Origin of the sequence: Mesorhizobium sp. M1396, assembly GCF_040317725.1 — a bacterium.
Lineage (GTDB): Bacteria > Pseudomonadota > Alphaproteobacteria > Rhizobiales > Rhizobiaceae > Mesorhizobium.
In genome coordinates this window covers 55,857-111,086 of sequence record NZ_JAMYLA010000016.1, presented here as the reverse complement: position 1 = coordinate 111,086, position 55,230 = coordinate 55,857, and the positions used below count along the sequence as shown (strand labels likewise).

At 62.9% G+C, this 55,230-nt stretch carries 56 protein-coding genes and 1 pseudogene (2 of these 57 running past the window's edge); 29 read left to right on the top strand and 28 right to left on the bottom strand.

From position 1 onward, the window contains the following. Positions 1–642, top strand: partial view of an HlyD family type I secretion periplasmic adaptor subunit gene (locus NKH02_RS13205; RefSeq protein WP_352879233.1) — the 3' portion only. 678 nt of this gene lie to the left of the window's left edge; only the last 642 of its 1,320 coding nucleotides appear in the window; its start codon lies beyond the left edge, outside the window; the stop codon is at positions 640–642. Between the two features lie 138 nt (positions 643–780). Here the strand turns inward: NKH02_RS13205 and NKH02_RS13200 are convergent, their stop codons facing one another. Further along, positions 781–2,025, bottom strand: a complete 1,245-nt coding sequence (locus tag NKH02_RS13200) for an ROK family protein (RefSeq protein WP_352879231.1) — start codon at positions 2,023–2,025, stop codon at positions 781–783. Positions 2,026–2,296: 271 nt separating this feature from the next. Between NKH02_RS13200 and xylF the strand changes: the two genes are divergently transcribed. The 4 genes from xylF (at position 2,297) to NKH02_RS13180 (ending at position 7,426) form a co-directional block, all read left to right on the top strand. Beyond that, positions 2,297–3,337 carry a D-xylose ABC transporter substrate-binding protein gene (gene xylF / locus NKH02_RS13195; protein WP_352879229.1) on the top strand — a complete coding sequence of 347 codons (1,041 nt, stop codon included), beginning with the start codon at positions 2,297–2,299 and terminating at the stop codon, positions 3,335–3,337. 144 nt (positions 3,338–3,481) lie between these two features. Continuing rightward, complete coding sequence (locus NKH02_RS13190) at positions 3,482–4,813, top strand: sugar ABC transporter permease (protein WP_352879227.1); 1,332 nt, start codon at positions 3,482–3,484, stop codon at positions 4,811–4,813. 13 nt (positions 4,814–4,826) lie between these two features. Next, on the top strand, positions 4,827–5,627 hold the full coding sequence (locus tag NKH02_RS13185; protein ID WP_352879226.1) for an ATP-binding cassette domain-containing protein: 801 nt from the start codon (positions 4,827–4,829) through the stop codon (positions 5,625–5,627). A 152-nt stretch (positions 5,628–5,779) separates the two neighbouring features. Next, the gene (locus NKH02_RS13180; RefSeq protein ID WP_352871882.1) at positions 5,780–7,426 is read left to right on the top strand and encodes a CHASE domain-containing protein; all 1,647 of its coding nucleotides are present in this window, start codon (positions 5,780–5,782) and stop codon (positions 7,424–7,426) included. A gap of 97 nt (positions 7,427–7,523) precedes the next feature. Here the strand turns inward: NKH02_RS13180 and NKH02_RS13175 are convergent, their stop codons facing one another. From NKH02_RS13175 to NKH02_RS13150, 6 genes are all read right to left on the bottom strand, one after another. Beyond that, a complete protein-coding gene (locus NKH02_RS13175; protein ID WP_023757387.1) occupies positions 7,524–7,769 on the bottom strand; it encodes a YMGG-like glycine zipper-containing protein in 246 nt (81 codons plus the stop codon). Between the two features lie 83 nt (positions 7,770–7,852). Further along, on the bottom strand, positions 7,853–8,179 hold the full coding sequence (locus NKH02_RS13170; RefSeq protein WP_352871880.1) for a hypothetical protein: 327 nt from the start codon (positions 8,177–8,179) through the stop codon (positions 7,853–7,855). A gap of 111 nt (positions 8,180–8,290) precedes the next feature. Next, positions 8,291–8,461, bottom strand: a complete 171-nt coding sequence (locus NKH02_RS13165; RefSeq protein WP_352871878.1) for a hypothetical protein — start codon at positions 8,459–8,461, stop codon at positions 8,291–8,293. Positions 8,462–8,593: 132 nt separating this feature from the next. After that, positions 8,594–9,625, bottom strand: a complete 1,032-nt coding sequence (locus NKH02_RS13160) for a sensor histidine kinase (RefSeq protein ID WP_352871876.1) — start codon at positions 9,623–9,625, stop codon at positions 8,594–8,596. 187 nt (positions 9,626–9,812) lie between these two features. Continuing rightward, complete coding sequence (locus tag NKH02_RS13155; protein WP_006203859.1) at positions 9,813–9,977, bottom strand: DUF1328 domain-containing protein; 165 nt, start codon at positions 9,975–9,977, stop codon at positions 9,813–9,815. A 203-nt stretch (positions 9,978–10,180) separates the two neighbouring features. Continuing rightward, on the bottom strand, positions 10,181–10,975 hold the full coding sequence (locus NKH02_RS13150) for a response regulator (RefSeq protein ID WP_352871874.1): 795 nt from the start codon (positions 10,973–10,975) through the stop codon (positions 10,181–10,183). A gap of 223 nt (positions 10,976–11,198) precedes the next feature. On the opposite strand from NKH02_RS13150, the gene NKH02_RS13145 reads away from it, so the two are divergent. Together NKH02_RS13145 and NKH02_RS13140 are read left to right on the top strand one after the other, a co-directional pair. Beyond that, on the top strand, positions 11,199–11,402 hold the full coding sequence (locus NKH02_RS13145) for a NepR family anti-sigma factor (protein ID WP_352871872.1): 204 nt from the start codon (positions 11,199–11,201) through the stop codon (positions 11,400–11,402). Positions 11,403–11,405: 3 nt separating this feature from the next. Next, a complete protein-coding gene (locus NKH02_RS13140) occupies positions 11,406–11,957 on the top strand; it encodes a sigma-70 family RNA polymerase sigma factor (protein WP_027037058.1) in 552 nt (183 codons plus the stop codon). Between the two features lie 34 nt (positions 11,958–11,991). Here NKH02_RS13140 and NKH02_RS13135 read toward each other — a convergent pair whose 3' ends face one another. Then, complete coding sequence (locus tag NKH02_RS13135) at positions 11,992–12,396, bottom strand: response regulator (RefSeq protein WP_502910878.1); 405 nt, start codon at positions 12,394–12,396, stop codon at positions 11,992–11,994. Positions 12,397–12,737: 341 nt separating this feature from the next. Between NKH02_RS13135 and NKH02_RS13130 the strand changes: the two genes are divergently transcribed. Both NKH02_RS13130 and NKH02_RS13125 read left to right on the top strand, forming a co-directional pair. After that, positions 12,738–13,064 (top strand): ElaB/YgaM/YqjD family protein, encoded by a 327-nt coding sequence (locus NKH02_RS13130; RefSeq protein ID WP_352654111.1) that lies wholly within the window; start codon positions 12,738–12,740, stop codon positions 13,062–13,064. A 12-nt stretch (positions 13,065–13,076) separates the two neighbouring features. After that, entirely contained in the window at positions 13,077–13,535 is a 459-nt protein-coding gene (locus NKH02_RS13125) for a hypothetical protein (RefSeq protein WP_352879224.1), read from the top strand. Between the two features lie 90 nt (positions 13,536–13,625). Here NKH02_RS13125 and NKH02_RS13120 read toward each other — a convergent pair whose 3' ends face one another. After that, positions 13,626–15,158 carry a sensor histidine kinase gene (locus NKH02_RS13120; protein ID WP_352879223.1) on the bottom strand — a complete coding sequence of 511 codons (1,533 nt, stop codon included), beginning with the start codon at positions 15,156–15,158 and terminating at the stop codon, positions 13,626–13,628. A 137-nt stretch (positions 15,159–15,295) separates the two neighbouring features. On the opposite strand from NKH02_RS13120, the gene NKH02_RS13115 reads away from it, so the two are divergent. Next, positions 15,296–15,469 carry a hypothetical protein gene (locus tag NKH02_RS13115; protein ID WP_023757374.1) on the top strand — a complete coding sequence of 58 codons (174 nt, stop codon included), beginning with the start codon at positions 15,296–15,298 and terminating at the stop codon, positions 15,467–15,469. A 29-nt stretch (positions 15,470–15,498) separates the two neighbouring features. Here the strand turns inward: NKH02_RS13115 and NKH02_RS13110 are convergent, their stop codons facing one another. Beyond that, positions 15,499–16,419 carry a diacylglycerol/lipid kinase family protein gene (locus tag NKH02_RS13110; RefSeq protein ID WP_352871863.1) on the bottom strand — a complete coding sequence of 307 codons (921 nt, stop codon included), beginning with the start codon at positions 16,417–16,419 and terminating at the stop codon, positions 15,499–15,501. A gap of 277 nt (positions 16,420–16,696) precedes the next feature. On the opposite strand from NKH02_RS13110, the gene NKH02_RS13105 reads away from it, so the two are divergent. Continuing rightward, positions 16,697–17,989 (top strand): PRC-barrel domain-containing protein, encoded by a 1,293-nt coding sequence (locus tag NKH02_RS13105; protein WP_352879220.1) that lies wholly within the window; start codon positions 16,697–16,699, stop codon positions 17,987–17,989. 50 nt (positions 17,990–18,039) lie between these two features. Here the strand turns inward: NKH02_RS13105 and NKH02_RS13100 are convergent, their stop codons facing one another. Continuing rightward, positions 18,040–19,611 carry an alkaline phosphatase family protein gene (locus NKH02_RS13100; protein ID WP_352879218.1) on the bottom strand — a complete coding sequence of 524 codons (1,572 nt, stop codon included), beginning with the start codon at positions 19,609–19,611 and terminating at the stop codon, positions 18,040–18,042. Positions 19,612–19,837: 226 nt separating this feature from the next. On the opposite strand from NKH02_RS13100, the gene NKH02_RS13095 reads away from it, so the two are divergent. The 4 genes from NKH02_RS13095 (at position 19,838) to NKH02_RS13080 (ending at position 22,898) form a co-directional block, all read left to right on the top strand. Further along, positions 19,838–20,770, top strand: a complete 933-nt coding sequence (locus tag NKH02_RS13095; protein WP_352879216.1) for a VOC family protein — start codon at positions 19,838–19,840, stop codon at positions 20,768–20,770. Positions 20,771–20,773: 3 nt separating this feature from the next. After that, positions 20,774–21,394: an alpha/beta hydrolase gene (locus NKH02_RS13090; RefSeq protein WP_352879214.1), complete on the top strand. Its 621-nt coding sequence runs from the start codon at positions 20,774–20,776 to the stop codon at positions 21,392–21,394. 2 nt (positions 21,395–21,396) lie between these two features. After that, positions 21,397–21,696 (top strand): GNAT family N-acetyltransferase, encoded by a 300-nt coding sequence (locus NKH02_RS13085; RefSeq protein ID WP_023763762.1) that lies wholly within the window; start codon positions 21,397–21,399, stop codon positions 21,694–21,696. Between the two features lie 143 nt (positions 21,697–21,839). Next, positions 21,840–22,898: a dipeptidase gene (locus NKH02_RS13080; protein ID WP_352879212.1), complete on the top strand. Its 1,059-nt coding sequence runs from the start codon at positions 21,840–21,842 to the stop codon at positions 22,896–22,898. A gap of 6 nt (positions 22,899–22,904) precedes the next feature. Here the strand turns inward: NKH02_RS13080 and NKH02_RS13075 are convergent, their stop codons facing one another. The 4 genes from NKH02_RS13075 to NKH02_RS13060 are packed head-to-tail and all read right to left on the bottom strand — an operon-like array spanning position 22,905 to position 27,602. Next, on the bottom strand, positions 22,905–23,165 hold the full coding sequence (locus tag NKH02_RS13075) for a hypothetical protein (protein WP_352871851.1): 261 nt from the start codon (positions 23,163–23,165) through the stop codon (positions 22,905–22,907). A gap of 2 nt (positions 23,166–23,167) precedes the next feature. After that, a complete protein-coding gene (locus NKH02_RS13070) occupies positions 23,168–24,427 on the bottom strand; it encodes an aminomethyl transferase family protein (protein WP_502913807.1) in 1,260 nt (419 codons plus the stop codon). Positions 24,428–24,430: 3 nt separating this feature from the next. Next, entirely contained in the window at positions 24,431–25,996 is a 1,566-nt protein-coding gene (locus NKH02_RS13065) for a phytoene desaturase family protein (protein ID WP_352879208.1), read from the bottom strand. Continuing rightward, positions 25,983–27,602, bottom strand: a complete 1,620-nt coding sequence (locus NKH02_RS13060) for a phytoene desaturase family protein (protein ID WP_352879206.1) — start codon at positions 27,600–27,602, stop codon at positions 25,983–25,985. The genes NKH02_RS13065 and NKH02_RS13060 overlap by 14 nt, the downstream gene beginning before the upstream one ends. A 339-nt stretch (positions 27,603–27,941) precedes the next feature. Here NKH02_RS13060 and betI point away from each other — a divergent pair, with 339 nt between their 5' ends. The 4 genes from betI to NKH02_RS13040 all read left to right on the top strand — a co-directional run bounded on the left by betI (position 27,942) and on the right by NKH02_RS13040 (position 32,259). Further along, positions 27,942–28,649 (top strand): transcriptional regulator BetI, encoded by a 708-nt coding sequence (betI, locus tag NKH02_RS13055; protein WP_352871842.1) that lies wholly within the window; start codon positions 27,942–27,944, stop codon positions 28,647–28,649. A gap of 30 nt (positions 28,650–28,679) precedes the next feature. Beyond that, complete coding sequence (locus tag NKH02_RS13050) at positions 28,680–29,762, top strand: ABC transporter substrate-binding protein (RefSeq protein ID WP_352879204.1); 1,083 nt, start codon at positions 28,680–28,682, stop codon at positions 29,760–29,762. Positions 29,763–29,875: 113 nt separating this feature from the next. After that, complete coding sequence (locus NKH02_RS13045) at positions 29,876–30,952, top strand: extracellular solute-binding protein (protein WP_352879202.1); 1,077 nt, start codon at positions 29,876–29,878, stop codon at positions 30,950–30,952. Further along, on the top strand, positions 30,949–32,259 hold the full coding sequence (locus NKH02_RS13040) for a flavin monoamine oxidase family protein (protein WP_352879201.1): 1,311 nt from the start codon (positions 30,949–30,951) through the stop codon (positions 32,257–32,259). The genes NKH02_RS13045 and NKH02_RS13040 overlap by 4 nt, the downstream gene beginning before the upstream one ends. Here NKH02_RS13040 and NKH02_RS13035 read toward each other — a convergent pair. From NKH02_RS13035 to NKH02_RS13025, 3 genes are read right to left on the bottom strand one after another with little or no spacing between them, the layout of a single operon-like run. Further along, entirely contained in the window at positions 32,223–33,296 is a 1,074-nt protein-coding gene (locus NKH02_RS13035; RefSeq protein WP_352879199.1) for an ABC transporter ATP-binding protein, read from the bottom strand. The genes NKH02_RS13040 and NKH02_RS13035 overlap by 37 nt on opposite strands. Before the next feature lie 37 nt (positions 33,297–33,333). Further along, positions 33,334–34,158 (bottom strand): ABC transporter permease, encoded by an 825-nt coding sequence (locus NKH02_RS13030; RefSeq protein ID WP_352879197.1) that lies wholly within the window; start codon positions 34,156–34,158, stop codon positions 33,334–33,336. Beyond that, positions 34,155–35,072, bottom strand: a complete 918-nt coding sequence (locus tag NKH02_RS13025) for an ABC transporter permease (protein WP_352879195.1) — start codon at positions 35,070–35,072, stop codon at positions 34,155–34,157. The genes NKH02_RS13030 and NKH02_RS13025 overlap by 4 nt, the downstream gene beginning before the upstream one ends. 271 nt (positions 35,073–35,343) lie before the next feature. On the opposite strand from NKH02_RS13025, the gene NKH02_RS13020 reads away from it, so the two are divergent. Beyond that, positions 35,344–36,765: an aminotransferase gene (locus tag NKH02_RS13020; RefSeq protein ID WP_352879193.1), complete on the top strand. Its 1,422-nt coding sequence runs from the start codon at positions 35,344–35,346 to the stop codon at positions 36,763–36,765. 202 nt (positions 36,766–36,967) lie between these two features. Here NKH02_RS13020 and NKH02_RS13015 read toward each other — a convergent pair whose 3' ends face one another. Beyond that, positions 36,968–38,170 carry an aromatic ring-hydroxylating oxygenase subunit alpha gene (locus NKH02_RS13015; protein WP_352879191.1) on the bottom strand — a complete coding sequence of 401 codons (1,203 nt, stop codon included), beginning with the start codon at positions 38,168–38,170 and terminating at the stop codon, positions 36,968–36,970. A 258-nt stretch (positions 38,171–38,428) separates the two neighbouring features. Beyond that, positions 38,429–38,587 (bottom strand): hypothetical protein, encoded by a 159-nt coding sequence (locus NKH02_RS13010; protein ID WP_352879189.1) that lies wholly within the window; start codon positions 38,585–38,587, stop codon positions 38,429–38,431. A gap of 77 nt (positions 38,588–38,664) precedes the next feature. Here NKH02_RS13010 and NKH02_RS13005 point away from each other — a divergent pair, with 77 nt between their 5' ends. Beyond that, positions 38,665–39,075, top strand: coding sequence for a hypothetical protein (locus NKH02_RS13005; RefSeq protein ID WP_352879187.1), 411 nt, complete (start codon positions 38,665–38,667; stop codon positions 39,073–39,075). 116 nt (positions 39,076–39,191) lie between these two features. Here the strand turns inward: NKH02_RS13005 and NKH02_RS13000 are convergent, their stop codons facing one another. Together NKH02_RS13000 and NKH02_RS12995 are read right to left on the bottom strand one after the other, a co-directional pair. Continuing rightward, complete coding sequence (locus tag NKH02_RS13000) at positions 39,192–41,279, bottom strand: ATP-binding protein (RefSeq protein ID WP_352879185.1); 2,088 nt, start codon at positions 41,277–41,279, stop codon at positions 39,192–39,194. 79 nt (positions 41,280–41,358) lie between these two features. Next, positions 41,359–42,132 carry a response regulator gene (locus NKH02_RS12995; protein WP_352879262.1) on the bottom strand — a complete coding sequence of 258 codons (774 nt, stop codon included), beginning with the start codon at positions 42,130–42,132 and terminating at the stop codon, positions 41,359–41,361. A 46-nt stretch (positions 42,133–42,178) separates the two neighbouring features. Here NKH02_RS12995 and NKH02_RS12990 point away from each other — a divergent pair, with 46 nt between their 5' ends. Beyond that, entirely contained in the window at positions 42,179–42,880 is a 702-nt protein-coding gene (locus tag NKH02_RS12990) for a winged helix-turn-helix domain-containing protein (RefSeq protein ID WP_352870689.1), read from the top strand. 72 nt (positions 42,881–42,952) lie between these two features. On the opposite strand, the gene NKH02_RS12985 is transcribed toward NKH02_RS12990, so the two are convergent. After that, the gene (locus NKH02_RS12985) at positions 42,953–43,120 is read right to left on the bottom strand and encodes a hypothetical protein (RefSeq protein WP_352879183.1); all 168 of its coding nucleotides are present in this window, start codon (positions 43,118–43,120) and stop codon (positions 42,953–42,955) included. 55 nt (positions 43,121–43,175) lie between these two features. After that, entirely contained in the window at positions 43,176–43,508 is a 333-nt protein-coding gene (locus NKH02_RS12980) for a hypothetical protein (RefSeq protein ID WP_352879182.1), read from the bottom strand. A 355-nt stretch (positions 43,509–43,863) separates the two neighbouring features. Here NKH02_RS12980 and NKH02_RS12975 point away from each other — a divergent pair, with 355 nt between their 5' ends. After that, positions 43,864–44,319 (top strand): L,D-transpeptidase, encoded by a 456-nt coding sequence (locus NKH02_RS12975; RefSeq protein WP_352870692.1) that lies wholly within the window; start codon positions 43,864–43,866, stop codon positions 44,317–44,319. A 112-nt stretch (positions 44,320–44,431) separates the two neighbouring features. On the opposite strand, the gene NKH02_RS12970 is transcribed toward NKH02_RS12975, so the two are convergent. Continuing rightward, complete coding sequence (locus tag NKH02_RS12970; protein ID WP_352879180.1) at positions 44,432–47,515, bottom strand: efflux RND transporter permease subunit; 3,084 nt, start codon at positions 47,513–47,515, stop codon at positions 44,432–44,434. Continuing rightward, the gene (locus NKH02_RS12965) at positions 47,512–48,849 is read right to left on the bottom strand and encodes an efflux RND transporter periplasmic adaptor subunit (RefSeq protein WP_352879178.1); all 1,338 of its coding nucleotides are present in this window, start codon (positions 48,847–48,849) and stop codon (positions 47,512–47,514) included. Before NKH02_RS12965 ends, NKH02_RS12970 begins: the two co-directional genes overlap by 4 nt. A 145-nt stretch (positions 48,850–48,994) precedes the next feature. Between NKH02_RS12965 and NKH02_RS12960 the strand changes: the two genes are divergently transcribed. Further along, positions 48,995–49,528, top strand: a complete 534-nt coding sequence (locus NKH02_RS12960) for a TetR/AcrR family transcriptional regulator (protein ID WP_352870695.1) — start codon at positions 48,995–48,997, stop codon at positions 49,526–49,528. A gap of 17 nt (positions 49,529–49,545) precedes the next feature. Here the strand turns inward: NKH02_RS12960 and NKH02_RS12955 are convergent. Next, a pseudogene (locus NKH02_RS12955) lies at positions 49,546–49,680 on the bottom strand (Lrp/AsnC family transcriptional regulator); the annotation flags it as partial. Between the two features lie 150 nt (positions 49,681–49,830). Between NKH02_RS12955 and NKH02_RS12950 the strand changes: the two are divergent. The 5 genes from NKH02_RS12950 to NKH02_RS12930 all read left to right on the top strand — a co-directional run bounded on the left by NKH02_RS12950 (position 49,831) and on the right by NKH02_RS12930 (position 55,067). Beyond that, a complete protein-coding gene (locus NKH02_RS12950; protein WP_352879176.1) occupies positions 49,831–51,159 on the top strand; it encodes an NAD(P)H-dependent oxidoreductase in 1,329 nt (442 codons plus the stop codon). Positions 51,160–51,161: 2 nt separating this feature from the next. After that, entirely contained in the window at positions 51,162–52,190 is a 1,029-nt protein-coding gene (locus tag NKH02_RS12945; protein ID WP_352879174.1) for a thiamine pyrophosphate-dependent dehydrogenase E1 component subunit alpha, read from the top strand. Continuing rightward, the gene (locus NKH02_RS12940) at positions 52,190–53,188 is read left to right on the top strand and encodes an alpha-ketoacid dehydrogenase subunit beta (RefSeq protein ID WP_352879172.1); all 999 of its coding nucleotides are present in this window, start codon (positions 52,190–52,192) and stop codon (positions 53,186–53,188) included. Before NKH02_RS12945 ends, NKH02_RS12940 begins: the two co-directional genes overlap by 1 nt. Before the next feature lie 3 nt (positions 53,189–53,191). Next, a complete protein-coding gene (locus NKH02_RS12935) occupies positions 53,192–54,586 on the top strand; it encodes a pyruvate dehydrogenase complex dihydrolipoamide acetyltransferase (RefSeq protein WP_352879171.1) in 1,395 nt (464 codons plus the stop codon). 112 nt (positions 54,587–54,698) lie between these two features. Beyond that, positions 54,699–55,067 carry a hypothetical protein gene (locus NKH02_RS12930; RefSeq protein ID WP_352879169.1) on the top strand — a complete coding sequence of 123 codons (369 nt, stop codon included), beginning with the start codon at positions 54,699–54,701 and terminating at the stop codon, positions 55,065–55,067. Between the two features lie 30 nt (positions 55,068–55,097). Here NKH02_RS12930 and NKH02_RS12925 read toward each other — a convergent pair whose 3' ends face one another. Next, a protein-coding gene (locus tag NKH02_RS12925) for a sugar-binding transcriptional regulator (protein ID WP_352879167.1) crosses the window boundary here: on the bottom strand, positions 55,098–55,230 show its 3' portion. 839 nt of this gene lie beyond the right edge of the window; 133 of the gene's 972 nt are visible here — the last part of the coding sequence; its start codon lies off the right edge, out of view; it ends in the stop codon at positions 55,098–55,100.

Here is a 55,230-nt window from a genome sequence, read left to right as displayed (position 1 = left end):
GGGCAGGCAGGGGCGCTGGAGGCAAATCTCGCATCGGCCAACACCGAGATCGTCGAAGCCCAGGAGCAGATCGAGCGCCTGACCACGCAACGCGTGGAGGAAGCCCTGACGAGGCTCGACGAGGTGCGTTCTTCGCTGGCCGATATTGACGAACAGATGCGCGCATCCGAGGCAGTGCTGCGGCGGACGACGATCAAGGCACCGGCAGCGGGCATCGTGGTGTCGTCCACCTACAATGCCAAGGGCAGCGTGATTGCCCCAGGCGAAAAGATCATGGAGATCCTGCCTACGGCATCGGGCCTGATAGTCGATGCACGGCTGCCGCCGAAAGACATCGATCAGGTTCGTATCGGCCAGCCGGCAAAATTGCGATTGTCCGCGTTGAACATGCGGCTCACCCCTGAGATTTCAGCCATCGTGACCCAAGTTTCCGCGGACCGGCTCATCGACGAGGCTACGCATGAACCCTATTTCCGCGCCAAGCTGAAGATTGCCGCCGACCTGCCGCCCGGCGTGAAAGCGGAGCAGCTTTACCCCGGAATGTCGGTAGAGGCGTTCATCAGAACTGGCGACCGGACTTTCTTCGAGTATCTCGCACGGCCGATGCTTGATTCCTTCGCTCGCGCTTTCACCGAGCGGTAGATGTTACGGGCCGCGCAATCTCCTCAGGCACGGTCAATGACCACCAGGGCTGGGTATGAAAGTTCAACCGAGGGCGTGCGAACTTCCGCTCAGGGTCGAACTCGGTCGTTTAGAATGATTGGTTTTTGACCCTGGTCCTCACGCAACGCTCTTTCCGACGCTCCCTCTCGCCTGCGCGCCGGGTGCAAAAATCTCCTGGTCGACAAAGGTCAGCGCGCGCATCGCGCAGCCTTCGCGGATCAGCGGCAGTTCGTTCGGCTCGGTGTCGAAGGAGATCGATTCCGAGTGCTGGCCGCCGGCGGTCTGGGCAATGGCCTGCCGCAATGCAGGCTCGATCAAGTCGAAGGCGGCGGCACTGACGCCGACCATGGCAACGGGCGCCGGATCGATCAGCGCGAACAAGCTGCCGAGACCGTAGCCGAGCGCTTCACCGGCCTTGCGATAGGCCTCGCGCTCGGGCCCATCCCTTTCGCGTGCCGCGGTCGCCAGGGCCCGCATGTCGGCGTCGCTGACATCGGCGACTGGTTCCGCGTCTTCGCCCATCTGCCTTGCATTGCGCCAGATGGCGTAGTTGCCGGCATAGGCCTCGACGCAGCCGCGCCGCCCGCAGCGACACAGCGCACCGTTTGGCTGATGGATCATGTGGCCGAACTCGCCGCCCGAGGAATGGGTGCCGGTAAACAGCTCGCCTTTCAGCACCAGGCCCATGCCGATGCCGTGCGACAGCAGGATGGCGATGAAATCGTCGCGGTAGCGATCGGGATCGCGCCAGCGCAGCGCGATCGCCATCATGTTGCAGTCGTTCTCCATGGTGGCGGGGATGCCGAACTCGGCTTCGAGTATGTCGGCGAAGGCGATGTCGGTGTGCGGGGTGATCGGCGACCACAGCATTGCGCGGGAACGGGTGTCGGTGATGCCCTGGATCGCCAACGCGATGCGGGCGACGCTGCGCACGTCGAGATCCGGGTCTTCGAAGCGGCGCCGCACGATTGCCGTGCATTCGCCGATCAGCGCGTCGCGCGGCATTGTCAGCGTGTCCAGCCGGCGCTGTTCCTCCGATATCACCTGGCCGGCGTAGTCGATGACGGCGACGGAGAGAAAATTCAGCGACAGCACCACGGTCATCACCGTCGCGGCTTCCGGATTGAGGCTGAGGCCGACCTGCGGCCGGCCGCGTTTGAGCGAAGCGGCCTCGCTTGGCTTGCTTTCGGCCAGGATGCCTTCGCCGATCAGGTCGGAGGAGATCGCCGATATGGTCGAGTGGCTTAGGCCCGTGGTCGCGGCGATCTCGGTACGTGACGGCTGTCCGGCTCGGCGTACGGCGGCGATCACCATCGCCCGGTTGCGCCGGCGCAAATCGTCGTGGCGGATTCCGACCGACATGTCCTCTTCAAGTCCTCCCGGTCGCCGCGGTTCTCCGTACCCCTCGAACGCTGTCGGCAACGCAGCCAAATACTGGCAGAAGCTGTCCACTCTGTCATTTATTTATTCCGGAGCTCGAAAAAAATTCGCGAGCACCTCAAAATCCATCAGAATCGATGTTGACAGCGTTCGGGCGCTGGATCAGTATTTTTTCGAGGCTCGAAAAAATAGAGCCTCTGTGCCGGCCTTCGGGTCAGTTTGGTCGCGCCATACGCGGCGCAGGGAGGATATTATGAAAAGATTCACAGCCGCCATCCTGGCGGGTGTCGCCATGTCGCTGACGCTCGCGTCGGTCGCACAGGCGAAGGACAAGGTCATCGGGGTTTCGTGGTCCAACTTCCAGGAAGAGCGCTGGAAGACCGACGAGGCCGCCATGAAGACGGCGATCGAGGCTGCCGGCGACAAGTACATCTCCGCCGACGCGCAGTCCAATCCCGGCAAGCAGCTGACCGATGTCGAGAGCCTGATCTCGCAGGGCGCCAATTCGCTGATCATCCTGGCGCAGGATGCCTCGGCTATCGGCCCGGCGGTGCAGAAGGCGCTGGACGAAGGCATTCCGGTCGTCGGCTATGACCGGCTGATCGAGAACAAGGACGTCTTCTATCTGACCTTCGACAACAAGGAAGTCGGCCGCATGCAGGCCCGCGAAGTGTTCAAGGTCAAGTCGGAAGGCAACTATGTCTTCATCAAGGGCTCGGGCGCCGATCCGAATGCCGACTTCCTGTTCGCCGGCTCGATGGAAGTGCTCAAGGAAGCCATCGACAGCGGCAATATCAAGAATGTCGGCGAGGCCTATACGGACGGCTGGCTGCCCGCCAACGCCCAGAAGAACATGGAACAGTTCCTGACCGCCAACGACAACAAGGTCGATGCCGTGGTTGCGGCCAATGACGGCACCGCCGGCGGCGTCGTCGCGGCGCTGACGGCGCAGGGACTTGCCGGCACCGTGCCGGTCTCGGGTCAGGACGGCGACCATGCAGCACTCAACCGCATCGCACTCGGCACGCAGACCGTGTCGGTGTGGAAGGATGCGCGCGAACTCGGCAAGAATGCCGCCGAGATCGCCTCGCAGCTGGCCGACGGCAAGAAGATGGGCGACATTGCAGGCGCCAAGGACTTCACGACGTCGGGCGGCAACACCGTCAAGTCGTTGTTCCTGACCCCGGTTGCCATCACCAAGGACAATCTCAACGTCGTCATCGACGCCGGCTGGATCAAGAAGGACGAGGTCTGCGCGGGCGTCGCCGCCGGCACCGTCGCGGCCTGCAACTAAAGCTGGGCTCTCTGTGCATTCTCAACGCCGCGGCCCAAAAGCCGCGGCGTTTTCTCAAAAAGATTTGTGTTTCCGCATCACGCGGATAGCTTCTAGGCTGGTTCCGGTATTCGCGTCAGACGGCCCGCCGGTTGGGAGGAAATCATGACCGACACGACGTCCAACCTACCTGCTGCAAATACCCCCGCAGACCAGGCCCGTGCGTCCGAACTGAGCACTGTCGGACGCTTTCTCAAGGCAACCGAACTCGATACGCGCATGCTTGGCATGGTCGGTGCGTTGCTGGTCATCTGGGTTGGTATTCACATCCTGTCGGGCGGACTGTTCCTGACGCCGCGCAATCTCTGGAACCTGTCGGTGCAGACCTCCTCGGTCGCGATCATGGCAACTGGCATGGTGCTGGTCATCGTCATGCGCAACATCGACCTTTCGGTCGGTTCCGTCGAAGGCGTGATCGGTATGATCATGGGCGTGGCGCAAGCCGAATTCCTCATTCGCGTCATCGGCTTCCAGCTTGGAAATCCCTGGCTCTGGATCGTGGCCCTGGCCGCCGGCGTGGTGCTCGGTCTTGTGATCGGCGCCTTCCAGGGCTTCATCATCGCCTATCTCGAAGTTCCTGCCTTCATTGTGACGCTGGGCGGTCTGTTGGTCTGGCGCGGCATGGCATGGCTGATCACCAACGGGCGCACGGTCGCGCCGCTTGACGCTACGTTCCAGCTGATGGGCGGCGGGCCGCGGGGCTCCGTCGGCGCCACCGCCAGCTGGATCATCGGCATCGTCGCTTGCGTGGCTGTCGCTTTCGCGCTGCTGAACGGCCGGTCGCAGCGCAAACGGTTCAACTTTCCACTGCGCCCCGTCTGGGCCGAAACCTTCCTCGGTGTGGTCACCTGCGCTGCCATCCTTGGAGCCGTCTGGATCGCCAATTCCTATCCGTGGCCAATCGGCATCGTGCGCCAGTATGCGCAGCAGAACGGCATCACCATTCCCGAAGGCGGGCTGTTCATCGCCCACGGCATCGCCATACCGGTGCTGATGGCGGTCGCGGTCGGCATCGTCATGACCTTCATCACCAAGCGCACCCGTTTCGGTCGCTATGTCTTTGCCATCGGCGGCAATCCGGAGGCCGCCAATCTCGCCGGCATCAACACGCGCTGGGTGACCATGAAGGTGTTCATGATCATGGGCGTGCTGGCCGCGATCAGCGCGGCGATCTCGTCGGCCCGCCTCAACGCGGCGACCAATGCGCTGGGCACGTTGGACGAGTTGCTGGTGATCGCCGCCGCCGTCATCGGCGGCACCTCGCTTGCCGGTGGCTCCGGAACGGTGCTCGGCGCCATGCTCGGCGCGCTGCTCATGCAGTCGCTGCAGTCCGGCATGGTGCTGCTTGGCATCGACTCGCCGCTGCAGAGCATCGTCGTCGGCGCCGTGCTCGTCGTCGCGGTCTGGCTCGATACCGTCTATCGCAAGCGCGTCTAGGGAGGACAAGATCATGGCAGACAAGACCGCTCCCACCGGCACCGCGCTGATCGACATGCGCAACGTCTCGATCGCCTTTGGCGGCATTCGCGCCGTCGACGACGCCTCGATCGATCTTTTCCCCGGCGAGGTCGTGGCGCTGCTCGGCCACAATGGCGCCGGCAAGTCGACATTGATCAAGATCCTGTCCGGCGCCTACAAGCGCGATGCGGGCCAGATCTTCGTCAATGGCGAGGAGGCAGCTATCTCCAATCCGCGCGACGCCAAGAAATACGGCATCGAGACGATCTACCAGACGCTGGCGTTGGCCGACAATGTCGACGCCGCCGCCAATCTGTTCCTCGGCCGCGAGCTGATGACCGCCTGGGGCACGCTCGACGACGTTGCCATGGAGGCGGAGGCGCGCAAGGTGATGGGCCGGCTCAATCCGCGCTTCCAGCGCTTCAAGGAGCCGGTGATCAAGCTGTCGGGCGGCCAGCGGCAGTCGGTGGCGATCGCGCGCGCGATCCTGTTCAACGCGAGGATCCTGATCATGGACGAGCCGACGGCGGCGCTTGGCCCGCAGGAAACGGCGCAGGTCGGCGAACTGGTCAAGCAGCTCAAGTCCGACGGCATCGGCATCTTCCTGATCAGCCACGACATCCACGATGTGTTCGAACTTGCCGACCGGGTCTGCGTCATGAAGAACGGCCAGGTGGTCGGCATCGCCCGCACCAATGACGTGACCCAGGACGAGGTGCTCGGCATGATCATTCTGGGCAAATGCCCGCCCGGCGCGATCCCCGGACCGGGCGCGCTGAAGATCGCCGCTTGAGGCCTGCCGGTAGCGATGCCAGTTGGCTGGACGAATATGCCGGGTCTCGGACCATCTGATGTGCCAGCCGTCAGGATGGCTTGGCCTTGCCATTGTATTGGCACGGCGACTTGCCCATAAAGGCCCGACATGCCCAGGGATCGCATCATCCGTTGAAAAGGTTTTTTCCAATCGTCGCGTTCATTGCCGTCGCGCTGATCAGCATGACGATGGCGGGGTTTGCTTATTTCGCGACGCAAGAGGCCGCCCGCATCAAGTTCGAAGCGACAGCCGACGACGCGCTCAACCGGATCGAGAGCCGCATCGACCTGCACCTCTCGCTGCTGCGCTCGACGCAGGCCCTGTTCGATGCCCGCAACGGCAATATTTCCGGCAACGAGTTCAACGCGTTCTTCAAAGCGCTCGATGTCGACAGAAACTTTGCCGGCTTACGCGGCATCGGCTATCTCAGGCTGGCAAGGGCTGGAGACGAGGCGGCGATCGAACGCGATATGCCGCACGACCATGGCGTCAGCCATCCAATCTATCCTGATACCACGCAGCCCTGGCGCACCCCCGTCGTGCTGTTCGAGCCGCTGGATCCTTCCAACCAGACCAGCGTCGGCTACGACATGTTCAGTGAACCGGTGCGGCGCGCGGCGATCGAAAAAGCGATGTCGGACGACCAGCAGCACGCCAGCGGGCTGGTGCAGCTGGGTCAGGACACCGGTGCCGCGCAGACGTTCACCGGCTTCCTCGTCTTCGTTCGGCTCAATGTCGAAACCGCACCCGATGCCATCAATGCGCCCGGATCCTCCACAGCCGGTTTTCTCTATGCGGCCTTTCGAGCTCGCGACCTGTTCCAGACCGCGCTCAGCCGGTCACCGCTGCTGCCGGTCAACACGGAAATCTACGACGGCGACGGCGCCGTGAGCGGCGACAATCTGTTGTTCCGGTCTGAGACGCCACCGGCTTCGACCTTCGGGGACAGGCTGCTGGTCACACGCAAGATCATTGTGGCCGGGCGGCCATGGACTGTTCTGTTCCGGCCGACGAGCGCCTTCTCGCAGCCTTCGTCGCGCGCCATTCCGGTGATGCTGGGGCTGTTCGGCCTGCTGTTGGCCGGCGCCATCGCGCTGGTGGCGCGTTATCAGGAGCGGGCCTATGAGGCGGCGGCGCGCTTGCACGAGACGACGGAAAAGAGCCTGCTCGAAAAAGACCTGATGCTGCAGGAGATGAAGCATCGCATCAAGAATTCGATCACCAGGGTGCTGGCGATCGCGCGGCAGACGGCTTCGCGGGCCACCGACGTCAATGAGTTTTCCGCATCCTTCTCGGCCCGGCTCCAGGCGATGGCGGCGTCTCAGGACATGCTGACGCGCTCGCGCTGGCAGAAGGCCGATCTTGGCGATCTCTTGCGTATCGAGCTCGGCCAGGTGTTCGGCAAGGAACTGCCCGAAGGGCTGTTGTCAGGGCCGCAGGTGCTGCTCGACGAAACCACGACGCAAGCGCTCGGCCTGACCTTTCACGAACTGGCGACGAATGCGCTGAAATATGGCGAAGCCGGCAATTCGGCCAATTCGCTCAAGGGGGACTGGGCGCTGAAAGTGGACTGGTCGCTCGAAGGGCGCGGGCGTGACAGGACGCTGGCTCTCAACTGGCGCGAAACCGGGCAGAAGAAATTCGAAGCGCCCGCCAAGACTGGATTCGGTACCAAGCTGATAGACCTCAACGTCACGCGCGAATTGCGCGGCACGATCAAGCGTGATTTCCGGGCCAATGGGCTGAACGTGGAAATCAGAATCCCTCTGGCGAGCTGACGGCGATCGTCAGGCGGCCAGGATCAAGCGTCCAAACATCGAAAATCCGGAGGCCGGCCGACCGGTCTCCGGATCAACGTTTCGATTATCGCCCGAACTAGTTGCAGCGAGCCGTGTAGATCCGGCCGCGATGATCGCGATACTGGCAATAGCCATTGCGCAGATTGCGCACCAGCAGGCCGGAACCGGCACCCACGGCCGCGCCGATCAGCGCGCCCTTGCCGCCGCCGACCAAGCCGCCGACACCGGCGCCAATCAAGCCGCCGCCAACCACGTCCTGTTCGGTCGAGGTGCAGCCACTGACCGCCACCACCGCAACCATGGCGATAATCATCTTCCGCATAGAGTTACTCCTCACTTTGTGTCCTCACTTTAATAAGCTCCAACCGCCATTTAGCATGAAATGGAGGCCTTTGCTGCTGCAATCTATTGTTGGCGAAGATAGTCTTTTTCTGGGCGCACCGTGTTCGACGCCATCACGACGCTGGAAATCGCCAGGGAAGCGTCGAGCGTGCCGTCCGGATGCACATTCCAGACGATCTGGTCATAGTCGTCTTCCAGAGCCGGATCGACCGAAAGGCACTTGCCCACGATATGCTGAGCCTGCCCCTGGACATCGCTCATCGCAAACGGCCGTTCGGCAATGCATTGGTCAGCGGTTTCGAAGACACTTACAGGAACCTGGAGTTCACGGCAGTCGGCCATCGTGTTCGAGCAGCCGATGACCAGCAACAATGCAGCGATGTGTTCCATGGCGGAAAAGTCCTCCCGCCACAGTAACGGTCCATATTGGACAAAGTTCCTGCATCGCAAGGCTTACCAGCTAATTAGGATGGGGCGGGCTGGGCGCGCCGGGCTTCGACGTCAGAAAGCCAACTGGAAGAGCACGGCTGCGAGTACAACCGCGGCCAGACCTAAGGCGAGAAGGCGCAGTGAGGCATGGGGGACAGGTGGTACGGACGCCTCGGAGTCCTCAAACTCGCCCATGGAGATACGAGCGGCCTGTTCCAGTCTGTTCATATCGGCAACCGTCAAGGCATTCCTCCCGCACCATGCTGCAAGTCCTGCCGCGGCAATGTCCGGCGATGCAACAGGTTCCAGCGGTATCTGGGAAAAACAGCATCCGCTTTTATGGTGAACACCCGGTTAAGGATCGGCGTCGGTCGCTCATTCCGTCTCGAAATTGCCCCGTGGAACGACAAGGCGGTATTCGAGGCGACCAGCCTCGATTTCAAGCGTCGCCGTGCCGTTCAGCGACGCCGGCACGACCCGTTCAAGCGCGACGCTGCCGAAGCGCTTCTCGCTACGCGTGATATCATTGGCTCCGATCGTCTCGGCCCATGTCAGAGACAGGGAGGTCCCGGTGTCGGCCGCGGGCAGGCTGGCTGTAACCTCGACGAACCCATCCGGCCGCGACAGGGCGCCATAGCTCACCGAGTTGACGGCGAGTTCATGCATGGCGAGGCCGATATGCAGGGCGGCGTTCGGATTGAGATAGGGGTTTGCCCCCTGAAAACGCAGGCTGCGCACCGGATCTCCGCCGTAGCGGCCAACCTGGCCCGATACCAGTTCGCGAAGTGCGGCGCCTCGCCAATTGGAGGAGGTCACGAGATCCTGTGACGAAGCCAGCGATTGCAGCCGGCCGCGGAAGCGTGTCAGGAAATCACCGATGCTGTCGGAGTAGCGCCCGGTCTGGGTGGCTATGCTTTGAATGATCGCCAGCAGATTCTTCGAGCGATGACTGACTTCGCGCAACAGCGTCGTCAGGGTCTGCTCACGGCGTTTCTGCTCGGTCGTCTCGACCATGGTGGTGACGACGCCTTGCACCGTGCCGCCATCGCCGTGGTCGGCATCGATCCAGACTTGGAACCAGCGGATGCCATCCTCGACGGGAACGCTGATCTCGAGACGTTGCGGGTTGCCGGATGCAATGACGTCGCGCTTGGCCGCGCCAATGCGGTCGGCCTGCGCCGCCGGCAGGATGCCGTTGCTGTCGGCGGTATCGGAAACCCAGGGCGCGCGCATGTTGCGCGCCCATACGGTTTTCATCTCGCGATCCTGATAGAGAACGGAAATGCCGGCATTGTGCAAGGCGTGGAGAAGAGCCCGGCCAAGCTGCATACCGCTTTCGGCAGGATGCAGGGCGATGACTTCATCGCTTTGCACGTCGTCCTTCCTATCTCCGGTTCTGGAACGCATCGGCCAAACTGTCCACCCAACTCAGGCTGAACGGCTCACTGTTGAATGGGTTCCAAAAGAGATTCCCGAAACCAGCCTCCAAAAGCGGTCCGCCGGACAGTGCCCTTTGCAGGATACCGCCCGGCGGTGACTGGAAACCGTTTGAGGGGTGCGGCTTCCAGTGTTCGCTCGGATGATCGCTCGGCCCTCACGCCCGTCTGAATAGGCCCGCAAGAAGCGAAATGATCAGGAAAGCGAGAAAGATGAAAAACAATATCTGCGCTATGCCAGCAGACGTACCGGCGATGCCGCCGAAACCAAGCGCGCCGGCGATGATTGCCACGACGAGAAATACGAGCGCCCAGTAAAGCATGGTCCATCTCCTTCGAATGGTGCGATGAAAACGTGGGTAGATGCGGTTTGTTCCACCCTTTGCCGAAAAAGACGATGCTTGCAAATCGTTCGAAGCCGGAGGTGCGGGAATTTCGCCGATGATGAATCCGGCTCGCCACAAAGCCGCCCGATGTATCGCATCGGGCGGTCCTCAATGTCGTGCCGGCAGGACGTGCCGCGAGTCTAGGCGGCGGCTTTTGCCTGGCGATCGAAGAACAGCGCCTGGCTGATCAGCGCCTTGACCATATCGGGATTGAACGGCTTGGTGACCAGGAAGGCCGGTTCGGGACGTTCGCCGGTCAACAGACGCTCGGGAAAGGCGGTGATGAAGATGACCGGCACCGATGTCGACGACAGGATCTCGTTTACCGCCTCGATGCCCGAACTGCCGTCGGCGAGCTGGATGTCGGCCAGCACCATCTTTGGCCGTGTCTTGCCGAACATCATCACCGCCTCGGCATGGGTGCGCGCCGTTCCGACGACGCGGTGCCCGAGGCTCTCGACCATTTCCTCTATATCCATGGCGATTAGCGGTTCATCCTCGATGATCAGCACGTCGGTTGCCACCTGGCGGGAAATCTCGTTGCTTGCCTGGGCAAGCAGCTCTGAAAACTCCTGGTCGCCGACATCGAGAATCTCCGCCGCCTCGTCCTCGCTGAAACCTTCGACGGCGACGAGCAGGAAGGCCTGGCGGGGGAGCGGCGCTATAGCATTCAGATTGGCGGCGGCGCGCTGTTCCCATGCCGACTGCACCTGCTCCTGCGGGACGCGGATGGCGACCGATGTGAACAGCTTGGCGAAAACCTTGTACAGCGCGATACGATCGCTCGATGCCTCGGGGAAGATATCGACATCGGCGATAATGGCTTCGAGCATCGCGGCGACCAGCGCGTCGCCACTCTCCTGCGATCCGGAAACGGCCCGCGAGAAGCGGCGCAGGAACGGCAGATGTGGTGCGATGGTGGCGGATAAGCTCATGATAGGACGTCTCCCTCAGAATGACGTAATTGCATAGATTGCAGGTTAAGCTGATTGCAACCCCGGTCAAACAACGCTGGTCCTGAGAAAAAGTTCCGATCTCGATGGAACTAATGCGGGCAGACGGCGTTTAGGCGTCGGGATGGGCAACCAGACGAGGGTGCCGCTTGCGTTTTATTGAGTCTGTTGTGAGCGGCTTGGGTTCTGGGAATACAAGGGCAAAATGAAGGATATGACGAAAGATATTCTAGCTGGCGCCGCGGGGAGGCGCCGGAACGGTTCTGGTGACGCCCTCGGGCCGAACTCCGAAATCGGACGCAAACTCAAACAATATTACGACGAGCTGGTCTCCGACGATGTGCCGGATCGCTTCGCCCAGTTGCTCAGCCAACTGGAACAGGCCGAACCCGCACAGAAGAAGGACTGAGGCATGGCAGCGGTCTCCCAAGGCTTCAAGACCGATTTGCTTGGGGCGATCCCGAGCTTGCGCGCCTTTGCCGTGTCGTTGACGCAGAATGCCGACAAAGCGGACGACCTCGTCCAGGAAACGCTGGTCAAGGCATGGGACAAGCATGAGAGCTTCCAGCCCGGCACCAATCTCAAGGCATGGCTTTTCACGATCCTGCGCAATGAATTCTATTCGCAGATGCGCAAACGCGGGCGCGAAGTGCAAGACAGCGACGGCATCATGACGGCCAGGCTTGCCGTTCATCCGGCCCAGCATGGCCAGCTCGATCTGAAGGATTTTCGCGGCGCCCTTGAACAATTGCCGGAGGACCAGCGCGAAGCCATCATCCTTATCGGTGCGTCGGGTTTCTCCTACGAGGAGGCGGCCGAGATTTGCGGTTGCGCGGTCGGGACGATCAAGAGCCGCGTCAGCCGGGCCCGCACGCGCCTGCAGGAGATCCTGAAAATATCGGGCGAAGACGAGTATGGTCCGGATGCGATTTCGGCCCAGGTAACGGGCTCGCCAGCCAGCTGACCCGCGATCGCCAGGCGCGGGTCGAAATCTTGTCTCAACCGGGAGCAGAACGTCCGCAGGCCGCCGCCACCGCCTGCACCAGGTCTTCGCCCGAATAGGGTTTGCCGACCAGCCTGACACCCGGAAACGATGCCTTGATTTCATCGGCATCCGAATAGCCCGACGCGAACACGAAAGGAACGCCCGCCGCGCGCAGCCCCGACGCGAAATCGAGTGTCGAGGCGCCGCCCAGCATGAGGTCGACGATGGCCGCATCGAATTGCAAGGCGACCTCCCGGCCATCGACCTCGGTCAGATCGCGCGCGATCACCACCTCACCGGCGCCGTGGTCACGGCAAAGCTGCTCGACATCCATGGCGATAAGAAATTCGTCCTCCAGGACGAGAATCCGCAATCCGTCGAGCAATGTGGGCACAGGCAAGGACTCCTTGAAACGCATAGACTCATGATCGCTAATCGGCGTGCTGTCATTTAAAAAAGACATGTGGCAGGCGGCGGAACCTCAATCCTTGCAACGCGTTGAAATGCAGCTCTTCCAAAGAGCGGGCTTTCGAAGAGGGGTCGAAATGTCAGCGCAGGACAATCGCGCTTTCTCCAGCCGCCAGTATCCTTGCGAGAACTGCCCGTTGCGGCCGCCGGCCGCTGATCTGACGAAGCGCTTTTTTTACTATGTCGGCGGACAGGGTGCGCGCGGACGCGTTTTCGGCTAGTTTGCCCCTGGTGTCGGAACCTTGAGACACGCGGCGCGTTTGAAACCAAGCAATCACAAGGAGTTAAGCAATGGCAACTGCCGCAGGAAAGACCGCAAACGACGCCCGTGCGAATGCGGACCTCGAAGCCGACATCAGGCAGCTGAAGGCCGATATCGACAAGCTCACCAAGCAGTTGGCCAAGACCGGGGAGCATGGCTATGGCACGGCCCGCCGTGCGGCCACCGAAGGGGTCGAGCAGCTGCGTGCGCAAGGCGAAGCCGCCTTTGACAGTCTGCGCAGCAACGCAAAGGACATCGAAGCGCAGATGATGGCCAGCGTGCGCGAAAAGCCGGTGACGTCACTGGCGATCGCTGCCGGCGTCGGCTTCCTCTTCGCGCTCCTCGCGCGTCGCTAATCGCATCCTCGGATGGGAATGCTCGCATCCCTGATTTCCGGCCTGGCGTCGGGCGAAACCGTTGCCGCCATGCGCCGGGCGCGCACGGCGGCAATCGTCTATGGGATCGCCATAACGGCAGCGCTCTGTGGTCTCGGCTTTCTGGTCGGGGCAGCCTATATCTGGGCGGCGACGCGCTACGGGTCGCTTGCCGCCGCGCTGGGCTTTGGCGCCGGTTTCCTGGTGCTTGCCGGGCTGATCCTGCTGATTTACCTGATATCCGCGGGCTCGCGCGCCCGACGCCGGGCGCAGCGCCGCAATGCCGACATGAAAGCAATCGGCATCACCGCCGCGCTGGCCGTGCTGCCGACGCTGCTCAAGGGAAAGGGCGGTCTCGGTGTTATTCTGGGTCCGGCCGTGGCGCTCGCGGCTTACGCGATCTACCGCGAGAATGTGAAATCCGACGATCCGGATGAGAGCGAGCGGAAATAGGTCGTTTTTCTCTTTGACCAGGATCTCTGGACAAACGGAAACCGTTTGGCCGCGAAAACCGGGTTTCCACTTTTTCGGGATCGTGGTCTGTCACTTCGACAGATCCTCCAGCGGCATCGATATTTCGGCAAACACGCCTTCCGGCCGGAACTCATGGGTCACTTCGCTGGAAACGACCTTGGCAAGGCCGCGGCGGATGACGATCGAGCCGAAGCCGTGCCGCTCCGGCGGAGCGACTTGCGGGCCGCCGCTTTCGCGCCAGGTCAGCACAAGGCGTCGGGCACCCTTCCTGCCTTGCGTCCTCCAGTCGAGATCAACCTTGCCTGATACCACCGACAGCGATCCATATTGCAGCGCATTGCTGCCCAGTTCATGCAGGATCAGGCCAAGACCGACAGCCTGGTCGGGCGACAGCAGCAAATCGTCGCCGGAGATCGTCATTCGCGGCTGCGCTGCCGTTTCGAAAGGCCTGACCTCGATCTTGACGAGTTCACGAATGCCGATGCCGCGCCACTCGCGGTCCGACAACAAATTGTGGGCGATACCCAGGGCCTGAAGCCGGGCGCCGAAGGCTTCGAGGAATTCGCTCGGCTGGCGGGCATGGCGCACGGTCTGCGTCGCCAGTGCCTGGACCGTGGCCAACGTGTTCTTGACGCGGTGGTTGAGCTCACGCAGCAGCAGCCGTTGCCGCTCGTCGCCAAGCTTGCGCTCCGATATGTCGTAGTTGACGCCGAAGATCAGCGTCGGCTTGCCGTCGCCGTCGCGCTCGATGACGCGGCCACGCGTGGCGAGCCAGCGTGGCGGATGAAAGCCCTTCACCCGGTATTCGCCGAAATAGTCGTCGCTGCCGGTCAAGGCATCGCGAAAGCGGGTTTTGGTCTGATAGACGTCGCGCGGATCGATGGCGGTGAGGATGTCGCGTGCCCGCAGCCGGTTCGAGCGCGGCAGGTTGAACAGCTCCGACAGCAAGGCGTCGCATTCGATGATGTCGGTGCGGATGTCCCACGCCCAGCTGGCGAGCGACGCCGCATCGAGCGCGATGGCGCGCCGCTTTTCCTCACGCGCCAGTGCGGCCTCGGCGATGGCGCCGCTGCGGGTGGCGTCCTTCAAGGTGAAAAGGCTGGCGGCGAGGCCGGCGAGCGCCTTCAACTGGTCGAGTTCGGCGCGGGATGGAAAGGCATGCGGCTTGCGATCGAGCACGCACAGCGTGCCGATGCGGGCACCTGCGGCGATCATCGGCGCGCCGGCATAGAAGCGGACATGGTGCTTGCCGGTGACCAGCGGGTTGGCCCTGAAACGGGGGTCCATCGTTGCGTCCGCGACCACCATCGGTTCGTTGCCGGCGGCAATCGCATGGGCGAAGAAGGAGGTGTCGGTCGCGGCTTCGGTCTCGTCCAGGCCGAAGCAGGATTTGAACCATTGCCGCCCATGGTCGACGAGCGTGACCAGGGCGATCGGCACCTGCATCACCGCCGCGGCAAGGCTGCTGATGCGGTCGAAATCCGGGTCGGCCGCAGTATCCAGTATCTCCAGCCCATGCAGCACCGCCAGCCGGTCTTCGTCCTCGACCGCGCGCGCAACTTCGGCCGGCAAATCCGGCACTATCTCCGCCTTGCTATTCACCCAAGTCCCCAATGCCCGGTCTTCGTCTTCGCCCCCGCGCTGTCTTCGTCGACCCGGAACCATCCTAGCGAGGAACCGTTACCTGACAATATTGTGCCGGACGCGTCACCTGGTGCAAAACGAGATAAGGACCGACCATGCCCAAGATCATTCCCGAAAACAAAGCGCGTCAGGGGCGATGGGGCTGGCACGGCCTGCGCATTTTGATTGCCGCGCTGTTGCTGGCCTTCGCAGCCTGGGGCATCGCCGAGATCTATGGTGAAATTGTCAAGACGCCGGCGACAGAGCAAGGAAGTGCGCCGAGCGGCTAGATTTTCGGGCTTCGTGGTTAGAGATCGCATCAGGCGGCCTTTGCCTCGGCGACGCTGGCCGGCACCAGCACATTCAGTGCGCCAGGGTGGATTTCGATCGTCGTTTCACGGTCGAGACGGACCAGTTCTCCATCCATCACGGCGCGAAACTTGCTGCTCCCCGAATGGATTTTCAGGACCGTTTTGCTCGCCTGATGGATTTCGACATGTTCGTTGTCGCGCCATTTGCCGCGCGCCATGTTGAAGAAGAATTTGACCAGTTCGGCGCGCTGCCGCGCCACCGTGACATAGACGCCAAGCACGCCGCCCGCCGGGTTGTCGGCGTAGGGCAAGTGGCCTTCGCCGAACAGATTGTTGGTGATGCCGATGCCGGTAATGCGGGCCGCCATCTCGGCTTCGCCGATGCTGAGCGTCACGTTCATCGCCGGTGGATTTTTGATCGTCACCCAAGCCGCCCTGACCGAGGCACGGATCTTTCCCAGCCGCGAACCGAACTCCATTTTTTGGCGCAGTTGCACCATCTTCGCATGCATGCCGATCGAGAACTGGTGGATGAAGGGTCGGCCGTTAGCAGTCGCCATGTCAACCGCGATGATTTCGCCGTCGGCGAAGGATTTGAGCGCGGCATCGAGCGACTGCGGAATACCCAGCCCGCGTGCGAACAGGTTCATGGTGCCGGCCGGCAATATGGCGAGCGCCTTCTTCGTGCCCATCAGCCGGGCAGCCGCGGCGGAAATGGTCCCGTCGCCGCCACCGGCCAGCACGACATCGACGGAGCGGCGTGAAGCCGCGCCGTCGAGCGTTTCCACCACATCCTTGCCTGCGACAATCTCGATGCTGAGAGAGTGACCTGCCGTCTCCAGCGTCTGATGCATCCTGTCGGAGAAAGCGGCAAGGTCAGTTGTGCGTAAGGTGCCACCATCCCGGTTCAGCACCGCCGCGAATTTCATGCCCGCTCCCGTCATTAGGTTGGACCGGGACAGACCCAGCCGCAGGCTGAAACGCGGCGAAGCGGGAAAGGTTCCGCTCGAGAGCAATTGACATTCGCTCGGGTCGCTCTGCGACCAAGGTTACATCGCTCGGTGCTTTCTGGCACGGACGCCCGCGCTTTTTGTCGGAACAACAGCATGCTCACGACGTTGTGAAGCTGTAAAAGACGCCGCGTCCGATCTCTTTTAGCGACGATGAGCGCGGCGTGCACGAAATCAGGCACGAGGAGAGAACATCATGACCCGCAACCTCTTAGCCACGACCGCACTCGCAGCGCTGGTCGCGACCGGGGCCTACGCGCAGAGTACGACAACCCCGGCACCTGCGGATGCACCTGCCGTACAGGAGCCGGCCGCTCCGGTAGTGCGCGCGGAAGGCAGCATCGTCACCAACATCGTCGGTGAATCCGTCTACAACGGCACCGGCGACGATGCCGAGAACATCGGCAAGGTCACTGACGTCGTCTTCGACAAGGATGGGCAGGCGAAATCCGTCATCATCGGCGTCGGCGGTTTTCTGGGTGTCGGAGCGAAGAACGTCGCTTTCGACTACGACAAGCTGCAATGGGCCGAAAAGAACGGCGACCGCTGGCTGGTTGCCCCGACGACCAAGAACGAGCTGACGGCGCAGGCAGAATTCGATAGCAAGCCTTACGCTCCTGCACCTGCCGCATCGACCGCGGCGCCAACAGCACCCGCGACGACGGATACCGCGCAAAAGCCTGTCGACATGAACGCCGCTCCGACGGAACCGGTGAAGCGCGCCGACGGCAACCTTGCCACCAACATCCTCGGCGAAACCGTCTACAACGGCACCGGCGATGACGCGCAGAACATCGGCAGCGTCAACGATATCGTTCTGACCAAGGAAGGCAAAGCGCAGTCCCTGATCATCGGCGTCGGCGGATTCCTCGGTATAGGGGCCAAGAACGTCGCCTATGATTTCAACAAGGCCAAATGGGCCGAGAAGAATGGCGATCGCTGGCTGGTGGCCCAGACCACCAAGGAAGAGCTGGAGGCGCAGCCGGATTTCGACCGCAAGGCCTATGATCCGCTACCGGCAACGACGGCTTCCAATGCGCCGCCAGCAACCGCACCGGCCGCCGCACCTTCTGCCACGACCGCTCCGGCGGACACGACCGCGGCTGTTCCGACGGCTCCTGACCAGACACAGACCGCAGCCATCGACAAGTCCGCGCTGACCGAAATGCCGGTTGGTGAGATTCGCGCCGACGATCTGAAGGGCACCACTGTCTACGGCGCCAACGATGCCAAGGTCGGCGTGATCGGCGACGTCGTCTTGACCCCCGACAAAAAACCCGATGCCGTGATCGTCGATGTCGGCGGCTTCCTCGGCATTGGCGCGAAGGAAGTCGCGGTCGGTATGGATAATCTCAAATTCATGACCGACAAGGACGGCAACAAGTATCTCTACACGACCTTCACCAAAGAACAGCTCGAGGCTCAAACCGCCTATGAAAAGGGCAGCTATGCCGAGAAGCGCGATCAGCAGCGCATGATTGTGCGGTAGCTCGGTTCAGTCTTGAAGAAGGTCCGCCCCGGCAACGGGGCGGACCTTTTTCATGTCAGGCGCGGAGGGAGACCGGCGGCGCGGCCTGCAATTCCGTGCTCGGTGAGTTCGGCCAGTGCCAGCGACTGGTCGAGATGTTCGGCACGCCAGGCAAGCAGCCGTTCGGCAAACTCCAGCCGCACGGCGAGATGCTTTGGGGAGGCCGCGAGATTGTGCAGTTCGCCCGGATCGCTTTCCAGATCGAACAGCAGTGGCGGCAGGCCGCCACCGAAATGCACATATTTAAATCTTTCCGTACGGATGACGGCGAGATTGCACTGGCGTGAGGCGATGCCGAAATGGCGTTCGGCCTCACCTTCGGCAACCGAGCGGAAGTCGAACTCCCAATGCGCGGCATCGCGCCAGGCTGCAGGGTTCTTGCCGTCCAGGAACGGCCTCAGCGAATGGCCGTCGAGGTGCGGCGCGGGATCCTCGCCGAGCAGGTCGAGAAGCGTCGGCACAAGGTCCACCGCTTCGGTGAAGCGATCGACGCTGCCGCCGGCCGCCTTGCGGTGACGCGGATCGCGGATGATCAGCGGAATGTGGTAGCTGCCGTCGAAGTAGCCGCCCTTGCCCAGCATGAAATGGTCGCCCATCATCTCGGCATGGTCCGATGTCAGCACGATGATTGTGTCGTCCCACGCGCCCGCGGCCTTGACCGCTTGCCAGACGCGGCCGAGCTGCGCGTCGACCTCGGAGATCATGCCGTAATAGATCGCGCGGAGGCGGCGAAAGTCTTCATTGCTCCAGTCATGCACCATGCCACTGGCGTCGGGACGGAACTTGGCCTGCTTCTGCCGGCCGAGGTCATAGGCGAGATAGGGATGGCTTTCCGCCTCTGTCTGCCAGCTTGCCGCGCGCTGGAAGGCGGGACCGTCTGCTGGTTCATACAGCGTGTTGTAGGGCTCCGGGACGATGAAGGGCGGGTGCGGGCTGATGAAGGACAGATGCGCGAACCAAGGTGATGCGTGCTCCTGCTCGCCGAGCCAGCGCGTGAATTCGCGGGTCAGGAACGCGGCCGGCGTTTCGTCCTCGGAATAGATGGGCGGCGCGTTGCTGACGCCGGCACCGGCCTTGCCGTCGGTCACCGGGCGGTGGATGTCGGGAGATCCGGCGCTGGTGTCGATACCTCGCTGCTTCAGCCAGGACAGCCACTGCTTCTGATGCTCAGGCAGCAACTGGCGCACCGTAAAGCCCGGCAGCACGCCTTCATAGCTTTGCAGCCGAGGGTCGCCCGGCGCCAGCAAACGTGGATCGAGCGACACGTCGCTGTAGCCGAACAGCGTCGGATCATAGCCAAGGCCGCGGGCATGCAGCGCGATGTTGCCGTGACGGGCGTCGAGCGGCGTCCCATTGCGGCAGACGCGGTTGTTCATCTGGTAGAGGCCGGTGTAGAGGCAGGCGCGAGCCGGCGAGCAGGGCGCAGCACCACCATAGTGCCGCTTGAACAGCCCTCCCTCCGCGGCGAGCGCATCGGCATTCGGCGTCTTCACAAGCGGATGGCCCGCGGCCGACAGACAATCGCCGCGCCACTGGTCGCATGTGATCAGCAGAATGTTAGGCCGCCTGGCTTTTCCAGTCACTCGCGATACCCCTGTCGCTGGATGGTCGAACGCCGCTCATGGAACCGAATTCCGGCGACGGCGCAAGTCTGTCTCGCGAGCCATTTGGTGAACAAACTTCTTTCCTTTGTTCACTTTTACAGCACAGTCCATTCTGTGTTTGCCGTCTTTGCCCAAAGCGCTCGCATCCTCATATTGGCGTGGACAGCGGCGAGGCCGCACAAGCACCAAGAGAAGGAGCAAGACAATGCTCGACCAGATCAAGGGCCTGCATCACGTCACATCGATGGCCAGGGATGCCCGGCAGAACAATGAGTTCTTCACCCAAAAGCTTGGCCAGCGCCGGGTCAAGAAGACCGTCAATTTCGACGCGCCCGATGTCTACCACCTCTACTATGGCGACGAGTCCGGGACGCCCGGTTCGGTGATGACCTATTTCCCGTTCCCCAACATCGGCAAGGGCCGTCATGGCGTCGGCGAAGTCGGCACCACGGTCTATTCGGTGCCCGAAGGTACGCTTGCCTACTGGGAAAAGCGTTTTGCCGATGAAGGCGTCACCGGCGTGTCGCGCGAAGAGGCATTCGGCGAGAAGCGTCTGGCCTTTGCTGGTCCCGATGGCGACGGCTTCGCGCTGGTCGAGGACAAGGCAGACGGCAGAGCGCCATGGGCGAAAGGCAGCATCCCCGTTGATGAGGCGATCCGCGGCTTCCATTCCGTGTCGCTCCGGCTGAAGGATGGCGGCGCTACCGAGGAGCTTTTGAAATTCATGGGCTACGAGGAGATCGAGAAATCAGGCAATGTCAGGCGGCTCGCTGTGAAGAACGGCAACGGCGCCGACGTCGTCGATATCGAATCGCTGCCGACCACGGCCTTCGCCGATCTCGGCGCCGGCTCCGTCCACCATGTCGCCTTCGCCGTCGAGAACCGCGCCAAGCAGCTCGAAGTGCGCAAGGCGTTGATGGACACTGGCTATGGAGTGACGCCGGTGATCGACCGCGATTATTTCTGGGCAATCTATTTCCGCACGCCGGGTGGCGTGCTGTTCGAAGTCGCCACCAACGAGCCGGGTTTCGATCGCGATGAGGATACCGCTCATCTCGGCGAGGCGCTGAAGCTGCCGACGCAGCACCAGCACCTGCGACCCTATCTCGAACAGCATCTGCAGAAGCTGGAAGGCTAGACCATGAGCAAGGACGCGTACATCCATAAGCTGCTGCCCGGTTCGCCGGGCGGTCCGCTGCTGTTCGTCTTCCATGGCACGGGGGCCGATGAGAACCAGCTTCTGTCGCTGGGGCGCGATCTCGCGCCGCGGGCAACCATCATCTCGCCGCGCGGCGATGTGTCGGAACAAGGTGCCGCGCGCTTCTTTCGTCGCACTGGCGAAGGCGTCTACGACATGGACGATCTGGCGCGGGCGACGGCCAAGATGGCGGGCTTCGTCAAGGCGCATGTCGAGGCGGCGAAGCCATCGGCCGTGCTCGGCCTCGGCTACTCCAACGGCGCCAATATCCTGGCCTCGGTGGTGTTTGCGGCGCCGGCGCAGTTCGACGCTTCGGTGCTGATGCATCCGCTGATCCCGTTCGAACCGAAGGTCAAGGGCAGCCTTGCCGGCCGTCACATTCTCGTGACCGCCGGCAAGCGCGATCCGATCAGCCCGCCGAACCTGACGACGCGGCTCGAAGCCTATTTGCGTGCCGATGGCGCCGATGTCACAGTGGAGTGGCATGAAGGCGGGCACGAGGTGCGGCCAAACGAGATCGAGGCGGCGCGGCGGCTCTTTGCCGGTGCTGCCCAAGGAATATAGCGATGCCGGATCAACTGCCTGAGATCGAACTGGAGGATCGCGGTTCCAAGGGTCGCTACGTCCTTCGCGGGCCCGGTGGCGCCGAAGCAGAGATGACCTTCACCAAGATCGGCGAGCACCAGATCATCATCGATCACACAGAGGTACCGGACGCGTTTCGCGGCCAGGGTGCCGGGCTTCGGCTCGTCACCCGCGCCGTCGAGGATGCGCGCGCGGCGGGGAAAAAGATCATTCCGCTCTGCCCGTTCGCCAACGCCCAGTTCCGCCGCCACAAGGAATGGGCCGACGTGCTGAAGCAGTAGGGATTTTGGCGTTCGCAAACGGCGCGGCAGGCGGCTGCGGTCTCACCGGGGTGGCTTTGGTATTTGCCCGGGTGGCGCATCCTGCCTAAGTAGATATGATCTATCGCAGCCACCTTGCCGACAAACGAATCGAATGATCCCCCATGACCGAAACCGACCTCGTTCCCGTCTTCGACGGCCACAACGATACGTTGCTCAGACTTTATCAGTCGAAAGACACCGACGTCGAAAAGCTGTTCATAGAGGGGAAATCGAGCGGCCATATCGACCTGCCGCGTGCCAAGGCCGGTGGCTTTGCCGGCGGGATGTTCGCCGTCTTTCCGCCGCCTGTCGAGAAATCCAGGCGCAGCGCCGTGCCCTTGGCGCCGAGCCATACCGAGCCGCTGCCGCCCGAGGTTCCGCGCAATGACGCGCTGACCTCGACGATTGCGATGGCCTCGATCCTGCTCCGGCTGGAACGGGCCGGAGCGCTCACCGTCTGCCGCAGCGCCGGCGACGTGCGCAACGCCATGGCGCAAGGCTCGATCGCGGCGGTGTTCCACATCGAAGGGGTCGAGGCGATCGATCCCGAACTCACCATGCTCGACGTGCTGCACGCCGCCGGCTTGCGCTCGCTCGGCATCGTCTGGAGCCGGCCGAACGCCTTCGGTCACGGCGTGCCATTCCGCTTTCCGTCCTCGCCCGACACCGGGCCCGGCCTGACCGATGCCGGCAAGGCGCTGGTCAAGGCCTGCAACCAGCTGAAGATCATGATCGACCTGTCGCATCTCAACGAGAAGGGTTTTCGCGATGTCGCCGCGCTCAGCGATGCGCCGCTGGTCGCCACCCATTCCAACGTGCATGCGATCTGCGGTCATTCGCGCAATCTCACCGACTGGCAGCTCGGCGCGATCCGTGAGTCCGGCGGCATGGTCGGGCTGAATTTCGCCACCGGCTTCTTGCGCGAGGACGGGCGCATGAATGCCGACACCAGCCTCGACATCATGGTGCGCCACGTCGATTCCCTGCTGCAGGCGCTGGGGGAAGATGGCGTCGGCCTCGGCTCCGATTTCGACGGCGCCATGATCCCGGCCGTGATCGGCGACGTTGCCGGCCTGCCGAAGCTACTCGATGCATTGGCCGCGCGTGGCTTCGGCCGCGCGCTGATCGAGAAGATCGCCTATCGCAACTGGCTCAACATGCTGGAAAAAACGATAGGTTAGGACGACCTATTGGAAGCCCATGCGCTTAAGCCAGTCCCTGCCGACGCCGCGAACGCGGATGATCGGCAGCGGATCTTCCGAATCGAGCCGGGCGCAGATGCGGTAGACTTCGAGTGTCTCGGCGTTCATCTCGTCGCGCTTGTAGAAAAACATGGCCGCGGCATAGCGCGTGCGGCCTGACCATTTTTCGCCGAGCGGCGTGTTGACCAGCTCCCACTGTTCGGCTGCTTCCCCGTCTCCATCCAGCTTGTCGGCTTCGTCGGTCATGATCAGAAGTCCGCCGGCGGGTTGGCAGTGCGGCGGTCGAGCTTGATGAACGGCCGCGCCACCACCTTGGCTCGCTTCATCAGCTTCTGATACCGCAGCTCGCGCATCGCGTAAATCTCAACCCAGAGATCCTCGACCATGGTATCACCATATGGCCGCGCCAGCGAGGCGATGGCGACGTTGCGCTTGGCCATGGGCGACCACATGGCGCCGCTGACCAGGCCGACCTCCCGAGCCTTCTTGTGGTAGACGATGGCGTGTTCGGCCGGGATGTTGCCTTCGATCTCCAGCCCGACCAGCACATTGCGCAGCTTGCGTTTCGCTCTCGCCTCGAGGATGGCGCGGCGGCCGTTGAAATGGCCCTTTTCCAGATCGATCATGAAGCCAAGCCCGATCTCGTCGGGCATCCGCAAGCGGTCTGTGCGGATGGCGTGCTCGGCTGTGGTGAAATCCGTGTTGGCAACGATCAGCCCGGCCTCGAGACGCGCGCGGTTGAGCGCGGTGTAACCGATAGCGCGGATGCCGCGCGGTTCGCCCGCAATCATCAACCGGTCCCACAGGCTCAGCGCTTTGCCGGCCGGCAAGAACAGTTCATAACCGAGATCGCCGGTAAACCCGGTGCGCGAAATGGTGACCGTGTCGCCATCATGCGGGAAGTCGGCGAGGTCGAATATTTTCAGCCGCTCGACGCCGGCGAAGCCGGCATCGCGCAACACAGCAAAGGAGGTCGGGCCTTGCAAAGCGAGGCCAGCGACGGCCTCGGTTTCTTCCTCGACCGTGACGTTGAATCCAATGGCGCTGTCGAGCAGCCAGGGCAAGTGCCGCTCCTGCGAACAGAGGCGGAAGTGGGTCAGCGACAGCCTAAACAGCGTGCCGTCGTCGAGGACAAAGCCCTCATCGTCGCACCAGGCGGTGTAGTGGACGCGGCCGGGCTTGAGCTTGGTGACGTCGCGCAAGGTGACACGATCGAGCAAGGCTTCGGCGTCCGGCCCCTCGATCCGATATTTGGTCATCGGCGAAATGTCGAACAGCGCCGCCTGGCTGCGGATGGCGAAATATTCGAGCTCCTCGTCCCACAGCGAATGCGGGGCGCGGTAGCCGGCCCAATTGTACCAGTCCTGGGTTCTGGCCAGCGCATCGATGCGCGGCTGGAACGGCGTGCCCAGACGCAGCGTGCGGAAATGAGCCTGTGCGGCTGCTCGATCGGAAGCGGCTGCACCGGCTGTCTTTGCCATGGGCTTCTTTCTGTTTGCCTGAACCATGGCCTATCCCTTCATCGCAATGATTCGCCGCGCGGCGTTGAGGCCAGGAGCGCCGGAAACGCCGCCGCCGGGATGCGAGCCGGCGCCAGCCAGGAACAGCCCTTCGACCGGCGTATCGTAGCCGGACCAGCCGGACACGGGGCGCGAGACCAGCATCTGATCGGCCTGCAATTCGCCGTGATGCCAGTGGCCGCCCGGCATGCGGTAGCGCGTCTCGATGTCGGCCGGCGTCAGAAGCTCGGCATGGACCACGCTCTTGCCGATACCAGGCGCGTGAGACTCGAGCTGCGTCATGATCGCCTTGAGGAATTTCGGCTTGCCGGCAGCCCAGCCCTCCTTCAGCGCATAGGGCGCATATTGCACCACCGCGGACAGCACGCAGGCGCCGTTGGGCGCGAGCGATGGGTCAGCCACGCTGGGTAGCGTGATCTCCATCACCGGCTCGGGCGAGAACTCGCCATATTTGCAGGGATTGAAGGCGCGCTCGACGTGATCGGGCGAGGGGGCGATAACCAGCCGGCCCTTGTGGCCGGCGGCATCGACGCCGCTGAATTCCGGCGGCCGGTCGAGTGCCAGATTGAGCTTGGCCGCATCGCCCTTCATGCGGATGTTCTTCACCTTGCGGACGAAGCCGGTGTCGATCTCGCGCGGTCCGACAAGGTCGAGGAAGGTGGTGGCCGGATTGATGGCGGAGATGATCGTTCTCGCGCGCAGCACCTCGCCATTGTCGAGCGCGACACCGACGGCGCGACCTTTCTCGACGATGATTTTTGCTACGGGCGCCGATGTGCGGATTTCGACGCCAGCCTTCTCCGCCGAGGCACGGATGGCGACGATAACCGCGCCCATGGCACCTTCCGGCAGGACCTGCGCGCCGGCTGTACCGCCGGCCTCGCCGGCGAGGCGATAGTAAAGGCCGAGCGACGAGGTCGGCGAGCGCGGGCCGAGATGGCTGCCAAGCGTCGCATCGAAGGCGAGCAGGCCCTTCAGCCTGATATCGGCAAGCTGCTCGTCGAGCAGATCGGCGACGTTCATCAGCAGCACGCGCAGGAAGTCGCGCATGTCTTCCTTGCCGAGCTTCTTCAGCGCCAGCGCGGTCTGGCCGAGTGAAGCGGTCTCGATCAGCGACATGCCGGCGAGATCGGGCGGCCGGCGGGAGAGGAACGGTTTCAATATGCCGGCATAGCGCAGCAGCTGCGCGCGCAGGTCCTTCCAGGCCGATTGCTGGGAGGGACTGGCGCCGGTCAGCACCTCGCCATAGGCGCCATGCAGGGCAAGCGACGGGCCGTCCTTCGACAGCGCCACCGACGGCATGAAGTCGGTGCGGGCGACCCGCAGCCCGTGCCTTTCCAGCTCCAGCGTCTTCACCACATCGGGATGCAGCCGGTTCAGCAGATGGGCGATCGAAGAGACCCGAAAGCCCGGTGCGAATTCCTCGGTGCGTGCGGCGCCGCCGACCTCGCTTCCAGCTTCCAGCACGAGCACCTTGCGGCCGGCTTTCGCCAGCGTGGCAGCGGCGATGAGGCCGTTGTGGCCACCGCCAATGACGATTGCATCAAATGACGTCATGGGCCGGGCTCATGTGGGAGGTCGATTTGGCAAGATCGCGCAGGATTTCCGCCGCTGCATTGCGGCCGGGCGCGCCCATGACGCCGCCGCCGGGATGGGTCGAGGAGCCGCACATATAGAGCCCACTGAGCGGCGAACGGTATTGCGCGTAGCCCGGCACCGGCCGGTTGAACAGCAGCTGGTCGAAGGTCAGTTCGCCCTGGAAGATGTTGCCCTCGGTGAGGCCGACTTCCGCTTCGATCTCGCGCGGCGTACGCACCTCCATGTGGACGATGCGGTCGCGAAAGCCAGGCGAGTATTCAGCGATCTGCGAAATCACGCTTTCGGCGAAACCGTCGCGGTCGGCATCTGTCCATTCGCGGCCGTTCACCTTTGGCGGCGCGTATTGCACGAAGCAGCTCATGAAATGCTTGCCGGGCGGCGCCATGGTTGGGTCGAGTGTCGTCGGGATGACCATGTCGAGGAACGGATCGGCCGACCAGCGGCCGTCCTTCCAGTCGTCATAGGCGCGCTCCATGCGCTCCATCGAATCGGTGAAATGCATGTCACCGCGATAGACCGGCGAGTCCTTCGGCAGCGCCGGGAATTCCGGCAGCGAATCGAGCGCGATGTTGACCTTGCCGGAGGAACCGCGGATCTTGAAGTTCCTGACCCGGCGCAGGAAAATGTCGGGCAGTTCCTTTTCCTCGACCAGTTTCAGGAAGGTGCGCTTGACGTCGGCGTTGGAGACGACGAGCTTGCCGTAAATCTCCTCGCCGCCGGCCAGCACGACGCCCCTGGCCTTGCCGCGCTGGACGAGCACATGGTCGACCTCGGCGCCGGTGCGGATGGTTCCGCCGGACGCCTTGAACGACGCGGCCAGTGCCTTGGTCACCGCGCCCATGCCGCCGCGCGCATAGCCCCAGGCGCCGACAGAACCGTCGACCTCGCCCATATAGTGGTGCAGCAGCACGTAAGCCGTGCCCGGTGACATCGGCCCGAGTGCGGTTCCGATGATGCCAGACAAAGCGAAGTTCGCCTTGATGACATCGGTCTCGAAATACTCGTCGAGAAACTCGGAGATCGACATGGTCCAGAAGCGCAGCGTCAGCGCCATTTCCTCAGTCGACAGACCGGCGAATTTCTTGCCGAGATAGAGCAGTTCTCCGATGTCGCGGGGCCGCAGGCTGGTCGGATCGGGGGCAGTGCGCATCAACAGCGGCTGGATAAAGCGGCACTGTCGCGTCACGTCGCGGGCGTAGCGGTCGTAGGCTTCGGCATCGCGCTTGGAAAAGCGGGCGAACTCGCGCCGGTGCGCGTCGTGGTCTCGGTAGTTGGCGAGATAGTCGCCGTCGCGAGTGAACACCGCGCCGCCCTCGTAGGAGATGACCTGCAGGCCGAAGCGCGGCAGTTCGAGGTCGCGCATGATCTCCGGCCGGAACAGCGAACAGACATAGGAGCAGTTGGAGTAGAGGAAGCCCGGCGTCAGTTCCCTGCTGGTGGCGGCGCCGCCGACCCAGTCGTTCTTCTCGACCACCAGCACGTCGAGGCCCGCGCGCTGCAGGTAGCAGGCGTTGACGAGGCCGTTATGTCCGCCGCCGATGATGATCGCATCCCAAGCTTTCATTTTGGCCCAGTTCTCGTGTGCGACCCGCGCTCATTTTTGCGTGATCTGTTCCCGAATGCGCGGAATTTGGCACGAGGGTAGCCATTCTGTCCAGCCGTACTGAATGAATGTTCAACAAATGATATTGCGTTTTCGCTGCCATGCGTTACGCTTTGCCGGCGTTCTAAAGTTCTGAAATCGGCTGACGAGGACGACATCCGATGATCGAAACGGCAGATAGCGGCCGCAGCCTATGTCGACAACAACATACGAACCTGGGAAGCGATGCAGAAGATGCTTGACAGTGGTGAGCACCGTCCCACTCATCTTCGCGGTCGAAAGCCGGTTGGATAGCCGGCGATGCTGGAGACCATCGGACCCATGAAGACAGCAGTCGCCAGGGAAGCCCTCCTTGATTCGGTGCGGAAAAGCGAGGCTGAAAAGCGCGGACGCAAGGCCTCGAAGGAGGTCAGGCAGCTTCAGCTCATCGAAGCGACAATCGATTCCCTGGCCAAGCGCGGCTATTCGGAAACGACGATGGCCGATGTCGCCGACGGCGCCGGCCTGTCGCGCGGCATCGTCAATTTCCATTTCGAGAGCAAGGAAAAGCTGCTGATCGCGACCTTGCAGCATATGTATGATGAGTACTCGGCGCATTGGCGCAATGCCTTGCAGAAGGCAGGCGATGACCCCGCCCATCAGCTTCACGCTCTGGTCTCCGCCGATTTCGACCGTTCGATCTGTAACAAGCGCAAGCTGGCCGCATGGTGCGCGTTCTGGGGCGAGGCCAAGTCGCGGCCGACCTATCAGGCGCTGAGCAGCGCCCGCGACGCCGTCTATCAGACCATCTTCATCGACCTGTGCGTGACACTCAAGCAGAGCGGCGACTATGCCTATGAGCCGCAGGTCATGGCCCTGGCGCTCAGCGCCATGCTCGAAGGGCTGTGGCTGCGGCTGATGATGGGGACCGAGGACACTACCCGCGAGACCGCCTTGCAGGCGGCCAATGAATTCCTGTCGGCGGCATTCCCGAAACACTACCCGCTGAAGGACGCGACGAAACCATAAGAAAATCAGAACACGGAGGATGGAACAGCAATGAAGACATTGGCTCAACGGCTGACATTGACCTTGGCGCTGGCTGGAACGCTGGCCGCATCGGCCGCGGCACTTGCGGTCGCAGCCGACAAGGACCTGATCGTGTTCGACTGGTCCGGCTACGAGGACCCCAGCTTCCATCCGAAATATGTCGAGAAGAACGGCGACTCGCCGACCTTCGCCTTCTTCGGCGACGAGGACGAGGCGTTCGAAAAGGTGCGCTCCGGCTTCAAGGCCGATCTCGGCCATCCCTGCTCGCAGAGCGTGGTCAAATGGCGCGAAGCGGGCCTGCTCCAGCCGCTCGACACGTCGAAGATCACGGGCTGGAGAGATCTCAATCCCGGCATCATGGCGATGAAGGATCTTGCCACCACGCCGGATGGCAAGGCGTGGTTCATGCCCTGGGACTGGGGCAATACCCAGCTCACCTACAATACCTCCAAGATCGACGCCAAGGACGTGCAATCGCTGAAGGCTTTTGCCGATCCCAAATTCAAGGGCAAGGTGTCGATCGGCGACAATGTCGACGACGCCTATGCGCTGGCCAGCCTCGCCATCGGCCTCGGGGACTGGACCAAGATGACCGACGAGCAGTTCAAGCAGGCGTCGGATTTCCTGCGCCAGGTGCACAAGAACGTCCGCTCCTACTGGACCGACACCACCGATGTCGTTCAGCTGTTGAGCGGCGGCGAGGTCGACCTCGCCTGGGCCTGGAATGACGCAACCGTGCAGTCGGTGGCAGCCGGCGTGCCCATCATGGCGAAGAAGGACACCGACGAAGGCATCTCGACCTGGGTCTGCGGCTATGTGCTGTTCAAGGACGTGCCCGGAAACGTCGACAAAGCCTATGATTATCTGAACGCGGTCAACGATCCGGAGACGGCCAAGGTGCTGGTCAAGGATTGGGGCTATGGCCAGGCCAACGCCAAGGGCATGGCCGGCGTCGACCAGGCGGTGCTGAAGGAAAAGGGCTATGACGATGTGCAGAAATTCGTCGACAAGACGCTGTTCCAATCGCCGGTGCCGTCGGACCTCAAGCTCAAGATGATCGCCGAGTTCGAGAAGATCAAAGCCGGTTACTAGCCCCTTTCTGGGTGTCCCGCCTGCGCGTCGATCGAGCGGCAGACGGCTCGCAAAAGTCTGGGAATTCTCCTAACTTTGCGGTGACGTTTTCGCGACCGGGGGAATTCTCAGCCATGAAATCGATGCTACGCCGCCTTGCCCTTGCCGCCGCATGCATGATCGGCGTCGGCGTGGTCCATGCCTTCGCCGAGGGCGGCGGCGACCTCGTGGTGTTCGACTGGTCGGGCTATGAAGATCCGTTGCTGCATCCGGCCTACACCGCCAAATATGGCGCCGAGCCGACCTTCGCCTTCTTCGGCGACGAGGATGAAGCGTTCGAGAAGATGCGCGCCGGCTTCAAGGCCGACATCGCCCATCCCTGTTCGCAAAGCGTGGTCAAATGGCGCGAGGCCGGCATGTTGCAGCCGCTCGACACGTCCAGGATATCAGGCTGGAAGGATCTCAATCCCGGCATCATGGCGATGAAGGATCTCGCCGTCACCGCCGACGGCAAGGCCTGGTTCGTGCCGTTCGACTGGGGCAACACCTCGCTGCTCTACCGCACCGACAAGGTGACGACAGAACAGGCCCAGTCGCTGAAGGTCTTCGCCGATCCCAAGTTCAAGGGCCGCGTCACCATCGGCGACAATGTCGATGACGCCTACGCGCTGGCAAGCCTGGTGATAGGCCTCAAGGACTGGACCAAGATGACCGATGCGCAGTTCCAAGAGGCATCCGCCTTCCTGCGCGATGTGCACAAGAATATCCGCTTCTACTGGACCGACGACACCGACCTCAACCAGGCGTTTATCGGCAATGAGGTCGATCTCGTCTGGGGCTGGAAGGAGACCTTCGTGACGCTAAAAGGGCAAGGGATGCCGATCGCCATGAACCGCGACACCAAGGAAGGCATTTCGACCTGGGTGTGCGGTTATGTGCTGATGAAGGACGCCCTTGGCAAGCTCGACGAAGCCTATGAATTCCTGAGCGCCGTCAACGCACCCGACGTGTCGGACTACCTGGTCAAGACCTTCGGCTACGGCCATGGCAACGGCGCCGGCATGGCAGCGATCGACCACAAGGTGCTGGCCGAGCGCGGCTTCGACAATCTCGACAAGTTTCTCGACAAGACGCTGTTTCAGCAGCCTGTGGCGCCGGAGCTCAAGCAGCGCATGGTCGCCGAGTTCGAGAAGATCAAGGCCGGCTATTGAAGAGCGAACAGGAAAGAACCGATGTCGTCATCGTCGGCGCCGGCTTCACCGGCCTGTCGGCGGCGCTTGAGCTGAAGGCAGCCGGCATAGATTTTCTGTTGCTCGAAGCGGGCGACCGCGTCGGCGGGCGGGTCGAGTCCATGGAGATCGGCGACGGCGAGCGTGTCGACAGCGGTGGTCAGTTCCTGTGCGAGGATATGCCGGCGCTGATGGCGTTGGTCGAGGAGCACGGCAAGACGCTGGTCGAAACCTATGTCGACGGCGAATTTATCGCCCAGCCGGTGATGTCCGCGGGGGAGGCGGCACAAACCTATGTCGGCTCGATGGCGATCCGCGATCGCATGAATGCGATCGCGCCTGATGACCCTGATATCGCCGGCTTGTCAGTCGCCGCCTGGCTCGATCGCCAGGGCGACCCCAAGGACGCCAAGGCAGCCTTTCGCTCGATGATCGAAGGTCTGTGGTGCCAGGCACTGGAGAAGCTGCCGCTTTGGCACCACATCGACAATGATCGCCGTATCACCAACGAGGTGTCGGAGCTGCAATATTTTCTCGCGGAGACGATGCATTCGCTGGCGGAGGATTTGGCTCAAGATCTGGGCGTCCGGGTGCGGCTCGGCGCGCATGTCACGCGCATCGAGCAAGGCGCAAATGGCGTGTCAGTCCATGCCGGCGCGGGTTCGATAGAGGCTCGTTGTCTGCTCGTCGCCGTGCCGCCAGTCATGGCGTCGAGGATCGACTATTCGCCGCCACTGCCGGCGGCCCTGGAGAAAGCACTCGGTGTCTGGCGGAGCGGTACGGTGATCAAGATGCTGGTGCGCTATCCCACCGCCTTCTGGCGAGCCAAGGGCTTGAGCGGCATGGTGATGTGGCGCGACCAGCCAGGTTTGTTTGCCTGCGACGCCAGCAAGGATGACGATCATCCGGCGCTGGTGGTTTTCATTGGCGGTCCGTCCGCCATCGAATGGCGCGGCTTTGGGCAGGAAGGCCTCCGCACCAGAATTGCGGCGCGTCTCGTTGCGGCTCTCGGTCAAGAGGCTGCGAAATGGCTCGGCTTTGCCGTCCGATACTGGTTCGACGACGAAGGCAGCGTTGGCGGCTACAGCGACCTCATCGTCGACATGGATGCGACCGACGCCGAGCGTACTATCCTGGCCGGCGCGCCGCCGGTTTATTTTGCGTCGTCGGAACTGTCGCCGTCGTTTCCCGGCTATGTCGAAGGCGCGATCGTTGCCGGGCGCATTGCCGCGCGAAGAATCATCGCCGAGCTTCAATCGGCCATCGCCACCAAAGCCTCGGGATCGTAGGCGAGGCGGATCGAGGTCCCGACCGGGATGTCATCGGCACCGAAATCGTTGGTTTCGGTCACCGATAGCGGCTTTTCCAGTCCCGGTATCTCGACGATCAGATGGGTGATCTCGCCGAAATAGTGGCGTTCGACCACCTTGCCGGCAACCTCGAACTTCGCTGTCGCATTGTCCCACAGCACGCGTAGGCGCTCCGGCCTGATGCCGAGCGTGGCGCCGCCGCCATTGCGGACAAAAGCCTTGGGCTTGTCGGTCTTGATCCGGCCGAAGCCAAGCGTGTCGACGACCAGCGACGCGCCGTTCTCCTCGACAATCCGAGCCTTGACGAAATTCATGCCGCCGAGGAAGTCGGCGACCTGGCGGGTGACCGGCCGCTGGTAGATCTCCTTGGGCGAGGCGACCTGCGCGATCCGGCCGCCGAACATCACGGCGATGCGGTCGGACATGGCGAGCGCTTCACACTGGTCGTGGGTAACGAGCACGAAGGTGATGCCGACCGCCTGCTGCAGGCGGCGCAGTTCGACCTGCATCTGCTCGCGCAGTTTCTTGTCCAGCGCCGACAATGGCTCATCGAGCAGCAGCACCTTGGGCCGCATGACCAGAGCGCGCGCGAGCGCGACGCGCTGTCGCTGGCCGCCGGAAAGTTCTGTCGCCAGGCGCTTGCCGAAGCCGGTCAGCGAGACCTGCGCCAGCGCCTCCTCGACCCGGCGCTTTTCCTCGCCACCCTGCAGCTTCAGCCGCTTCAGCCCATAGGCGACGTTCTGCTCGACATTGAGATGCGGGAAGATCGCGTAGCTCTGGAACACCATGTTGGTTGGCCGACGATTGGCCGGGATGCCTTCCATCGGCTGACCGCCGACCGAGATCGAGCCGCTGGTCGGATTGTCGAAGCCGGCGATCATGCGCAGCAGCGTGGTCTTGCCGCAGCCGGACGGGCCGAGCAATGAGAAGAACTCGCCTTCCCTGATGGTCAAGGAGGCGTCATCGAGCGCCTTGAACGCCCCGTAGCTGCGGGTGACGCTCTTGATCTCGATCATGGATCGGTCGGATTGGGGGCGCAAGATTTGGGGCTGCTCAGGCATAGAGGCCTCCCTCGTTCCGGGTGCGTCTGGCCGTGCGGCGACGCAGGGTTTCGGCGACGGTCATCAACAGGAAAGAGGCAACCAGCAACAGTGTGCCCAGCGCCAGCACGCCCGGCAGCTTGGCCGCGAAGCGCAATTGCCCCCAGATGTAGATCGGCAGCGTCGCCTCGGTGCCGGTGAGGAAGAAGGCGATGATGAACTCGTCGAGCGAGATGGTGAAGCAGACAAGCAGGCTGGAGATGATGGCAGGCGCCACCATCGGCAGCGTTACCCGCCGGAAGGTGCCGAAGGCGCTCTCGCCGAGGTCGGCGGAGGCTTCCTCCAGGCTGCGGTCGAAGCCTTCGAAGCCGGAGGTCAGCACCGTCATCGAATAGGGAATGCAGACCAGCACATGGCCGAGCACGACGGTGAACAGCGACAGGCTCAAACCAAGCTGCAGCATCACCAGCAGCATCGAGATGGCGACGATGACTTCCGGCAGCACCAGCGGCGCCATGATCAGGCCGTTGATGGTGCGACGGCCGGGATAGCGGTAGCGGGTGATCGAACGGGCGGCGAGGATGCCGAGCACAGTGGACAAGACCGCTGCCGACATCCCGACGATCAGGCTGTTCCAGGTGGCGTCGAGCAGTGCCGGCGTGCGCGGCAGGTCCTCATACCAATGCAAGGTGAAGCCGGTGAGCGGAAATTTTGGTGTCGCCGCCGTGTTGACCGAGAAGATCGGCAGGAAAATGACTGGCAGATAGAGGAACACGACGTAGAGAAACGCATAGACGGCCAGCCAGCCGCCGGACAGGAAGCGCCGCACTGCACTCATCGAGCCAGCCTCTGGACGGCACGGATGATCAGCACCGTGGCGCCCGCCATCAGCGTCACGATCAGCATGGTGGTGACGGAAAGGGCGGCACCCAGCGGCCAGTTGGACGCCTTGCCGAACTGCGCCTGGATGGCGTTGGCGATCATGACGCCGTCCTTGCCGCCGACAAGCTTCGGCGTGACGTAGTCGCCGACGGTCGGGATCATCACGATCAGCGCCGCGGAGATGACGCCTGGCGCCGACAGCGGCAAGGTCACGCGCAGGAACGAGCGCAGCGGGCCGTCGCCGAGATCGGTGGCCGCCTCGACCAGCGTGCGGTCGACTTTTTCCAGCGAGACGAAGATCGGCAGGATGGCGAAGGCCGCCCAGGCATGGGTGAGCGTGATGATGACGGCGCTCGAATTGTAGAGCAGGGCTGTCGACGGCTCGTCGATGATGCCAAGACCCATCAGGCCGGAATTGAGGACGCCGTTGTAGCCGAGGATGACCTTCCACGACATCACGCGCAGCAGATAGCTGGTCCAGAACGGGATGGTGATGAGGAACAGCCAAAGGCTCTTGTGGTGGCCGCCATGGAACGAGATGAAGTAGGCGATCGGATAGGCCAAAAGGACTGTGAGCAGGCTGACCGTCAGCGAGATGTAGAGCGAGCGCCACAACAGATCACGGTAGATCGGCTCGGTCAGCGCGACGCGGTAGTTTTCCAGCGTGAAGGTGCGGTCGATGGTCAGGTAGTGCTGCGTCCAGAAGGAATGCGCGATGACCACCAGGATCGGCAGGACCAGAAGAATGAGTGCGTAGATGAAGGTCGGGCTGATCAGAGCGAGGCCCTGTACGGGTTCGGACTGCAGAAGGGCATTTCGTCTGGCCCGCGTCATGCGCAACGGGGGCGACCCTTCCGCGGCCGCCGTCATTGCCAGGCTCCGGGGGGCAGGGCCCCAGGTGCGATCTCGGTTGCTGGCCTGGACTGTCCCGCCATGCGGCATCCCATTGTGCTGGCGCCGGCTGCTTGTTCCCCTTGCCGGCTTTCTTTCATCATGCGCGCATCCTTGGATTGAAATCAAGCGCCAATTCTGAAATATTGATTGAACGGACATTCAAAATGAAGTGACGAAAGCCGCTGTTTCCGATGCTTGGCATCTCATTTCATGACCGATGAATTCTGTGAAGCAATGTGAGGCGATGATGGCTGCGGCAAGAGACCTGAAGGCGACCGAGATGGCCGGCGGGGAGCCCGGCGACCATGCCGTCGAACTGGCCAAGCGCCATCTCGTCCAGCCTTGGCCGTTCGCCGGTTCGGTCGGCACCGAGGCTCGCGCGCTGATCGGCGAGGGCGACGGCATCTACATCACCGACAGCACCGGCAAGCGGCTGATCGACGGGCCAGCCGGCATGTGGTGCGTCAATGTCGGTCACCGCCGCGAGGAGCTCGCCAAGGTGATGTACGACCAGGCGATGGCGCTGTCCTACAACACGCCGTGGTACACGATGAACGCGCCGTCGGCGGAGCTTGCCATGCGCATCGCCGGCCACGCGCCGGGCGACCTCAGCCACGTCTTCTACACCACCGGCGGCTCTTCCGCGGTCGAAACGGCGCTGCGCTTCATGCAGTTCTACAACAATGTGCGTGGCCGGCCGGAAAAGAAGCTGATCCTGAGCCGCGGCGGCGCCTATCACGGCTCGACCTATCTGTCGGCCTCGCTCAACGGCCGCCCCCGCGACCGCGACTGGATGGACGGTGCCGGCGAACTGGTCATCAAGCTGTCGTCGCCCGATCCGTTCCGTCGTCCGCACGGCATGAGCCTTGCCGCCTTCGCCGATTTCCTCGTTGATCAGTTCCGCGACACCATCGCCCGTGTCGGCGCTGAACGGATCGGTGCTTTCGTCGGCGAACCGGTACAGGCATCCGGCGGCGTCGTGGTGCCGCCCGATGGCTATCTCAAGCGCATCCGCGAGATCTGCCGTGACAACGACATTCTCTATGTCTGCGACGAGGTGGTGACGGCCTTCGGCCGGCTCGGTCACGTCTTTGCCTCGGGCGAAATGTTCGGCATCGATCCGGACATGATCACCTTCGCCAAGGGCGTCACCTCGGGCTATTTCCCGCTCGGCGGCGTCATCATCTCGGAGCGGCTGCTGGAAGAGCTGCGCCGGTCGAACCATCCCGATGCGATGTTCGGTCACGGCCTGACCTACACCAGTCATCCCGTCGGCTGCGCCGTGGCGTTGAAGAACCTCGATCTGCTGGAAGAGGGCGTGCTTGCCCACACGCGGGAGGTCGCGCCTTATTTCCAGGCGCAGCTGAAGACGCTGGAAGATCTGCCACTGGTCGGCGAGGTGCGAGGCCTCGGACTGATGGGCTGCGTCGAATGCGTGGCGGACCGCGAAAGCAAGGACCCGCTGCAGCTCGACAAGGATGTGGGAAAACGCATCGACGCCCATTGCCATGAGCTCGGCCTGCTGGTCCGGCCGCTGATCAACATGTGCGTGATGTCGCCGCCGCTGGTCATCACGCGCGAGCAGATCGACGACATGATCGGCATTCTGCGCGAGGGCATTTCACGAACGATGGATGATCTGAGGAAAGAAGGCGTGTGGCGGGGGTAACTCCCTTCTCCCCGTTCTACGGTGCCGACAGGCGGATGAGGGGCTGCGTTGGCGATTGGCCGCATCCGCTGCAAAGCAGTCGTCTGTCGAGGCGACAATTTCGCAAGTTCGGCGCTGCCCCTCACCTGCCAGCCGGCATCCTCTCCCGTAGAACCGGGAGAGGGGCGCTCTCATCGGCGATTTCGCCAACCACCAACGTCGTCTACGACCGCGACCTCAGCGCGTCGTTCAAGTTCCACATGTCCTTCTCCTCGGGCGCGGTCTCCAGGCCGAGCACCGGCAGCATCTTGCGCAGGTGGTCGTGGTGGGTGCGCACGCCGTATTCGAGGTCCGAGAGATAGAAACCCTCGAAGGCTTCGGACAGCATGGATTCGTTCGACCACACCGACAGTTGCACATCTTCCGACATGGTGTCGCGGTCGATGCGGAAGGAGAGGTAGCGGGCGGCGGCCTGCTCGCGGCTTTCGTCGCGGTAGCGGTAGATGGCGCCGCGCAGCAGCGTCTCACCCGTCGACAGTGGAAATTCCTGATAGAACTGTACCGATTCCGGCATCACCGAAATGACCGCATTGGGGAAGATGCCGTAATAGACCCAGGCCTTCTTCAGATAGTCGGGCAGATGCGCCGGCTCGGGCGCGATCTCGACGTAGTTCTTGACGCTCCAGCGCCGGCCGGCATGCGGGTTGTAGGTGGCGAATGAGCGCGAGACGCCGTTGATGAAGGGCTCGTCGAAATAGGTCGCGCCATAAAGATCCTGCAAGGCGGGATGCGCCATGGCGACGTGATAGCCCTCATTGTCGACATCGCGCACCGACTTCCAGTTGACCGGGGTCTTCTGGCTCCAGATGCCCCAGGAGGGCACCATGTCGGCGGCGTTGTAATGCGCGAATTCGGGTTCGATCGGCTTCATCAGTTCGGCGACCGAGGCCTGCGGCCCGCCATTGCGGAAGCGGATGAAGATAAAGCCCATCCAGACCTCCAGATCGAGCGGCATCAAGCCGAACTCGGTCTTGTCGAGATCGGGGAAGGAGCGCGGGCGCGCGGCACCGCGCAGCGTGCCGTCCAGATTGTAGACCCAGCCATGGAACGGGCACACCAGCGCGTTCTTGCAATTGCCCTGGCTGTCGGCGACGACGCGGCTGCCCCGGTGGCGGCACATGTTGTTGAAGCCGCGCACGACGCCATCCTTGCCGCGCACGATCAAGGCGCGTTCACCGACAACGTCCATGGTTAGATAGTCGCCAGCGTCAGGCACGTCCGAAACGTGTCCGACGATCTGCCAGTGATTGCGGAAAACATGCTCCTTCTCAAGCTCGAGAAGGGCATCGGAATGGTAACTCCAGCCCGGGAGTCCCCGCCGGTCCCAATCGTTGGGGATCGCCACGTCACGGAGGTGCGGGTTCATAAAACGTCTCTTCTTTTTATTGAATACTTGTTCAATAAGAGCATATTTCTCATTGAAATGCAATGGCTTGTGAAAACTCGACGGTCTCCGTGGTGGAATTTTCATCTCGTCCGGAGCCGAAATCCGCTCAGCTGTCGGCCCGGAAAATCCCGGAGAATCCGGGTGCTAGTCGGGGTTTCAGGGGACACTGTACCGCCCCGACTTCGGAAGCGAAGGGGCGCAGGACAAGGCGCTTTCCCAAGGGCGAAAATGGCTTCGCTATTCTCCGGCCGGTTCGCTGATTTCACAGGCATTCGGATCAGCACAGTCGGCGGAATCGGTCGAGAGTCGCTGTCGGGATGAAGAACGCATCAGCGCGCCCGCTTTTGCCCGATTCTGCCCGAAATACTGTTTCCAACTCGTTACATTGTCGGTCATGCGCCACCGTTGCCTTGTTACAAAGCGCGGCTAAGTTCGTTTCATCACCAAACAGAAACTCAGCGAAGGGGAAGGCAATGCATGCGAAAATCCAGACGATCCGCGGCGAGTGCCGCCTTCAGGCTCCAGAGCGCAATGACCGCCGTCCGAAACTGGCGCTGCGCCAGCGGGCCAGCGACCACCCCATGGCGATGTTCATGGTGCTGGCTGCTTGCGCCTTCGTCGGCATGGCGTTCACGCCGACAATCGGGCCGGCCTTCGCTTCGTTGAATCCGCCGGCCAACCTCATCGACGGCGCGCAGACGACGAGCAGGACCGCGCGTCTGCCGATGCCGGTGACCGACTTCGCCTGCAAGGGCCAGGCCTGGGGTGCCGAGAGCATCGATTGCCTGCGCGCCATCGCCGAGCAGTCCGGAGCGCACAAGACCCGTGCGATACGCATGATCGCCAACGCCGCGCCGTTGACCGGCACGCCGAACATTTTCTGATTTCCGTCGAAGCATGATCCCGAACCGGTTCCCACTTTGGGATCATGCTCTGAACTCCCCGAGCGCTCCCTCCAGGCGCGCTCTTCTTCGGCCCCCGCCCCCGGGGGCCTCCTTTTTCATCCTTTCAAGGCCGCCTGTTCGGCGATGGCTGACAGCACACTGCGCACATCCAGCGTACTGAACGGCTTTTCCAGGATCTGCGGCCGCTGCTGCGCCGGCAGGGCCTCGATTTCGGCCTTCGCGCCGATCAGATCGCCGGTGACCAGCACGAAACGCCGCGCCAGGTCAGGCTTTTCGGCGAGCAGCTCGCGATAGATCGATATGCCGCTGATGCCGGGCATGCGCAGGTCCGAAAAGACGATGTCGGGCGGCATGTGGCCGCCCAAGGTGGCCGCGCCCGATTCCCAGACCGGAGCGATCCGCGACTTGATGCCCATCAATTCGAGAATGTCGGAGAGCGAGCCGGCGACATCCGGCTCGTCGTCGATGATCAGGGCATGGCGCAGGCCGCTCGATCGCGGCTGGTTGTCGCCAACAGTGGCGAGGCCGGCTACAATGGCGGGCAGCTGGACGACGAAACGCGCCCCCCTCGGCATCGCTTCCTCGAACCAGACATTGCCATTGTGCCGCTCGATGATCGATTTCGAGATCGACAGGCCGATGCCGGTGCCGACGCCGACCGGCTTGGTGGTGAAATAGGATTCGAAGATGCGGCCGCGGATCGCTTCCGGCACGCCGGGCCCATTGTCTTCGACCGAGAAGCAGGGGTGACCCCGGTCGCTGCGGAACGTCCGCACCTTGATCAGCCGGTCGCCGGCAATGCCGGCCAAGGCGTGTTGGCTGTTGATGAGGAAGTTGGCCGCCACCTGCGTCACGTGGTCGGCGTCGGCCATGGCCAGCAGCGGACCGGCGGCGAAGTCGGTGTCGATGATGATGCCGCTGGAGCGCGCGCCATAGGCGGTCACTTCCAGTGCCGCCCGGATCACCTGGTTGAGGTCGGTCTCGGCTTGCGCCGCCGGATGAAGCCGGACCATCGACAGGAAGCTCTTGACGATGCGGCCGCAGCGCTCGGCGGCCGCGCGCACTTTCTCGGCGCGCACCTTGGTCTGCGGATCGGAGGCGAATTCGTGCAGCAGCGTCGATTGCGCCACCACGACGGCCAGCGGGTTGTTCAACTCGTGCGAGACGCCGGCCAGCAACGAACCCATCGCCGCCATCTTCTCGTTCTGATGCAACTTCTCGCGCTGACGGCCGATCTCCTCCTCGGCGCGCAATTTGTCGCGCAGGTCGCGGATGGAGCCGAAGATCAGGCGACGGTCCGCGACCCGCATCTCGGTCGCCGTCAGTTCGATCGGGAACACTTCGCCGGCGGCGTTCTGGGTCACCGTCTCGAGCCGTTGGCCGACCATCGGCGCGCCGCGGCCGGACATGTATTCGGCCCCCGAAGCATAGCCCTTTCGGTAGTAGATCGGCACGATGGTATCGAGCAGGTCCTTGCCGAGGATGTCGCTGCGCTGGAAGCCGAACATCTTCTCGGCGGCCGGATTGAATTCGATGATCGAGCCGGTCTCATCGATGACGACGATGGCGTCGAGCGAGGCCTGCAGCATGGTGCGGCGAATGACCTCGCTGGCATGGGCTTCGGAGGGCGAGTGCTCGATGGCGTCGCCGATGGCGAGCGCGATGATGTGCAGCGTCGCTTCTTCCTCGTCGGTCCACTCGCGCTCGTTGACGCAGTCATTGACCGCCAGCGTGCCCCACAGATGGCCATGCGCGAAGACCGACACCGACAGGAACGACTTGATGTTCTGCTTTTCGAAGTCGGTCCTCAGAAAGCCTTCGAGATCGCGCGTATGGCCAGCGAAGATCTTGCCTTGCCGTTCGTCCTCGGCCAGCCGCTCCAGCAGCGGATCCGAATTGACGACCGACTGCATGATGACGGTCGGCGACGCCAGTTCGCCGCCGAAAAGAGGGTCGATCCAGTAGGCGGCGACGGATTGGGCGAAACCCTGGCCGGGCAGCTCGCGCAAGCGAAACAGGATGCCGCGCTGGCAATCCATGGCCCGGCAGAGCGTTTCCAGGATGCCGTCCATCTCGCGCTGCCAGTCGCCGGCCTCACGCAGCCGGCGAACGACACGCACGGCCGCCATCGCCGCGCCCTGCCTGAACCCTTGCATATCCGTGCTTGCTGCCTCAGCGTTCATCTTGTGCCGTCATTCTGGAGTCGTGCCAATTCGATCGGCGAGCAATTGCTGCGAATCCTAACCCCTCTGGCCTCGCTGCTCAGTTGCCGTCGCCAGTCGGCAGCGAGAAGATATAGCCCTCGCCGCGCACCGTGCGCAGGAATTTCGGGTTGGCCGGGTCGGTCTCGATCTTCTTGCGCAGCCGCATGATGCGAATGTCGACCGCGCGCGACGATTCCGGGTCTTCGGTGAAGCCGATCGCCTCGGAGATCGCGGCGCGGGTCAGCAGCCGGTTGGCGCGAGTCAGGAAAACCTCCAGCACGTCGAATTCGCTCTTGGCCATGTCGATCACCGCGCCATTGGCGCCGGTGACCAGCCTGCCGTCGAGATCGGCCTGGAAAGGGCCGAAGGCAACGGCACGGCGATCCGTCCTGGCCTTCTTGTCCTGAAGCTCCTGCGGCTGGGGAACCCGGCGCAACACGCTGCGGACCCTCGCCAGCACTTCGCGCAATTCGTAGGGCTTGACGATGTAGTCGTCGGCACCGAGTTCCAGCCCGACGATGCGGTCGAGCGCGGTGCCGGCGGCGGTCGCGAAGATGATGCCGATCGGCAGTTTCGAGCGCAGCCAGCGGCCGAGCGAGAGGCCGTCCTCGCCGGGCATGGCGATGTCGAGGATGGCGAGATGGAACGACTGCGTTTCAACGAGGCTGCGTGCGGCGGCGGCGCTTTCAGCCGTGACCACGTCATAGCCGGCGGCGCCAAGATATTCGGCGACCGCGTCCCTCAAATCGGGCTCATCCTCGACGATGACAATTCTTGCCCGCACGATGTTTTCGCTCCCACTTTCAGTGGAAAGTAGATTGGGTATAAACATCATGTCCAGCACTCATATCCGGTTGCCAGGGAACGGTTTAGAAAACATGGCCGCACGATCGATCATCGCGCTTGTTTCCGTTGCCGAAGTGGTCGCGACCGAGCTCGCCGACCATCTTGAGCGGCGCGGCCATGATGTGCATCAGGCGCGCCAGCCCTGGGAGGCCGAATCGCTGCTGTCGGGAAAGGGCATCGATGTCGTCGTCGTCGGCGACAGTCTCAGCCAGGCGGAGGGGCGGGACCTGCTCCGGCGTTATGGCGGCCAAGGCGGGGGCGGCGAGGGCGGGCCGGATTTCATCCTGATCTGCCGGCCGGCCGATCTCGTCGACAAGGTGCTGGCGCTGGAGCTTGGTGCGGCCGACGTCGTCGAGAGCCCGCTCAATGTCAGGGAGCTGGCTGCCCGTGTTGGCGGCCTGCTTTCGCGACGCGGCAGGGGCATCCAGGAACTGATCGTGCTGGAGAACGCGACCGTCGATCTGAGGTCGGCCATGGTCATGCATCGCTCCGGCACGGAGGAACAGCTCTCGCCGGGCCAGGTGGCGCTGCTTAGGCTGTTCCTGGCCAGTCCGCGCAAGGTGCTGACGCGCGACGATATCATCGCCGCCGCACCGGCGGAAAACGCCGACGCCTTCGATCGCTCGATCGATTCGCGCATCGTGCGGCTGCGCCGCAAGCTCGACACCGAAACCATCACCACCATACGCGGCGCCGGCTACCGCTTCGATCCGCCGCGGCAATTCGCCGACTGATTGCCGGACGCTGACGCGGTCTCTTTTGTTGGGCATCGGCTTTTCCATCTCTGGGTCCGATGCTCCTGGCGCTCAGCGTACCAGCAGAAGTGATGGGCCCACCGGCATGTCACCGCCCATGGTGATCTCGCTGGCATGGGCGCGGTCCCTGAGCAGCACGGTGACAAGGCCGGCAAAGCCGAGCAGGCCCTGCGCGTAGAGCAGTGCCGACAGCACCGAAGCGGCAAATTTCGTTTTCATCGCAGCAGTTCTCCAAAATGGCAATTCTTTAGAAATGAACGTGTTGCGGGTCGCTTCAGGACACCCCCGAAGTGCCCGCGCCGCCCACGGAACCCCCCGTCTCGGCGCGGGCCTTCGGTCCTCTCGGCAGCAAGTTGCCGGAGGGGCCGCGCAAACCCGTCAGCCTAAGGCCGACCCGCCAGAGGGCCTTGAGCCGGGCGATGCGCAGGCTGGAGACAATCCAGACCGAGGCGAAAAACAGTGCGGCATGCAGTGTCGAAATCTCGCCTGAAGTCATCGCGCCGAGCCTTGCCAATGGGGTGCCGGCAACCGTGCCGACGCCACCGATGACAGTTGCCGCGATGCTGATCCTGAGAAGCCAGGACAGCGCGTTCGATTTCGTTCCCATGTTTCGTTACCGGCTGTTTTCGTTGCGTCAACCTTGCTTGCGGCGCGTTTCCGGATCATGCCGCTCGAAGCCGCGCTTTGTTGCAATTCGGTTTCGAGATTGTCGGATTTTCTTCGTATAGTGATAATTCGCACTTTCGTTTAGAGGCGGATACCCATGTTTCCGATTTCGGCCTAGCCCGCCGGGTTACGGAACCGCTCCTATTGGGTTCTAGGAAGGGCTGCATTTGTTAACCAGTGGAAACAGATTCGAAACACAAACGAGTGTTTTGCGAAATCTGCTCGAAACATGACGTTGGGATAAGCGGCCATCGAATTGGAGCCGGCTGGACCGGCAGAGAGAGGGGAACATCATCATGCATACCGCCATTGCCGCCAAGCTCATCAACATCACCGCAGCCGCCTTGACGGGTGCCGCACTGCTGTTTGGTTCGGGCGCCGCGCACGCCGCCAACAAGATCGTGGCGCGCGTTTCGCTTTCACAGCAGATCATGGAAGTCTCGGTCGACGGCCGCCCGACCTTCGCCTGGAAGGTTTCCACCGGCGACCGGGCCCATGTGACGCCGACCGGCTCGTTCAAGCCGACCCGCATGCATGAGATGTGGTACTCGAAGAAATACGACAACGCCCCGATGCCGCACTCGGTCTTCTTCAGCGGCGGCTACGCGGTGCATGCGACCTACGCGATCAAGCGTCTCGGCCAGCCGGCTTCGCATGGCTGCGTGCGGCTGCATCCCGACAACGCCGCCGATTTCTACCAGCTCGTCGAAACCTTCGGGGCGACCAACACCAGCATCGTCATCGTCAAGTAGCCTGACGGGGTCGCTGCCTTCGGCCCATTGTGCCGAAGCCGTGGAGCGACCGTCAGAAAAAGAGGCCGGAAAAATCCGGCCTCTTTTTATTTCCAGATATTTTTTTGTGCAATTAGCTCGGCAGTGCCGGCATCAGCTTGGGATCCGGTTTCTCGGCCAGATGAGGCAGGTCCTTGCTGGCGATGAAGGTGTAGAACATGGGCACGACGAAGAGCGTGAACATGGTGCCGACCAGTATGCCGGTGAAGATCACCAGGCCCATCGAGTAGCGGGCCGCGGCACCGGCGCCGCTGGACGTGATCAGCGGCACAACGCCAAGCGCCATCGCCGCTGTCGTCATCAGGATCGGCCGCAGGCGTACCTTGGCCGAGGCGATGATGGCGTCGCGCCGCCGCATGCCATGGATTTCGCGCTGCTGGTTGGCGAACTCGACAAGCAGGATGCCGTGTTTTGTGATCAGGCCGATCAGCGTGATCAGGCCGACCTGCGTATAGATATTGAGCGTGCCGAGGCCCAGATTGAGCGGCACGATCGCGCCGAAGATCGACAGCGGCACCGCCATCATGATGATCAGCGGGTCGCGGAAGCTTTCAAACTGCGCCGCCAGAACCAGGTAGATCACGACAACGGCCGCCGCGAAAGCGATCAGGATGGTGTTGCCCTGTTCCTTTTCCTGTCGGGACTGGCCGGAATAGTCGAGGAAGAAGGCGTCGGGCAGGCTCTCCCTGGCGATGTCCTCCAGCGCTTTCAGCCCGTCGCCAGTGGTGACGCCGGGCAACGGAAGCGCTGAAATCGTCGATGAATTCAACTGGTTGAACTGCTCGATTGCCGCCGGCGCCGCATTGGTCGAAATCTTGACCACCGCCGACAGCGGCACCATCTCGCCCGTTACGCTGCGCACGAAGTATTCGCCGAGCTTGTCGGGGTTGTCGCGAAATTCCTGCGGCACCTGCGGGATGATGTCGTAGCTGTTGGAGTCGCGGTCGAACTGCGCCACTTCGGCGCCGCCGACCAGCAGTGTCAGCGTGCGGCCGATATCGGCGATCGGCAGGTTCAGCGCCGCGGCGCGGTCACGGTCGATGGTCACCGTCACTTCCGGTGCGTCATAGGCCATGGAATTCTGCACGACGATGAAGCGGCCGGAGGCTTGCGCCTTTTTCTTGATCTGCTCGGCCACCTCGTACACTTCCGAGGAAGCGCCGGTCGATCGCACCACCATGGAAATCGGCAGGCCGCCGCCGGAGCCCGGCAGCGTCGGCGGTGCGAAGACGAAGGCCTCGACGCCGGCGACTTTGGCGATACGGGCCGTAATTTCGGCCTGCAGTTCCTTCGAATTGCGCTTGCGTTCCGCCCAATCCTTGAAGGCATAGCCGACGAAGGCGCTGTTTGTCGTGCCGCCGAAGGCAACGGCCGAGAACTGCGCCCGTGTCTCGGGAATATCCTTCACCAGACCGAGGATCTGATTGACGTATGTCTCGGTGTAATCGGACGTCGCATAACGTGGTCCTGTCACAATCGAGAGCAGAAAGCCCTGATCTTCTTCCGGCGCCAGCTCGGTTGAGGTCTTGGTGAACATGAAACCGGTCACGCCGGCAAGCGCAAGCACGATGATCAGCGTCAATGGGCGATAGTTGAGCGAGCCGGAGACGGCCCGTCCATAGACATGTTCGACGCGTGCGAAGGTGCCGTCGACAATGCGCTGGAAACGGCCCGGCGTGCCGGATTTCAGGAGGCGTGCCGACATCATCGGAGTGATGGTGATGGCGATGACGCCCGACAGCACCACCGAGCCGGCGAGCGTGACCGCGAATTCACGGAACAGCGCGCCGGTCAGGCCGCCGGTGAAGGCCAGCGGCGCGAACACAGCTGCCAGCGTCATGGTCATGGCAACGATGGCTGACGCTATTTCGCGCATACCGCTGAACGCAGCCTGCATCGGTGACATGTGGTCTTCTTCCATGTGACGATGGATGTTCTCCACCACCACGATGGCGTCATCGACGACCAGGCCGATCGCCAGCACCATGGCCAGCAGCGACAAAAGGTTGATCGAATAGCCGATCGCAAACAAAAGGAAACAGACGCCGATCAACGACAGCGGGATGGTGACGATCGGCATCATCACCGAACGGAAGGAGCCAAGGAACAAAAGGATGACGACGACGACGATGGCAACCGCCTCGGCGATGGTCTTGAACACCTCTTCGATCGAGGCGCTGATCTGCTCGGTCGCGTCGTAGACGACCTCGATCGTCATGCCCTTCGGCAGAGTCTCCTGAATCTCCGGCACCAGCTTGGTGAGCGCCGCCGCCGTGGTCAGCGGATTGGCTGCCGGCGTCGGGAAGATGGCGAGGAAGGTGCCGGGCTTGCCGTTGAAACTGACCCTGGTATCGGTGTTCTCGGCGCCGAGTTCGACGCGAGCCACGTCGCGCAGCCGCACCACATTGCCGTCGGTCGAGCGCAGCGGCAGCTCGGCGAACGCCTCCGGCGTCTGCAATGTCGAGCGCACGGTGATCGATGAGACGACATACTCGTTCTGGGTGGTGCCGGGCGCCGACAGGAAGTTGGAATTGTTGATCGCCGTCAGCAGTTCGGAGGCCGTCACGCCGCGCGCGGCAAGCTTGATCGGATCGATCCAGACGCGCATCGAGTATTCCTGGGCGCCGAAGATCTGCACGTCGGCGACGCCTTCGACCGTCGACATGCGTGGCCTGATGACGCGCTCGATGTACTCCGTCAGCTGCTCCTTCGTCATGTTCGGATTCTGCATCGAGATGTACATCATCGCGAACTGCTGGCCGGTGCCCTTGACGATGACAGGGTCCTTGGAGGCGTCCGGCAAGGTGCCGCGCACGCCCTGGACCTTGGACAGCACTTCGGTCAGCGCGACGTCAGGGTTGGAGCCGAGCTTCATCTGCACCGTAACGGTGCTGGAGGACGGGCGGCTGGACGAGGTGACGTAGTCGATGTTCTCGGTCGAGGCGACGGCGCGGGCGATCGGGGCGGAAATGAAGCCCTGGATCAGATCGGCGCTGGCGCCTGGATAGGCCGTCGTGATGGTGATCGCCGTTTCGTCGACCTTCGGATACTGCCGGATCGACAGGTTGAAGATGCCCTGGAAACCCAAGAGCAGGATCATGCAAGCAAGGGCCGTCGAGAGGACAGGCCGGCGAATGAAGAGATCGGAAACGCTCATTGCCGGTCGGCCTGCTTGTTCGCCGATTTGGTCGGGTCGATGGTGTTGTCCACAACGACGGACATGCCGTTGAAGAGGCGGTTCTGACCGGCGGTGACGACCTCGTCGCCAGCCTTCAGACCCTCGACGATCTCGACCATGCCTTGATTGTGCCGGCCTGGCTTGACGAACACCTGCGACAGCACCAGCGCGGGCTTGTCACCTTCCGCCGCTGGCTTGGCCGGATCGGCAGCCTTGTCCGCCGGCTTTGCCGCATCGGCGGCAGGCTTGGCTGCGTCAGCCGCGGGCTTCGCGGCATCGGCCCGCTTCGTGTCCGCGGGCTTGGCGTCCGCCGATTTGTCGGCTGCCGGCGCCGCGGGTTTTTCTTCCGGCTTGTCTGCCTGCGCCGGGGCCGCCTCGGCGGGCTTCGCCGGCCGCACCACAAATATGTAGTCGCCATAGAGGCTGGTCGTCAGTGCCGTTTGCGGCAGCGTCAGCACGTTCTGCTCTTCGGGCAGTTCGACACGCACCTGCACAAACTGGCCAGGGGTCAGCTTGCCGTCGGGATTGGCGACCTCCGCCCTGATGTTCACCAGCCGGCTGGACGAGTCGATCTTCGGGTCGATGCCGCGAATGGCGCCGGCAAACGGCCTGTCCTCACCGCCGAAGCCCAACCGAACCGTCTGGCCGATCTTGAGCAAGGGGAGTTGCTGTTCGGGAACCGAGAAATCGACCCGCATCGTGTCGAGGTCCTGCAGCGTCACCACGGCGGTGCCGGGGGCCAGGTACTGGCCGATATCGATCTTGGGAATGCCCACCGTGCCGCCGAAAGGCGCCGCCAGCTGCTTCTGATCGAGCACGGCCTGCAGCTTGGTAACCTGGGACGCCGAGGCCGAGGCCGCCGCACGCGCCGTGTCCAGCGTCGAATCGGAGCCGACGCCACGCTTGGTCAGTTCGATGGCGCGGGCCAGCGATGTCTGGTCGAGCGCGGCCTGCGCCTTCTGGGCGTCCAGATCGGCGCGCTCGACGGCGTCGTCGAGCTGCAACAGAACGGCATTGTCCGCCACCTTCTGGTTGGCGTGGAAAAGGATGTTTTTGACGATGCCGGTGGTCTCAACCGTCAGGTCGACACCGCGCACCGCCTTGACCGTACCGATCGCCTCGACGCCCGGCGTCCAGGTCGACGGCTTGGCGATGGTCGTCGAAACGGTTGCCGCCGGCGGCTTCATCGATGCGAAATATTGCTTGATGCCGTTGTCGCGCAGGAAGTTGAAGCCGACGATGCCGCCGACCACGACGACGAGCACGGCCAGAACCAGAACGATAAGAAAGATACGAAGTATGCGCTTGAACAAGGAAGTCCCCTCAGTCGAAATCCGGCGCGAAGCGCGGACATCGGGACACATATCGACTGCGGGTCCCGATTTCAAATAACGGCGATCTTACTGTACCGTCTGGACGGTCTTGTCAATTGGGCCTAAGTTTGCGAAGGGAGACGCCATGAGAGTCCAGCGAACGAACTCGCGCGAGAAGATTCTCGCCGCGGCGGCCGACGTCGCACGGGAATCCGGGCCCGGCAGCCTGTCGCTGGAAGCGGTCGCCAGCCGCGCCGGCGTATCGAAGGGCGGGCTGCTCTACAATTTCCCGACCAAGGCCAAATTGATGCAGGGGTTGGTCGAGGGCTATCTGCGCGAGTTCGAGCAAGCGCTGGACTCCGCCCGCGCGAATGACAAGGACGAAAACCCGCTGGCCGTCTACATCAGGCTGTCGGCCAATGATTGCGAGGAGAAGCGGCCGTCCGCGTCCTGGATATTCTCGGCGATCGCCGAGGATCCCGATTTCATGACGCCGATAAAGACATTCAAGCGGCAACTTTTCGAGCGGCTGAAGGGTGAGACGCCAGACCTCAAATCGCTGCTGGTCTGCTATCTCGCCATTGAGGGGTTGCGCAGCATGAACCTCTTCGATGCGGATGTCCTGTCGAAGGACGAACGAGAGCTGCTCGTATCGTCCTTGCTCGAGATTGCCAAATAGGCGCCTGATCGAAGCGCTCAATCCACGGCGCGCTCAATGTCGCGGCGCAGGACGATCGCGGTTGTCAAATCCTCGACACCGCCATGAGTGGCGATGAGATCGCTCAATGTGTTCAGCCTGTCGATGGATGGCACCTCGACCTCGACAATGAGCATTCCCCGCCTCTTTTTCGCTCCCGTCCGGACTGCCGGGAAAGTGGCCTAAAAGCCGACGGAATATGGACATTAGTCTTGACAGAAATACATATGTTCAATACCCGTCAGGCAATTGAACAAGCCTGCAATGTGGGAGGAATAAGCGATATGGCTTCCAATGTTTCGTTGACGGGTCTTGCCCGCGATCTCGAGGAACGCGCCAAGTCGGGCAAGCCTATCCGCATCGGGCTGATCGGCGCCGGCGAGATGGGAACCGACATCGTCACCCGCGTCGCTCATATGTCGGGCATCGAGATCGGCGCCATTTCCGAACTGAACCTGCCCGCAGCCAGCAAGGCGGTCGATATCGCCTTCCAGGAAACCGGGCATGCGCGCGAAGTCTCGAACGCCTCGGCGATGACGGCGGCGATGGAGGCCGGCAAGGTGGCGGTCACCAACGATGCCAGCCTGGTCATCAACAATGATCTCATCGACGTCGTCATCGACGCCACCGGGGTTCCCGCCGTCGGCGCCGAGATCGGACTGCGCGCCATGGAGCATGGCAAGCATCTGGTGATGATGAATGTCGAGGCCGACGTCACCATCGGCGCCTATCTGAAAAGCGAGGCCGACCGCCTTGGCGTCACCTATTCGCTGGGTGCCGGGGACGAGCCGTCCTCCTGTATGGAGCTGATCGAGTTCGTCTCGGCCATGGGCCACCCGATCGTTGCCGCCGGCAAGGGTAAGAACAATCCGCTCAACGTCGATGCCATTCCCCCCGATTATGAGGAGGAAGCCCGGCGCCGGCACATGAATGTGCGCATGCTGGTCGAATTCGTCGATGGCTCCAAGACCATGGTCGAGATGGCGGCGATCGCCAACGCCACAGGGCTGGTTCCCGACAAGGCCGGCATGCACGGTCCGGCGGCGACGCTCGGCGAATTGTCCAAGGTCCTGGTGCCGCAGAAGGATGGCGGCGTGCTGTCGAAGGTCGGCGTCGTCGATTATTCGATCGGCAAGGGTGTCGCGCCCGGCGTCTTCGTCGTCGCCGACATGTCGCATCCGCGCATCTCGGAGCGCATGGAAGATCTGAAGATGGGCAAAGGCCCGTACTTCACCTTCCACCGTCCCTATCACCTGACCTCGCTCGAAGTGCCGCTGACCTGCGCCCGCGTCGTGCTCTACGGCAAGGCCGACATGGTGCCGCTGGCGAAGCCCGTGGCCGAGGTCTGCGCGGTGGCCAAGAAGGATATGAAGCCCGGCGAGAAGCTCGATGCGATCGGCGAATATTGCTACCGCGCCTGGATCATGACGACGCCGGAGGCGCGCGCCGCCAAGGCCATTCCCTGCGGCCTGCTGCAGGGCGGCTCGGTCACGGCGCCGATCAAGAAGGGCGAGCTCATTACCTATGCGAATGCAGCTCCCGCGGCGGGCTCCAAGATCGCCGAACTGCGCGCCCGCCAGGACAAGCTCGTCTACGGGTCCGTGGGGGCGTGATCATGGCCGGAGCCAGCAAAGCCGTCACTGAGAGTCGCGCCAACCTGCCCTTCGTCTATCGCCAGTACAGCGCCGAGCAGCTCAGGCAGGTGCTCTACAAGATGTACCTCATCCGCCGCTTCGAGGAGGGCGCGGAGGAGTGCTACACGCGCGGCCTCATCCACGGCACCATGCATCTGTCGATCGGCCAGGAAGCCAGCGCCATGGGCATCTGCATGCCGCTCTCCGAGGATGATCAGATCACCTCGACGCATCGCGGCCATGGTCACTGCATCGCCAAGGGCGCCGAGGTCAAGCGCATGTTCGCCGAGTTCTTCGGCAAGACCACCGGCTACTGCAAGGGACGCGGCGGCTCGATGCACATTGCCGATGTCGGCAAGGGCAATCTCGGCGCCAACGGCATCGTCGGCGGCGGCATCCCGATCGCTGTCGGCGCGGCGCTCACCTCCAAGATGATGAAGACCGGCAAGGTCGTGGTCTCCTTCTTCGGCGACGGCGCCAACAATGAAGGTGCCTTCCACGAGGCACTCAACATGGCGGCGATCTGGAAGCTGCCGGTCATCTTCGTCTGTGAGAACAACGGCTACGGCATGTCGACATCGACGGCCCGCTCGACCGCCGTCAAGAACATCGCCGAACGCGCCGCCGCCTATTCGATGCCGGGCGTCATCGTCGACGGCAACATCTTCTCTGAGGTCGCCGAGGCGTCGCATCAGGCCGTCGCCCGAGCCCGCGCGGGCGAGGGGCCGACGTTGATCGAATCCAAGACCTATCGCCATCGCGGCCATTCCAAGAGCGACCGCAACCGCTATCGCACCAAGGAGGAGATCGAGGACTGGATGTCGAACCGCGATCCGATCACCCTGTTCGAGAGCGAGCTCAGGGAATTCGGCTTCATCGACGACAAGGGTATCGAGGCCATCCGTGGCGCGGTGGCGCAGGAGATCGCCGACGGCATCGAGTTCGCCAAGGCGAGCCCGTCGCCCGACGTTCGCGACACCGGGAGTTATGTCTATACGGAGCAGGCGTGATGGACGCGATGGTGCGTGAACTGAGCTACGCCCAGGCGATCCAGGAAGCCATGGCGATCGCCATGGACATGGACGAACGCGTCTTCCTGATGGGCGAGGATATCGGCGTCTATGGCGGCGCCTTCCAGGTCACCGGCGATCTTGTCGAACGTTACGGCGCTGACCGCGTGATCGACACACCGATCTCGGAACTGGGCGGTGCGGGCGTCGCGGTGGGCGCTGCCCTCACCGGCATGCGGCCGATCTTCGAATTCCAGTTTTCCGATTTCGCCACGCTCGCCATGGAGCAGATCGTCAACCAGGCGGCCAAGATGCGCTTCATGCTGGGTGGCGAGGTCTCGGTTCCCGTGGTGATGCGCTTTCCCGCCGGTTCCGGCACCGGTGCGGCGGCCCAGCATAGCCAGAGCCTCGAGGCCTGGCTCGGCCATGTGCCGGGTCTGAAAGTCATCCAGCCGGCGACGCCCTACGACGCCAAGGGCATGCTGCTGGCGGCGGTCGCCGATCCCGATCCGGTGATGATCTTCGAGCACAAGCTGCTCTACAAGACGAAGGGCCCGGTGCCCGAAGGCTATTACACGGTGCCGATCGGCAAGGCCGATATCCGCCGCGAGGGCTGCGACCTGACGATCGTCGCCACCTCGATCATGGTGCAGAAGGCGCTCGACGCCGCTGCCGCGCTGGAGAGCGAAGGCATCGACGTCGAAGTCGTCGATCTGCGAACCATCCGGCCGATGGACAAGCAGACCGTCATCGACAGCGTCAAGAAGACGTCGCGGCTGATGTGCGTCTACGAAGCGGTCAAGACGCTGGGCATCGGCGCCGAGGTCAGCGCCATGATCGCCGAGAGCGAGGCGTTCGACTACCTCGACGCGCCGATCGTGCGGCTGGGCGGCGCCGAAACGCCGATCCCCTACAATCCGGAACTCGAGAAAGCGACGGTGCCGCAGGTTCCCGACATCATCACCGCCGCGCGCGCCCTCGTGAAAGGGGTTCGCTAGCCCATGCCGACCGAAGTCATTCTTCCAAAGGTCGACATGGACATGGCGACCGGACAGATCTCGCGCTGGTTCGCCGAGGAAGGCGCCAGGGTCAAAAAGGGCGATGTGCTGTTCGAGATCGAGACCGACAAGGCGGCGATGGAAATCGACGCGCCGGCCAGCGGCGTCCTGCGCGATGTCACCGGCAAGGAAGGTGTCGATATCGCGGTCGGCGCGGCTGTTGCGTGGATCTATGCCGACGATGAAAGCTATGCGCCAATCTCCCCCCTCGAGGGGGAGATGTCGACAAAGTCGACAGAGGGGGTCGCCTCAGGAGGCACCGCCCTTGAGCCGCGTCCGGTCGAACCGACCCCACCCGACCGGCCTGCGGCCGGCCGCCCTCCCGTCGAGGGGGAGGGGAGAACCCGCGCGACACCTTTGGCACGAAGACTGGCTCGGGAAGCCGGCCTGAACCTTTCAACGGTATCAGGCACGGGCCCGCATGGCCGTGTGGTGAAGGCCGATGTCGATGCGGCACTTTCCTCCCCCCTCGAGGGGGAAGTGTCCGCGAAGCGGACGGAGGGGGTCGCCTCAGAAGGCACCGCCCTTGCGCCGAGTCCGGTCGAAGCGACCCCACCCGACCGGCCTTTGGCCGGCCACCCTCCCCTCAACGGGGAGGGGGACGTGCTGCGCTTGTTCGAAGCGGGCTCCTACGAACTGGTCCCGCATGACAACATGCGCAAGACCATCGCGCGCCGGCTGGTCGAGGCCAAGACCACCATCCCGCATTTCTACCTGACGCTCGACTGCGAACTCGATGCGCTCTTGGCGCTGCGCACGCAGATCAATGCGGCGGCGCCGGTGAAGAAGACCGAAAAGGGCGAGGCTCCCGCCTACAAGCTGTCGGTCAACGACATGGTGATCAAGGCGATGGCGATGGCGCTGAAGGCGGTGCCGGATGCCAATGCGTCGTGGACCGAAAGCGCCATGGTCAAGCACAAGCATGCCGATGTCGGCGTTGCGGTGTCGATCCCGGGTGGGCTGATCACGCCGATCATCCGCAAGGCGGACGAAAAGACGCTGTCCACCATCTCCAACGAGATGAAGGATCTGGCCAGTCGCGCGCGCAGCCGCAAGCTGAAGCCGGAAGAGTATCAGGGCGGCACCGCGGCGGTGTCCAATCTCGGCATGTTCGGCATCAAGGACTTTGCCGCGGTCATCAACCCGCCGCATGCGACGATCCTGGCGGTTGGCGCCGGCGAAGAGCGGGCTGTGGTCAAGAATGGCGAGATCAGAATAGCCACCGTGATGTCGGTGACGCTGTCGACCGACCACCGTGCCGTCGACGGTGCGCTGGGTGCCGAATTGCTCGTCGCCTTCAAGCGGCTGATCGAGAACCCGATAGGGTTGCTCGTGTAGGTCCTGTCGGGAGCCGGCGCCAGATGATGCGCCGGCTCACAAACAGAAACGACTTGTCAGGCGCCGACCCTTGACCCATGTTCTAGATGGATTGCGATCCACGGAGGCCAACATGCCCGCATTCGACCCATCTGACGTCAAAACCCTGTTCAGCAAGGTCATGGGCGCGTCGCCGTCCGATATCAAGCTGGTGGCGCAGCGACTGCACGATCACGCCTTCGAGCCGCGCATGTCGGCGGAGGAGACGAAGCAGCTTGTCGTCGGCCTCGGCTATGACAGCCTCGATGCGTTCTGCGCCGACATCGGCCTTCCCCTGCATATCGCAGAGCGCTGGAGCCGTTTTGGCGTTTCCGGCGAGATGAAGCAGGTGTTCACGCTGCTGGCGGCCCAGCGCAAGCGGGTGGCCGAGGCGATCGCCGAGTTCGAGTCCATGACCCATGTCGGCGTCGAGGATTTTTTGCGCGAGCGCGGGCTGATATAGCTCGTAAAAACCCGTCGGATCGAAGCCGTTTCAGCCACCCTTGGCAAGCAGCGCCGTGGCCGTATTGCTGTCGGTGATCAGCACATTGGTGCTGACGGCTTTCAGCGCGGCGAGGATCGCCGCGACCTTGCGCTTGCCGCCGGCGGCCAGCACCACGTTCGGC

Excerpts from the sequence above, each read along its gene's own strand:
- NKH02_RS13175 (WP_023757387.1), bottom strand. The coding sequence starts at position 7,769 with ATGCGGAAGATGATTATCGCCATGGTTGCGGTGGTGGCGGTCAGTGGC.
- NKH02_RS13085 (WP_023763762.1), top strand. The coding sequence starts at position 21,397 with ATGCCGGATCAACTGCCTGAGATCGAACTGGAGGATCGCGGTTCCAAG.
- NKH02_RS13105 (WP_352879220.1), top strand. The coding sequence starts at position 16,697 with ATGACCCGCAACCTCTTAGCCACGACCGCACTCGCAGCGCTGGTCGCG.
- NKH02_RS13185 (WP_352879226.1), top strand. The coding sequence starts at position 4,827 with ATGGCAGACAAGACCGCTCCCACCGGCACCGCGCTGATCGACATGCGC.
- NKH02_RS12930 (WP_352879169.1), top strand. The coding sequence starts at position 54,699 with ATGCCCGCATTCGACCCATCTGACGTCAAAACCCTGTTCAGCAAGGTC.
- NKH02_RS13070 (WP_502913807.1), bottom strand. The coding sequence starts at position 24,427 with ATGGTTCAGGCAAACAGAAAGAAGCCCATGGCAAAGACAGCCGGTGCA.
- NKH02_RS13090 (WP_352879214.1), top strand. The coding sequence starts at position 20,774 with ATGAGCAAGGACGCGTACATCCATAAGCTGCTGCCCGGTTCGCCGGGC.
- NKH02_RS12980 (WP_352879182.1), bottom strand. The coding sequence starts at position 43,508 with ATGGGAACGAAATCGAACGCGCTGTCCTGGCTTCTCAGGATCAGCATC.
- NKH02_RS13065 (WP_352879208.1), bottom strand. The coding sequence starts at position 25,996 with ATGACGTCATTTGATGCAATCGTCATTGGCGGTGGCCACAACGGCCTC.
- NKH02_RS13080 (WP_352879212.1), top strand. The coding sequence starts at position 21,840 with ATGACCGAAACCGACCTCGTTCCCGTCTTCGACGGCCACAACGATACG.
- NKH02_RS13200 (WP_352879231.1), bottom strand. The coding sequence starts at position 2,025 with ATGTCGGTCGGAATCCGCCACGACGATTTGCGCCGGCGCAACCGGGCG.
- NKH02_RS13025 (WP_352879195.1), bottom strand. The coding sequence starts at position 35,072 with ATGACGGCGGCCGCGGAAGGGTCGCCCCCGTTGCGCATGACGCGGGCC.
- NKH02_RS13010 (WP_352879189.1), bottom strand. The coding sequence starts at position 38,587 with ATGACCGACAATGTAACGAGTTGGAAACAGTATTTCGGGCAGAATCGG.
- NKH02_RS13130 (WP_352654111.1), top strand. The coding sequence starts at position 12,738 with ATGGCAACTGCCGCAGGAAAGACCGCAAACGACGCCCGTGCGAATGCG.
- NKH02_RS13035 (WP_352879199.1), bottom strand. The coding sequence starts at position 33,296 with ATGATCGAGATCAAGAGCGTCACCCGCAGCTACGGGGCGTTCAAGGCG.
- NKH02_RS13000 (WP_352879185.1), bottom strand. The coding sequence starts at position 41,279 with ATGAACGCTGAGGCAGCAAGCACGGATATGCAAGGGTTCAGGCAGGGC.
- xylF (WP_352879229.1), top strand. The coding sequence starts at position 2,297 with ATGAAAAGATTCACAGCCGCCATCCTGGCGGGTGTCGCCATGTCGCTG.
- NKH02_RS12995 (WP_352879262.1), bottom strand. The coding sequence starts at position 42,132 with ATGTTTATACCCAATCTACTTTCCACTGAAAGTGGGAGCGAAAACATC.
- NKH02_RS13050 (WP_352879204.1), top strand. The coding sequence starts at position 28,680 with ATGAAGACATTGGCTCAACGGCTGACATTGACCTTGGCGCTGGCTGGA.
- betI (WP_352871842.1), top strand. The coding sequence starts at position 27,942 with ATGCTGGAGACCATCGGACCCATGAAGACAGCAGTCGCCAGGGAAGCC.
- NKH02_RS13150 (WP_352871874.1), bottom strand. The coding sequence starts at position 10,975 with ATGAGCTTATCCGCCACCATCGCACCACATCTGCCGTTCCTGCGCCGC.
- NKH02_RS12945 (WP_352879174.1), top strand. The coding sequence starts at position 51,162 with ATGGCCGGAGCCAGCAAAGCCGTCACTGAGAGTCGCGCCAACCTGCCC.
- NKH02_RS13155 (WP_006203859.1), bottom strand. The coding sequence starts at position 9,977 with ATGCTTTACTGGGCGCTCGTATTTCTCGTCGTGGCAATCATCGCCGGC.
- NKH02_RS13170 (WP_352871880.1), bottom strand. The coding sequence starts at position 8,179 with ATGGAACACATCGCTGCATTGTTGCTGGTCATCGGCTGCTCGAACACG.
- NKH02_RS12985 (WP_352879183.1), bottom strand. The coding sequence starts at position 43,120 with ATGAAAACGAAATTTGCCGCTTCGGTGCTGTCGGCACTGCTCTACGCG.
- NKH02_RS13045 (WP_352879202.1), top strand. The coding sequence starts at position 29,876 with ATGAAATCGATGCTACGCCGCCTTGCCCTTGCCGCCGCATGCATGATC.
- NKH02_RS13115 (WP_023757374.1), top strand. The coding sequence starts at position 15,296 with ATGCCCAAGATCATTCCCGAAAACAAAGCGCGTCAGGGGCGATGGGGC.
- NKH02_RS13190 (WP_352879227.1), top strand. The coding sequence starts at position 3,482 with ATGACCGACACGACGTCCAACCTACCTGCTGCAAATACCCCCGCAGAC.
- NKH02_RS13030 (WP_352879197.1), bottom strand. The coding sequence starts at position 34,158 with ATGAGTGCAGTGCGGCGCTTCCTGTCCGGCGGCTGGCTGGCCGTCTAT.
- NKH02_RS12960 (WP_352870695.1), top strand. The coding sequence starts at position 48,995 with ATGAGAGTCCAGCGAACGAACTCGCGCGAGAAGATTCTCGCCGCGGCG.
- NKH02_RS13160 (WP_352871876.1), bottom strand. The coding sequence starts at position 9,625 with ATGCGTTCCAGAACCGGAGATAGGAAGGACGACGTGCAAAGCGATGAA.
- NKH02_RS13135 (WP_502910878.1), bottom strand. The coding sequence starts at position 12,396 with ATGCGTTTCAAGGAGTCCTTGCCTGTGCCCACATTGCTCGACGGATTG.
- NKH02_RS13095 (WP_352879216.1), top strand. The coding sequence starts at position 19,838 with ATGCTCGACCAGATCAAGGGCCTGCATCACGTCACATCGATGGCCAGG.
- NKH02_RS13075 (WP_352871851.1), bottom strand. The coding sequence starts at position 23,165 with ATGACCGACGAAGCCGACAAGCTGGATGGAGACGGGGAAGCAGCCGAA.
- NKH02_RS12970 (WP_352879180.1), bottom strand. The coding sequence starts at position 47,515 with ATGAGCGTTTCCGATCTCTTCATTCGCCGGCCTGTCCTCTCGACGGCC.
- NKH02_RS13110 (WP_352871863.1), bottom strand. The coding sequence starts at position 16,419 with ATGAAATTCGCGGCGGTGCTGAACCGGGATGGTGGCACCTTACGCACA.
- NKH02_RS13020 (WP_352879193.1), top strand. The coding sequence starts at position 35,344 with ATGGCTGCGGCAAGAGACCTGAAGGCGACCGAGATGGCCGGCGGGGAG.
- NKH02_RS12940 (WP_352879172.1), top strand. The coding sequence starts at position 52,190 with ATGGACGCGATGGTGCGTGAACTGAGCTACGCCCAGGCGATCCAGGAA.
- NKH02_RS13005 (WP_352879187.1), top strand. The coding sequence starts at position 38,665 with ATGCATGCGAAAATCCAGACGATCCGCGGCGAGTGCCGCCTTCAGGCT.
- NKH02_RS13060 (WP_352879206.1), bottom strand. The coding sequence starts at position 27,602 with ATGAAAGCTTGGGATGCGATCATCATCGGCGGCGGACATAACGGCCTC.
- NKH02_RS13015 (WP_352879191.1), bottom strand. The coding sequence starts at position 38,170 with ATGAACCCGCACCTCCGTGACGTGGCGATCCCCAACGATTGGGACCGG.
- NKH02_RS13125 (WP_352879224.1), top strand. The coding sequence starts at position 13,077 with ATGGGAATGCTCGCATCCCTGATTTCCGGCCTGGCGTCGGGCGAAACC.
- NKH02_RS12990 (WP_352870689.1), top strand. The coding sequence starts at position 42,179 with ATGGCCGCACGATCGATCATCGCGCTTGTTTCCGTTGCCGAAGTGGTC.
- NKH02_RS13145 (WP_352871872.1), top strand. The coding sequence starts at position 11,199 with ATGAAGGATATGACGAAAGATATTCTAGCTGGCGCCGCGGGGAGGCGC.
- NKH02_RS13140 (WP_027037058.1), top strand. The coding sequence starts at position 11,406 with ATGGCAGCGGTCTCCCAAGGCTTCAAGACCGATTTGCTTGGGGCGATC.
- NKH02_RS12935 (WP_352879171.1), top strand. The coding sequence starts at position 53,192 with ATGCCGACCGAAGTCATTCTTCCAAAGGTCGACATGGACATGGCGACC.
- NKH02_RS12975 (WP_352870692.1), top strand. The coding sequence starts at position 43,864 with ATGCATACCGCCATTGCCGCCAAGCTCATCAACATCACCGCAGCCGCC.
- NKH02_RS12950 (WP_352879176.1), top strand. The coding sequence starts at position 49,831 with ATGGCTTCCAATGTTTCGTTGACGGGTCTTGCCCGCGATCTCGAGGAA.